General features: G+C 59.6%; 27 protein-coding genes. 23 read left to right on the top strand and 4 right to left on the bottom strand.

Annotated features, from left to right (window positions below):
* The first annotated feature begins 246 nt into the window (after nt 1–246).
* A complete protein-coding gene (gene nrdD, locus G1C97_RS10870; RefSeq protein ID WP_169241761.1) occupies nt 247–2,640 on the top strand; it encodes an anaerobic ribonucleoside-triphosphate reductase in 2,394 nt (797 codons plus the stop codon).
* Between the two features lie 222 nt (nt 2,641–2,862).
* The gene (gene nrdG, locus G1C97_RS10865; RefSeq protein WP_169241760.1) at nt 2,863–3,570 is read left to right on the top strand and encodes an anaerobic ribonucleoside-triphosphate reductase activating protein; all 708 of its coding nucleotides are present in this window, start codon (nt 2,863–2,865) and stop codon (nt 3,568–3,570) included.
* A gap of 189 nt (nt 3,571–3,759) precedes the next feature.
* Here nrdG and G1C97_RS10860 read toward each other — a convergent pair whose 3' ends face one another.
* Together G1C97_RS10860 and G1C97_RS10855 are read right to left on the bottom strand one after the other, a co-directional pair.
* Nucleotides 3,760–4,812 carry a LacI family DNA-binding transcriptional regulator gene (locus G1C97_RS10860; protein ID WP_169241757.1) on the bottom strand — a complete coding sequence of 351 codons (1,053 nt, stop codon included), beginning with the start codon at nt 4,810–4,812 and terminating at the stop codon, nt 3,760–3,762.
* A gap of 156 nt (nt 4,813–4,968) precedes the next feature.
* Nucleotides 4,969–6,516 (bottom strand): glycoside hydrolase family 31 protein, encoded by a 1,548-nt coding sequence (locus G1C97_RS10855; protein ID WP_169241756.1) that lies wholly within the window; start codon nt 6,514–6,516, stop codon nt 4,969–4,971.
* Between the two features lie 380 nt (nt 6,517–6,896).
* Here G1C97_RS10855 and G1C97_RS10850 point away from each other — a divergent pair, with 380 nt between their 5' ends.
* The 6 genes from G1C97_RS10850 to G1C97_RS10825 all read left to right on the top strand — a co-directional run bounded on the left by G1C97_RS10850 (nt 6,897) and on the right by G1C97_RS10825 (nt 18,603).
* Nucleotides 6,897–8,141, top strand: coding sequence for an ABC transporter substrate-binding protein (locus tag G1C97_RS10850; RefSeq protein WP_169241755.1), 1,245 nt, complete (start codon nt 6,897–6,899; stop codon nt 8,139–8,141).
* A 190-nt stretch (nt 8,142–8,331) separates the two neighbouring features.
* Nucleotides 8,332–9,318, top strand: a complete 987-nt coding sequence (locus G1C97_RS10845) for a carbohydrate ABC transporter permease (protein WP_240951121.1) — start codon at nt 8,332–8,334, stop codon at nt 9,316–9,318.
* Nucleotide 9,319: 1 nt separating this feature from the next.
* Nucleotides 9,320–10,162 (top strand): carbohydrate ABC transporter permease, encoded by an 843-nt coding sequence (locus tag G1C97_RS10840; RefSeq protein WP_169241754.1) that lies wholly within the window; start codon nt 9,320–9,322, stop codon nt 10,160–10,162.
* A gap of 143 nt (nt 10,163–10,305) precedes the next feature.
* Nucleotides 10,306–11,589: a glycoside hydrolase family protein gene (locus G1C97_RS10835; protein ID WP_169241753.1), complete on the top strand. Its 1,284-nt coding sequence runs from the start codon at nt 10,306–10,308 to the stop codon at nt 11,587–11,589.
* A 390-nt stretch (nt 11,590–11,979) separates the two neighbouring features.
* The gene (locus tag G1C97_RS10830; protein WP_169241758.1) at nt 11,980–17,064 is read left to right on the top strand and encodes an acyl-CoA dehydratase activase-related protein; all 5,085 of its coding nucleotides are present in this window, start codon (nt 11,980–11,982) and stop codon (nt 17,062–17,064) included.
* Between the two features lie 261 nt (nt 17,065–17,325).
* Complete coding sequence (locus tag G1C97_RS10825; protein ID WP_169241752.1) at nt 17,326–18,603, top strand: glutamate-cysteine ligase family protein; 1,278 nt, start codon at nt 17,326–17,328, stop codon at nt 18,601–18,603.
* A gap of 10 nt (nt 18,604–18,613) precedes the next feature.
* Here the strand turns inward: G1C97_RS10825 and G1C97_RS10820 are convergent, their stop codons facing one another.
* On the bottom strand, nt 18,614–19,480 hold the full coding sequence (locus G1C97_RS10820; RefSeq protein ID WP_169241751.1) for a MerR family transcriptional regulator: 867 nt from the start codon (nt 19,478–19,480) through the stop codon (nt 18,614–18,616).
* A 165-nt stretch (nt 19,481–19,645) separates the two neighbouring features.
* On the opposite strand from G1C97_RS10820, the gene G1C97_RS10815 reads away from it, so the two are divergent.
* The 9 genes from G1C97_RS10815 to G1C97_RS10775 all read left to right on the top strand — a co-directional run bounded on the left by G1C97_RS10815 (nt 19,646) and on the right by G1C97_RS10775 (nt 32,617).
* The gene (locus G1C97_RS10815) at nt 19,646–20,500 is read left to right on the top strand and encodes an SDR family NAD(P)-dependent oxidoreductase (protein WP_169241750.1); all 855 of its coding nucleotides are present in this window, start codon (nt 19,646–19,648) and stop codon (nt 20,498–20,500) included.
* A gap of 43 nt (nt 20,501–20,543) precedes the next feature.
* Nucleotides 20,544–21,854, top strand: a complete 1,311-nt coding sequence (locus G1C97_RS10810) for an L-lactate MFS transporter (protein ID WP_169241749.1) — start codon at nt 20,544–20,546, stop codon at nt 21,852–21,854.
* A gap of 17 nt (nt 21,855–21,871) precedes the next feature.
* Complete coding sequence (locus G1C97_RS10805; RefSeq protein WP_169241748.1) at nt 21,872–22,909, top strand: Gfo/Idh/MocA family protein; 1,038 nt, start codon at nt 21,872–21,874, stop codon at nt 22,907–22,909.
* Between the two features lie 244 nt (nt 22,910–23,153).
* Nucleotides 23,154–23,798 (top strand): TetR/AcrR family transcriptional regulator, encoded by a 645-nt coding sequence (locus G1C97_RS10800; protein ID WP_417852232.1) that lies wholly within the window; start codon nt 23,154–23,156, stop codon nt 23,796–23,798.
* Nucleotides 23,799–24,083: 285 nt separating this feature from the next.
* Nucleotides 24,084–25,412: an MFS transporter gene (locus tag G1C97_RS10795; protein WP_169241746.1), complete on the top strand. Its 1,329-nt coding sequence runs from the start codon at nt 24,084–24,086 to the stop codon at nt 25,410–25,412.
* A gap of 153 nt (nt 25,413–25,565) precedes the next feature.
* Nucleotides 25,566–27,701 carry a beta-galactosidase gene (locus G1C97_RS10790; RefSeq protein ID WP_169241745.1) on the top strand — a complete coding sequence of 712 codons (2,136 nt, stop codon included), beginning with the start codon at nt 25,566–25,568 and terminating at the stop codon, nt 27,699–27,701.
* A 251-nt stretch (nt 27,702–27,952) separates the two neighbouring features.
* Nucleotides 27,953–29,299, top strand: a complete 1,347-nt coding sequence (locus G1C97_RS10785; protein WP_169241744.1) for a glycoside hydrolase family 30 protein — start codon at nt 27,953–27,955, stop codon at nt 29,297–29,299.
* A 161-nt stretch (nt 29,300–29,460) separates the two neighbouring features.
* Nucleotides 29,461–30,099: a TetR/AcrR family transcriptional regulator gene (locus G1C97_RS10780; RefSeq protein ID WP_169241743.1), complete on the top strand. Its 639-nt coding sequence runs from the start codon at nt 29,461–29,463 to the stop codon at nt 30,097–30,099.
* Between the two features lie 163 nt (nt 30,100–30,262).
* Nucleotides 30,263–32,617 (top strand): glycoside hydrolase family 3 N-terminal domain-containing protein, encoded by a 2,355-nt coding sequence (locus G1C97_RS10775; RefSeq protein ID WP_169241742.1) that lies wholly within the window; start codon nt 30,263–30,265, stop codon nt 32,615–32,617.
* Between the two features lie 120 nt (nt 32,618–32,737).
* Here G1C97_RS10775 and G1C97_RS10770 read toward each other — a convergent pair whose 3' ends face one another.
* A complete protein-coding gene (locus G1C97_RS10770; protein WP_169241741.1) occupies nt 32,738–33,340 on the bottom strand; it encodes a TetR/AcrR family transcriptional regulator in 603 nt (200 codons plus the stop codon).
* Between the two features lie 239 nt (nt 33,341–33,579).
* Between G1C97_RS10770 and G1C97_RS10765 the strand changes: the two genes are divergently transcribed.
* The 6 genes from G1C97_RS10765 to rplA all read left to right on the top strand — a co-directional run bounded on the left by G1C97_RS10765 (nt 33,580) and on the right by rplA (nt 41,915).
* Complete coding sequence (locus G1C97_RS10765; RefSeq protein WP_169241740.1) at nt 33,580–35,832, top strand: exo-alpha-(1->6)-L-arabinopyranosidase; 2,253 nt, start codon at nt 33,580–33,582, stop codon at nt 35,830–35,832.
* A gap of 205 nt (nt 35,833–36,037) precedes the next feature.
* Nucleotides 36,038–36,511, top strand: coding sequence for a MarR family winged helix-turn-helix transcriptional regulator (locus G1C97_RS10760; RefSeq protein WP_169241739.1), 474 nt, complete (start codon nt 36,038–36,040; stop codon nt 36,509–36,511).
* A gap of 146 nt (nt 36,512–36,657) precedes the next feature.
* Complete coding sequence (locus G1C97_RS10755) at nt 36,658–38,457, top strand: ABC transporter ATP-binding protein (protein ID WP_240951122.1); 1,800 nt, start codon at nt 36,658–36,660, stop codon at nt 38,455–38,457.
* A complete protein-coding gene (locus G1C97_RS10750; protein WP_169241737.1) occupies nt 38,454–40,469 on the top strand; it encodes an ABC transporter ATP-binding protein in 2,016 nt (671 codons plus the stop codon). The genes G1C97_RS10755 and G1C97_RS10750 overlap by 4 nt, the downstream gene beginning before the upstream one ends.
* A 306-nt stretch (nt 40,470–40,775) precedes the next feature.
* Nucleotides 40,776–41,207, top strand: coding sequence for a 50S ribosomal protein L11 (gene rplK / locus G1C97_RS10745; protein ID WP_003829785.1), 432 nt, complete (start codon nt 40,776–40,778; stop codon nt 41,205–41,207).
* Nucleotides 41,208–41,222: 15 nt separating this feature from the next.
* On the top strand, nt 41,223–41,915 hold the full coding sequence (gene rplA, locus G1C97_RS10740) for a 50S ribosomal protein L1 (protein WP_100496618.1): 693 nt from the start codon (nt 41,223–41,225) through the stop codon (nt 41,913–41,915).
* Nucleotides 41,916–42,358: the final 443 nt, after the last annotated feature.

The raw sequence follows: 42,358 nt of genomic DNA, 5'->3' as shown, positions 1-42,358 counted from the left end.
GTCGTGCAGGTGATGTTTTTGGCGGAAAATGGCCGATAATCACTATAATTAGTTCAACACGCCACTGTTGTCCACTAAATATAGGGGTGGGGTTGCCGTATTCTTCTAGAAGTTCTGCAATCGGCACCCTAGAGATATCCATCGGGCCTGTCTTCAGTGCGGCCAAATGAAGGTGGAATCAGGATGACGGTGGCGGGAAAAGAAGATGTAAGAATGAGCGAAAAGAGGTGCCTGATGGACGCACAGATGATGGCTGATGCCGTCGCTGACGAAACCAGAGGAGTCGCAAAGGGACGTGTGGTACTCGTCGAGAAGCGTGACGGTCGAGTGGTCGATTTCGACCCGATCAACATCATCTCTGCCGTCAAGTCCGCCTTCGGTGATCTCAACAAGGAGGTCGGTCCGGAAGAAGAGGCGATGATTCGTGGTTTCGCCAATCAGGTGGAAGGCGAGATCAAGGAACGTTACAACGGTCCCGCCAAGATTGAGGATATTCAGAACCTCGTTGAGCATGCACTGATTGACGCTCACCTGTACGACGTGGCTCGTGCGTACACCAACTATCGTCTCGATCGTGATATTCAGCGTGCCAAGGCCACCGACGTGAACGAGGCTGTGGCTCGCTTCATCAACCATGACCCGACGCTTATCCACGAGAACGCCAACAAGGACTCCAACGTCTACGCCACCCAGCGCGATCTGCTGGCCGGTGCCGTAAGCAAGGCGGCCGCGTTCAACATGCTGCCGCCGGCCGTCTCCAACGCCCATATGAAGGGCGACATTCACTTCCACGACGCCGACTATTCTCCGTTCACCGCACAGTCCAACTGCTCCCTGCCGAACTTCTGGGACATGCTGGCCAACGGCTTCACGCTCGGCAACGCCCCGATGGCCTCTCCGAAGTCCATCGCCATCGCCGCAACGCAAATCACCCAGATCATGAAGGACGTGGCCTCCAGCCAGTACGGTGGCCAGACCGCCAATCGCGCCGACGAGCACTTGGCCCAGTATGCCCGCAAGGATTACGAGAAGTTCCTTGAGGAAGCCCGTGAGACCATTCCGGACGGCATGCCGGTGGAGTTCGCCCGTCGTCAGGTCGAGAACGCCAAGCAGAACGAACCTTCCAAATTGCACTTCGGCTCTCGTGAACCGCTGCCGATGGATACTCCGTTCCACACCGACGTCGATGAGCTGGAGCAGGAGCGCGAGATCCTGGCCAAGATCCGCACCCGCAAGGCCATCTACGATGCCATGCAGACCATGGAGTACCAGATCAACTCCAACCGCGTCTCCAACGGCCAGACTCCGTTCGTGACCGTCGGCTTTGGCCTCGGCACTGACTGGTTCTCCCGTGAGATTCAGCGCGCTATTCTCCTGAACCGCATTCGCGGCCTCGGCAAGGAGCATCACACCGCCATCTTCCCGAAGCTCGTGTTCACCGTCAAGCATGGTGTGAACGCTGACCCGGGCGATCCGAACTACGATCTCAAGCAGCTCGCCCTCGAATCCGCCACTAAGCGCATGTACCCGGACGTGGTGTTCTACGAGAACATCGTCAAGATCACCGGCTCCTTCAAGGCGCCGATGGGCTGCCGTTCCTTCCTGCAGGGCTGGATCAACCCGGAGACCGGCAAGGACGAGGAAGACGGCCGCATGAACCTGGGCGTGGTGACCGTGAACGTGCCGCGCATCGCCATCGAGTCCCACGGCGACAAGGCCCGTTTCTGGAAGCTGTTCAACGAGCGCATGGAAGTGGCCCACCAGGCCCTGCAGTTCCGCATCATGCGCTGCAAGGAAGCCACCCCGGTCAACGCCCCGACGCTGTTCCGCTTCGGTGCCTTCGGCCGCCTCGGTGCCAACGACAATGTGGACCAGCTGTTCAAGAACGAGCGTGCCACCGTCTCCTTGGGCTACATCGGCCTGGCTGAAGCCACTGCCGTCTTCTACGGCAAGAACTGGATCCGCGACCACGGCTGGGATCCGGAAGGCAAGGAGTTCGCGCTGTCCATCGTCAAGCGCATGAACGAGATGTGCAAGCAGTGGAGCAAGGCAGAGGGGTACCACTACTCCGTGTACTCCACGCCGGCCGAGTCCCTGACCGACCGCTTCAACCGCATGGACCGCGAGAAGTTCGGCCGTATCGAAGGCGTGACCGACCACGACTTCTACACCAACTCCTTCCACTACCCGGTGTGGCTGCAGCCAACCCCGATGGAGAAGCTCAACTACGAGAAGGACTTCCCGTACTACGCCTCCGGCGGCTTCATCAACTACTGCGAGTACCCGTGCCTGCAGGACAACCCGAAGGCACTGGAAGCCGTGTGGGACTACGCCTACAACATCGGCATCGGCTATCTGGGCACCAATACCCCGATCGACCACTGCTTCGTGTGTGGCTTCCAGGGTGACTTCGAACCTACCGAGGAAGGCTTCAAATGCCCGGAGTGCGGCAACTCCGATCCGGACAAGTGCAACGTGACCAAGCGCACCTGCGGCTACCTCGGCAGCCCGGTCCAGCGCCCGATGGTGCACGGCCGTCACGAGGAGATCGCCCACCGCGTCAAGCACATGAGCGGTGAGACCGGTCGCGTGACCTTGGACGACGGCACCACCCGCGAGTGGTTTGAAGAAGCCAAGTAATCGTATAGCGTGAGGCGCGCAGACCTCCCATGATATGTTGTTCGACACGCTCCGGGCCGCTCAGGCCGAGTCTTTACGGTCGTACAGCACATCATGGGAGGTCTGCGCTTATCGTTGCGCTCAACGTTACGGTTGGGTGGGAGCGGGCAGAATCGTGCAGCTGATTGCGAATGGTTCTTATGCTGCCGATTGGCTGTAGGGTCGATTGATGGGAGGATGATGATGGACAGGAAGCCGACGTTGCATGATTTTGCGGCAGGGGAGAGTGATCGCGGACCCGGTGTGCCATCATCGTTGACCAATAATCCCAAAGCCGGGCAATGGGATGGGCGGCGCATGTCCAAGCGGATGATCGCCGACTACAAGACCTTCATCGTGACCGATGGTGAAGGCGTGCGTAACTCACTGTATGTTTCCGGGTGCCCGTTCCACTGTGTCGACTGCTTCAACTCGTCCATTTGGGACTTTCAGGCCGGCCATGAATACACCCAGAAGCTCGAGGACAAGATCATCGAGGATCTTAAGGCCCCATGGGTACAGGGCATCACGTTCCTTGGTGGTGAACCCCTGCTCAACACCCCGGTGCTGGTGCCGCTGGCACAGCGCATACGTAAGGAATTCGGTCACACCAAGGACATCTGGTGCTGGACCGGATACACGTGGGAGGAGCTCATGCGCCCCGGAGAGACGCCGGACAAGCTCGAACTTCTGCATCTCATCGACATCCTCGTGGACGGCCGGTACTTGAAGGACCAGAAGAACTCCCTGCTGCAGTTCCGTGGCTCCGCCAACCAGCGCATCCTCGACGTGCCCGAGTCGTTGGCGGCCGGCAAGCCGGTCATCTGGGCCAAACTCCACGACCAGGAGCGCGACATCCCCGAAATCTACTTGAAGGACCGCGAGGCCGGTGAAGGCAGCCAAGCTTCCTGACGGATGGTCAGGAGGTGAATCCACATTGCGGGAATCGTGAGTTCTTCTGCCGTAAGAGCCGGCCTTCATGTAATCATGAAGAGCAAGGCAGAGCCTCATGACCATCCAGGAAGCTAGGTGTTCGCCTGGATGGTGTGAAAGGCACGCGCCGTAGAACCAGCAGAACGCGAAGGCATCCGCTATGCGGGACTACCCGCGGGTGCTCCAATCGATGGTGGTGGCGCGTCGCGTGATGCCTGCCGGCGCAATCAGCTCGCATCGTGCATCACGGTCGCGATTGCCCTCGAGACGGTCGAAGAGCAGGTCGGCGGCTCGTTCGGACAGCCGCTCAGGCGTGGTGGATACGTTGGTGACCTGCCACTCGAATGATGTTGCGGCGTAGTCCGAGCAATACGACACCACGGAAACATCCTGTCCGGGAATCACGTCGTGCCGGCGCAACGTGCGCAGCAGCCATTCGGTCGGCTGAGGCTGACGGACGATGATGCCAAGCCGATCGTCGGCATGCAGCAGCAGTTGGTCGACGGTCTTCTCGATGCCGGGCCAACCTTCGCCGAGTCGTTGCACGATGGAGAATCCCAGCCCGCGTTCGTCCGCGCGTTGGTGTGCGGTGCTGTAGAACTCGTCGACGAAGTTGTATTCATTCGGGTCGCTACCCAGTTGCGTACCGACCATCGTCACGTGGCGATGCCCGGTGTCGGCGAGCTCGTCCACGGCCAGCAGTGCGGCCGTGCGGGCGTCGGCGTCCACGCAGTCCAGCCCGCGTGCGTTGTTGGCGCGGCCCACGAGCGTGACGGGCTGGCTGAGCTCGGCGGCGATGGGAATGCGGGGATCCTCACGGCTGACATCCATGAGAATGAAGCCGTCACAAATCGATTTGCCGGCCATGCGCTTGAGTGCGGCCACGCCATCGTGCGTGGTGGTGAGGATCACGTCATAATCGCGTGCGCGTGCGCTGCGCACGATGGCGTCGATGTACGGCGTGGTCTCGTTGGCGTCAATCGCCTCGCTCATCTCCACGAACAGCGCGATGATGTTGGTGCGGTTCGTCTTCAACGTGCGTGCGCCGGCGTTCGGCTGGTAGTTGAGCTTGCGCATCGCCTCCTCGACCCGCCGTCGCGTAGCCTCGGACACGGTGTTCTTGCCGTTGATGACGAACGACACCGTGCTTTGGGATACGCCCGCCAGGGCGGCGACGTCCTTGCTGGTCGGCGGTCGTGTTCCGGCTTGTCTGGTGGTCATGAGGTCCTCTTGCGTTGTATTGCGGCGGGATGCGCCGGCGGTCGCGTCGTCGTCACGCCGCAATTCGATATTAGTCCGTGCGGCTAACCCCTTACGTTGTCGGCCTTGTGGCCGGCTTTTCCAATTGACTGAAGGGGGTCTATGCGAATTATGCGATCAGCCTTCGCGTGCGAAACGCGGCAGCCGGTCAATCGGGCAAGGCGTGTCGATGACGGCAGGCCCCGTGATAATCTGCCCATCATCCGAACGCCAGCGTCCTTCGGGAATCGATACTCGCCGGGAAACCGCATGGCGCTGCGTGCAAGGGGCGACGATGATGTCACTGCCCAGAAGGAACTGGTCGGTGACGGTATCCATGTCGGGGAAGTGATAGGCCATCGGGCGGATGATGGGCTCCCCGGTATGCGCCGCATGGTCGGCAAGCCGGAGAATCGTCGGCAGGTATTCCTCGCGAATGGCCAATGCCTTGCGTACGGCTTCGAGATGATCGGCGTCCAGCACGCGGGAGGGCGCGGTGGAGAACTGCATCATCGGGGAAAGCGCGGCGATCTGTGCGTATCGGACGAAGAACTCCTGATCCACGTCCGAATGCTTGGTGCTGTTGACCTCACCGCCGCCGATCATATCGGGACAGACGAACGGTTGGCCGATCATGCCCTGTGCCAGCATTTCCGGAATCAGCGAGCCTATGCCGTGCTCATCCCAAGCGGCGGGTTTGTCCTGAAGCCTTTGCGCGAGTGGCTGGCCGCCCATCTTCCAGCAGGCGCGGAACTCGTTGAACGGGTAGTGGACGCCGATCGCCGCCCACTGTTCGCACATGTCGTTGGACGTCATCGGAGTGAACGGCAGGTCGTCGTCGTGGAAGTCGTACAGGTCGGCGCCGTCGAACTTGAAGCCGTCCACTCCGAGCTCGCACAATGCGTCGAGTCGGCCGCGGATCCACTGTCGCGCTTCGGGGTTGCTCAGGTCGAGCACGGCGCTCAGCCCGTTCCACCAGCGGCGTATGGCTGTGCGTCCGTGGCGGTCGCGCAGCATGAGCCCGCGTGTCTCAAGCTCGCGGAACACCGCGGAATCGGGGCTGACGAACGGAACCAGCCAGACAATGACGTCGAATCCTTTGCTATGCAGTTGGCGGAGCATCTCCTGCGGGTCCGGGAACGTGGCCGGGTCGAAGGTCCAGGTTCCGTAGTCGGGGCTCCACTTGTCGTCGATCATCAGCACGCCCGGAGGCATGTCGGCCGCCAGCATCGCATCGGCATAGGCGAGCACCGCCTGCTGGGTCGGGCGGTAGGGCATCTCGATCCACGTGTTGTATTGCGGCTTGACGAACATGGCCTTGGCGGGCGTCGCGCCGGATGGCGGGAAGTGGTTGTGGCTTGCGGCAAGGAATGCATCGCGCAATGTGCCATCGCCATCATCATGCACGACGATGGAATGATCGGCCCGCACGGTCAGGCGCTCGCCGTCAAAGGAGAACGCGAACGGCTTGTCGCACCATATATACCGGCCACAGGTGGAGATCAGCAATGGCGCGCTTTGATTCGAAGCTTCGGGCAGCTGGCCGTCCTCGTGCTTCCAGGTGGCCAGATCGCAGGAGAACGGTTGTGCGCCGAATGGCATGAAGCGGCCATCGGCGGCCCTGCCTCCCCACCAGCGTTCATCGGTAAGTAGGTCGATTGTCGTGTATTGAGCCGTGTTGTTCATGGTAGGTCTTTTCTATGTGCGGTATACATCTGACGCAGCTGCGGTGCCGCGCGTATCTAATACGTATTATTACGACGAAGGTGTTTATTTACAAATCTCGGCGTGGCGTGTTTCTTTTTGGATGGACCGGAAGATGACTGTTGAGCCTCGGGCTTTGATAAATGGCTTTATTTCAGTCTTTCAGAGAATTAATATCATTGCGACACGCCGCTTTGCCGCCGTGACCCCTTGGTGGCATACTGAAGTCACGTATTCACTAATACGTATTAACAAATCAAGACGGTGCACAATGGAGGGGCATAGTGGCCCAAGGTTCACACCGAGCTTGATCAACGTTCTTGGCGACGCCAAAGCGGGTGTCGCAGGAAGGAAGGAACACCATGAAGTTCTCCAAGACCGTCATCGCGGCTGTAGCGGCAGCGGCGATGATCGTTCCTTTGGCCGCATGCGGTAGTGGAACGGCTGATTCCGGCAAAACCACCATCACCTACTTCTCGTGGAACAACGAGAATCAGGTCAAGCCCATCATCGAGGCCTTCGAGAAAGCCAACCCCGATATTAAGGTCGATCTGAGCACCGCACAGGGCGAAGCCGCTGATTACGCGCAGACGCTGACCACACGTGCCGCAGGAAACCAGCTGCCCGATGTGTTCCACATGTCCATCGAGACGCGCAACGAAGTGCTGGACGCCGGATTGGCCAAGGACTTGACTAATGAGTCGTTCATGGATTCCATTCCGGACACCAATAAGGACCTCTATACCCGTGACGGCAAGGTCTACGGCATGAGCCCCACCGCATGGGTCGGCGTCATTGTATATAACAAAGACCTGCTCAAGCAGGTGGGATACGATTCCGTGCCTGAGACGATCGATGAATTCTGCGAGTTGGGCAAGAAACTGCAGGCTGCGGGAATCACGCCGTACATGGACGATCCGACCGTCGTTTCCGGCTCGTTCCAGCCGATGCTTGGTGGCTACTACGCCAAGCAGGGCATCGATACCAGCGAATGGCCGGAAATGGGCGAAGGCGGAAGCTTCGAAAAGCAGTGGACCCCGATCATCAAGGAATGGCAGAAGCTTATCGACTCCGGCACCATGCCCAAGGAGGTCGTGGGCGTGAACAACGACCAGATCAAGCAACAATTCATGACCGGCCAGCTGGCCATGTTCCGTTCTGGCCCGTGGGACTTCCCCGACCTGAACTCCTCCGGCGTCGACTACGCCACTGCTCCGTTCCCCGCGGTGGAAGGCGGCGAACCGTACGTGGGCGGTGGCCCGGACTCCCCGTTCGCCATCTCCTCGAAGATCGATGGCGATAAGCTCAAGGCTGCCGAGAAATTCCTTGCCTTCATGAATTCCGAAGAGGGACTCAAACTCGAGGAAAAGAACATCGGTCAGATTTCCGTCTCCTCCGAATACGCCGCCGACGTGGCTCCGCAGCTGCAGGACATCTACGACAAGTACGTGACCACCGGCAAGTACTACTGGACCAACTGGTCCCAGAACGGCAACGTGATGGCCACGGAAATGACCTCCCAGTGGCAGCTGCTTATCCAGGGCAGCACGGACGCCGCTTCGGTGGCCAAGCACATGGACGAGACCTGGAAGGCCAACGCCAAGTAACGCGATTGGTGTGGATGCGCAATCAAAGCGAATGCGCAAATCAGCGGCGACCGGTTTTCTGGGTGCTGGGTTTTCCATACTCCAGTGCTGGCCGCCGCTCCGGTCGGGGCGAATCTCCTGACGATTCTCCTCTCCTTTGCGCCTCGATAGTTTCGCCCCGACGCACTCCTTATGGAAAGGCAATAAAGACATGACGGCACAAACATGCAACCCCGCAATGATGCGGCAGTCTGACAGCAGCGGCGACGCCAAGGTCGGTGGACGCGATGACGTCCGCAAGACGCCGTGGTACAAGACCCGCGGATTCGTTGAATCGGCATCGTCCACCGGATTCCTGATTCCCGTCCTCGCGGTGTTCGTCGTGCTGACGCTGATCCCCTTGATCCAGACGGTGTATTACTCCTTTACCGACTACACCGGATTCAACCCCGATGTGAATTTCGTCGGCTTCGACAACTACCGCAAGGTGTTCACCGATCCCTCCCTGCTGGTGGGCCTGGGATTCACCATCCTGTTCGCGCTTTCCACCACGCTGATCACCACGATTATCGCCATCCCTCTGGCGGTGCTGCTCAACACGAAGTTCTACGGCCGCTCGTTTGCCCGCTCACTGTTCTTCTTCTTGGGCGTCCCCTCGCTGATCGTGCTGGGCATGGTGTGGAGCTTCATCCTCTCCCCGCTCAAGACGGGCGCGCTCAATTCCGTGCTGGTGTCGATGGGACTGGATTCCGTACCGTGGCTGGCCAATGAGACACTGGCTCGCGGCTGCGTGATCTTCGTGGCCATCTGGGCTGCCGTGGGTTGGCATGCCACGTTGTATCTAGCGTATCTGCAGGCGATTCCCGCAGATCTTTACGAGCAGGCCGCCGTCGACGGCGCCAGCGGATTCCAGAAGTTCATCCACATCACGCTGCCGCAGCTCATTCCCGGAATCGTGGTCTCCACGTTCCTGCTCATCACCAACGGCCTGAAGGTGTACGACCTGCCCTTCGGCATGACCAAGGGCGGCCCCGGATATTCCACCAACACCATCACCCAGGCGATTATCGTCCACGGTATTTCGCAGTCGCAGTACGGTCTCGGTTCGGCGCTGGCGGTTCTGTTCACGCTGGCATGTCTGATCGTGGTTCTCGGACAGGCGGCTCTCACCGGTGCCATCTCTAGGAGGTTCGCGTAATATGAACAAGCTCAAGCCAAGCACCAGGGCGAAGATCGGCGTGTGGGCGCGCACGATCCTCATCAACGCCGTGGCGATCATCATGGCGCTCCCGCTGTACTACATCATCGTCAACTCGTTCAAGACCTCCATCGACATGGCGAAGTCTCCGTTCGGATTGCCTGAAACATGGTCCATCCAGAACTACATCGACACTTTCGCCAACCTGCCGATCGCCCGTAGTTTCCTGAACTCGCTGATCGTCACGGTCATGGCGGTATTCCTTCAGCTGTTCATCGGCTCCCTGGCCGCATACGGCATGATCCTGCGTAAAAGCTGGTTCACTGCCGGAGTCGGCGCCGTGCTGATGATAGCCTTCTGCATCCCGTTGCAGGCCACGCTGATCCCGCTGTACCGCATGGAGGCCAACGTCCATCTCGTCAACACGTTGTGGGGCCTGATCGCGCTGTACCTGGTCAACTCGATTTTCTGCTACTTCCTGATTGTCGGCTACATGCGTAAGCTGCCGATGGAGGTGCTGGAGGCGGCGCGCATCGACGGCGCCGGCCCGTTCAAGATTTACTACAAGATCGTCCTTCCGATGATCACACCGATTCTGGCGACTGTGGTCGTGTTCCAGACGCTGTCCACGTGGAACGACTTCCTGCAGCCGAATGTGTTCCTGTCCTCCACGGACAATCGCACGATCATCCTGCAGGTGTTCAACTCCATGAGCCAGTTCACCACCAACTGGCCGGCATTCATGGCCATCACGGTGATCGCGCTGGTTCCGGTGTTCGTTTTCTTCATCTTCTGCCAGAAGTGGATTGTGTCCGGCCTGGTTGCCGGATCGGTGAAGGGATGATTCGGAACGGGATTGGTCCGTGCGGTTTTCCGGAACCATCCCACGCATGATTGATTCCATCTCTTGGCACCTCTCCGGTGTGTGCCGTTCGACGGTGTCGACGGTGCCGCCGGAGGGGTGCCTTGCTTTCAAGGAGAGTGGCCATGTCCCAGCAATCGCTCATCATCAGCGGCGTCCCGTGGTTCGATGATCGCGGTCGGACGGTCAACGCGCATGGCGGCTGCATCGTCGAGGAAAGTGGCCTGTACTATCTCTTCGGCGAGTACAAGACCGACGAGGAGAACCGGTTCGCCGGCTTTTCCTGTTATTCGTCGCCGGACCTGGTGCACTGGACGTTCCGGCGAATCGTGCTGCCGCAACAGGCGGATGGTCTGATGGGTCCCGGGCGCATCGGCGAACGGGTCAAGGTCATGCGCTGCCCCGCAACCGGGCAATATGTGATGTTCATGCATTCCGATGATTGGGGATACTGTGATCCGCACATCTGCTATGCGGTTTGCGACACGGTCGACGGCGGCTACGAATTCCGCGGCCCGCTGACCTTCCACGGCGAGACGATCCGTCGCTGGGATCTGGGTGTTTTCCAGGATGACGACGGCACCGGCTATCTGCTCATCCATGAAGGCGACATTTATCGTCTGTCCGATGATTATCTGTCCGTTGCCGAACAGGTGGGAGAGGGCATCGCACTCGGCGGCGAAGCTCCGGCAGCCTTCAAACTTGGCGGACGGTATTGGATGCTGTTCTCCAACAAGACCTCGTGGGATTGCAACGACAACTACTGCCTGTCCGCGTCTTCGATGCGCGGTCCATGGACCTATCAGGGCCTGTTCGCGCCGGAAGGCACGATGACCTGCAATTCTCAGACGCTGTATGTGCTGCCGGTGCACACCGAGCATGGCGAGATCGCGGTGTACATGGGCGACCGCTGGTCGTTCCCGCATCAGGCCTCCGCAGCCACCTATGTCTGGCAACAGCTGTCCGTGAACCATGGTCGGCTGCGGTTGGCGGAATACCAGCCTGCATGGTCGCCGGTCTCGGGTAAGGCGGAGCCGCTCGAAGGGCGGCGCATCGATGTCGGGTTCCGATCGGATAAGGCCGGCGAATCGGTCGTCGTTCCATTCCATGGCTCGCGGGTGGCGCTGACCGGACGGGCCGACCAGTGGGGGTCGTACGCGAGAGTTGGTATTCGCAGGGCCGGTGCGGGCGAGGAATCCGCGATGGTGGTGGATCCCATCTTCGTGAGTTGGTATGCCAAGTCGCCGGACTTCGGTTACCGGTACGTCTCGCCGGAACTGCCCGAGGATGATTACGTACTTACCGTCACGGTCACCGGCGAAGTGCCGCAATGGACCGACAAGTCGGGTCAGCGGTTCGGTTCGGTGGGCTCCATGGTGGATGTGGACGAAGTCATCGTTGCGCAATAGCGGAGCGGCGAGCGGTGCGACGGTGCGGTTATGGACATTCTGCGCAGAGGCCCGGCAATATCTTGAAAAGTGTTGGGAAACATGCTTCCCGTGAGCGAAATCACCTTGCTGGGCGTCATGTTGGGCAGGTGGTCGGACTATTCTTAGGGCGAGAAGTAGCCGGGCGAAGCCGTCCGCAGGGTGCCTGCCAGCCGTCCGAAACGGTTCGGGATGCCTTGCGGTGCGTGAGAAGGCGATTATCCCGGAGGCCGAAGCTAAGAGGAATACATGGTTGACACCGCATCGAACGTGACCACGGACGCCGCCAGCACCGCGAATGCGAGCGTAAACGCCGCGCCGAACACGAATACGAGCGCGACCACGGCGGCCGTATCGGGCAACGCCAAGCCTTTGCGCGTGGGGCTCGACATCGGCTCGACCACGGTCAAGGCCGTGGTATTGGATCAGTCCGACTCCCTGAAATCCACCCTGTTCTCCGATTACCGCCGCCATCATGCCAATGTGCGTGCCACTGTGGCGGGTCTGCTCGTGGATATTCACAAGAAGCTCGAAGAGCTTGGCCGGGGTGACGAGCCGATTCGCCTGGCCATCACCGGTTCCGGTGGTCTGGCCTTGGCCGACAACATGCATGTGCCGTTCATCCAAGAGGTCATCGCCGAGACCGAAGCGATCGACAAAGAGTATCCGCAAGCGGATGTCATCATCGAGCTCGGTGGTGAGGACGCCAAGATCACGTACCTGAAGCCCACCCCCGAACAGCGTATGAACGGTTCGTGCGCGGGCGGTACCGGTGCGTTCATCGACCAGATGTCCACGCTGCTGGACACGGATGCCGCCGGCCTCAACGAGATGGCCAAGAGCTACGAAAACCTGTATCCGATCGCATCCCGTTGCGGCGTGTTCGCCAAAACCGACCTGCAGCCGCTCATCAACGATGGTGCAGCCAAGCCGGACCTCGCGGCCTCTATTTTCACTGCTGTAGCCACGCAGACCATCGCAGGCCTAGCGTCAGGCCGTCCGATCCGCGGCACCGTGATCTTCCTCGGCGGCCCACTGTTCTTCATGTCCGAACTGCGCGCCGCCTTCCAGCGTGCACTCGAAGGCAAAGTGGACGAATTCATTGTGCCCACCAACGCCCACCTCTACGTGGCATACGGTGCCGCGTTGCAGGCGGACATCGACTCCGACGACGAGGGCCATCATTTCGAAGCCCGCACCTGCGCGGATATCCTCAAGCGCTTGGAAGAGCTGGAAAACCTGCCATCCAACACGCCCACCATGCCTCCGCTGTTCCCCACGGAAGCCGATCGTGAGGCCTTCAACAAGCGCCACCACAAGGAGCACATCCACATCGGCACGCTCGAAGGTGCGCATGGACCGCACTTCCTGGGCATCGATGCCGGCTCCACCACCATCAAGGCCACGCTCGTCAACGATGATCGAGAGATCGTATGGTCCTCCTATGCCAACAATGAAGGCAGTCCGCTGACCGCGGCCATCAACATCGTCAAGAAGATCCAGTCCGAACTGCCGTCAGGCGCGTGGATCGCACGCTCCTGCGCCACCGGCTACGGCGAGGGCCTCATCACCACCGGTCTGCATCTGGACGAGGGCGTGGTCGAAACCATGGCTCACTATCGCGGCGCCGAAATGGTGAGCCCCGGCGTCACCGCCGTCATCGACATCGGCGGCCAGGACATGAAGTACCTGGCCATCACCGACGGCGTGATAGACTCCATCGCCGTCAACGAGGCCTGCTCGTCCGGTTGCGGCTCGTTCCTGCAGACCTTCGCCATGTCCATGGGACTGACGATTCAGGAATTCACGCAGAAAGCGCTCGCATCCACGCATCCGGTGGATTTGGGCTCGCGCTGCACCGTGTTCATGAACTCGTCGGTCAAACAGGCGCAGAAGGAAGGCGCGTCCATCGAGGACATCGCGGCCGGCCTGTGCTATTCAGTGGTGCGCAACGCTTTGTACAAGGTCATCAAGCTGCGCGATTCCGGCGAACTCGGCGACACTGTGGTGGTCCAGGGCGGTACGTTCCTGAACGATGCCGTGCTGCGCGCCTTCGAGCTGCTGACCGAACGTGAAGTGACCCGCCCGAACATCGCCGGTCTCATGGGCGCGTTCGGCGCGGCCTTGACTGCCCGTATGCATTATCAGGATGAAGCCGACCATCTGGACGTGGCCGTCAAGGCTGATGGTTCCGAGGAGCCGGCCGCTCCGGCCGCGGCCGAGTCGGCACAGTCCGATGCCGCTGCCAAGGCGCCGGCCGATGGCTTCAAGAAGACCGTCGAAGAGCCCGATACGCACACCGTCGTCATCGATGGCGTGACCCACACCGCCAGCTCCATCCTGACCGGCGAGGCGCTCGACAATATGTCGATGACCACCGAGCGTGACGTGTGCAAGCTATGCCAGAACCACTGCAAGCTCACCATCACCACCTTCTCAGACGGCTCCCGCTTCGTAACCGGCAACCGCTGCGAACGTGGCGGCGATGCCAAGAAGAAGCGCTCCGACCGTCCGAACCTGTACGACTACAAGTACAAGCGCTGCTTCGCCTACCGCCGCCTGACCGACAAGAAAGCCACCCGTGGCGAGATCGGCATTCCGCGCGCACTCAACATGTACGAGAACTACCCGTTCTGGTTCACGCTGCTGACCTCGCTCGGTTTCAAGGTGATGATTTCCGGCCGCAGCTCCCACGAGCTGTTCGAGACAGGCATCGAATCCATCGCCTCCGAGAACATCTGCTACCCGGCCAAGCTGGTGCACGGCCACATCAAGTGGCTGCTCAACAAGGGCGTGAAAACCATCTTCTACCCGTGCGTTTCGTACGAGGACAACCTGGTTCCCAACACCGACAACCACTACAACTGCCCGGTGGTGGCCAACTATCCGTTGGTCGTCGGCGCGAACATGCCCGAACTGCGCGATCCGGACGTGCGCTACATGCACCCGTACTTCAACCTTGCCAACCATGAGCTCATGGTGGACCGCATCGTCGAGGAATTCGCATGGGCCAACGTGACCCGTGAGGAGGCCGAGACCGCCGTCAAGGCCGCCTACGCCGAAGACAAGGTCTTCAAGCACGACGTGCAGCAGGAAGGTCTTGCGGCGCTCGCCTACATGAAGGAGCATGGTTGCCGCGGCATCGTGCTCGCCGGCCGTCCGTACCACATCGACCCCGAAATCAACCACGGCATCCCTGAAACCATCTGCTCACTCGGCATGGTGGTGCTCTCCGAGGATTCCATCTGCGAACTGCAGCCGGGGGAGAAGCTTAACCTCACCGCCTTCCTTGCCGAGGGGGAGCAAGACCCGCGCTCCAAGAACGCGGCGGGCTTCCGCCATGTGGGCGACCGCACGGTCACCAAGATGCCGTTGCGCGTCACCAACCAGTGGGCTTACCACTCCCGTCTGTACGCGGCCGCGCACTTCGTGGCCTCCTACCCGGGACTCGAACTTGTGCAGTTGAACTCCTTCGGTTGCGGCCTCGATGCCATCACCACCGATCAGGTGGCTGAAATCCTCGCCGACAAGGCCGATGTGTACACGCTGCTCAAGATCGACGAGGTCTCCAACCTTGGTGCCGCCAAGATTCGACTGCGTTCGCTCAAGGCTGCAGTCGAGGAACGCGAAGCGAACAAGGCGCGCGAAGCTGCTGCAGCTCAGGCCGCGAGCAAGCAAGCGGCAGTGGCCGCTGAGGTACAGGCTGAGGATGAAGCCGCAGTCAAGGCTCGCGAAGCTGCCAAAGCCAAGGCTGAGGCTGATTTGGCTGCTGCCAAGGCCGCGCTCGCCGAGGCGCAGGCCGCTGTCGAAGCTGCTGAGGCCAAGGTGAAGGCCGAGCAGGCTGACTCCGCGGCCACTGCCGGTCCCAAGCCGATGGGCTTCCGCAAAACCGGCTCCAAAGCGCCGACCCCGGGCCGTCAGGTACTGCTTGACACCACGATGGCTTCCAATCCGAAGCTCACCAAGGCCATGCGCGAAGCCTCCAAGAAGGCAGCGCAGCGTGACCTTGACGCTGCAGTGAACGCCAAGAACGTGCTCGCGGGCTCGAACGGCACGGTTGACCAGCCGGCTTCCAAGCAGGGCAAAGCTGCCAAGAAGAACGCGCACAACAACGCCACGATGAGCCGCTACGCCCACCGCGAGAAGTTCATGAAGAACATGAAGAAGGATTACACCATCGTGGCTCCACAGATGAGCCCGATCCACTTCTCGCTCGTGGAATCCGTGATCCGTTCCGGCGGCTATAAGTTCGACATTCTGAAGCATGCCTCCCGTGATGACGTGGAGACCGGTCTGAAGTATGTGAACAACGACGCCTGCTATCCGGCCATTATGGTGATCGGCCAGCTGATCGACGCCATTCAGCAGGGCAAATACGATCCGGACAAGGTATGCCTCGCCATCACGCAGACCGGTGGCATGTGCCGCGCGACCAACTATTTCGGCCTGATTCGCAAGGCCCTGATCGATGCAGGCTATCCGCAGATTCCGGTGATCGCCATCTCCACTCAAGGTTTGGAAGACAACCCAGGTTTCAAAGCGACTCCGGCCTTGTTGCATCGCGCGGTCAAGGCGCTGATTCTGGGCGATCTGCTGATGAAGTGCCTCTACCGTGTACGTCCGTATGAGGCGGAAAAGGGCGCGGCCAATAAGCTTTACGAGCAGTGGGACACCATTGTGCGCGAGACCATCGAGCATCATGGCTTCTCCAAGACTGCGGCCAAAACCCCGTGGCTCAAGAAGGGCTACCTGCCCTATGGCACGCTCGCCAAGGAGATCGTGAAAAGCTTCGACGCGCTTCCTTTGAAGGACATTCCGCGTAAGGTGCGTGTCGGCGTGGTGGGCGAGATCTTGGTCAAGTACCAGCCGGATGCCAACAATCACGTGGTGGATGTCATCGAATCCCAGGATTGCGAGGCCGTGGTGCCCGGAATTATGGAGTTCATGACCACACGTCCATACATCACCGACTGGAACGAGAAGAACCTCGGTATGGGCGGCAACAAGACGTTGTACGCGCTGATGCGCTGGGGTCTTGATCGGTACAATGCACCGATCAAGAAGGCCATCGCATTGTCCCACGGCAAGTTCAAGCAGGACGATCCCATGCCCGAACTGGTCCAGAAGGCCGGCGAAGTCACTTCCATCGGCGTACAGGCCGGTGAGGGCTGGCTGCTGACGGCCGAGATCCTGGAGCTCATCGAACAAGGCTGCCCGAATGTGATCTGCGCACAGCCATTCGCCTGCCTACCCAACCATGTGACCGGCCGCGGCATGTTCGGCAAGATTCGCCGACTGCATCCGGAAGCCAACATCGTCTCCATCGATTACGATCCTGGTGCCTCCGAAGCGAACCAGCTCAACCGTATCAAGCTGATGATCGCGGCCGCGAAAAAGGCTCACAATGCCAAATTCGCGGAAACCGGCGAGCCGCAGGGCTTTACGTCCGCTGACTGATGTGAAAATGGTACGGTAGCGCAACCGTGTTTGGGCGACAGGTGACGTATTCCGACACACTCAAGGCCGTTCGGCCGAGCTTACGGTCTGAATACGTCACCTGCCGACCAAACACTCCATAGCAGTAATGTGCACCTTGTAGTTCGGCTTTGTGACATGCCTTTGTGGCATGCGAGGCAAGCACCCGCTATCGGTTTTTCATATAGCCGATTGGCGGGCATTCGGGCGCGGCTGCGGCTTGGCTCGCATACCATACCGTTTATGGTTACTCCGAGGATTAGTTATGCGCATCTGCTCGCCAAGCCGAACCCCAAGCATGTCGAGAGTCTGTTGAAGTTCTTTGAAAGCGGCCGAGCCGAACGGGGCACCGGTGGATTCGGTGTGGAGATCGAGCACTTGCCGGTGCATAACGGCAGCGATACAGCCGTCAGCTATTACGAGCCGAACGGCATCGAAGCGCTGCTCAAACGACTCGCTCCCTACTATGACGAAGAGAAGGAATACTGGGAGAACGGTCATCTGGTAGGTCTGGGACGCCCCGGAGTTTCGGTTTCCCTGGAACCCGGCGGCCAGGTGGAAACCTCCATCGGCATCCTGAAAAAACCGAGCGATCTGATTACGCTCTATACCAAGTTCCGTCGTGAAGCCGACCCGATTCTGGAGGATCTCGACTTCCGTCTGGTCAACTATGGCTACCAGCCCAAGTCGAGCTTCGCGGACGTGCCGGTGAATCCCAAGGACCGCTATGACGCGATGACCGACTACTTGGGGCGCGTAGGCCAGTTCGGCCCGTGCATGATGCGTTGCTCCGCGTCCACACAGGTCAGCATCGACTTCGTGGACGAGCATGACGCCATTGAGAAGATGCGTCTAGGTACCGTGATCGGTCCGATTCTGGCATACTTCTTCCGCAATACCCCGTATTTCGAAGGCGAGACGAACCCGTGGCCGCTGCTGCGCCAGCGCATGTGGGATTACCTTGATTTCCAGCGCACGAATGTGATTCCGGGACTGTTCGATCCACGTTTCGGCTGGGAAGACTATGCGATTGACGTACTGTCCACGCCGCTGATGTTCGCTGATTTGACGCACACGCCTGAAGCAGTGGCCTCCGGTGCCAGCCCGAAGGAGCTGCATCGCCCCGCCTTCCGCGAGAATGCCGGCGATGTGTACCCGGATCGTGAGCTCAACCCGTACGAGATCAACCACATCATCTCCACGCATTTCAACGACGTGCGTTTGAAGAATTTCGTGGAGCTGCGTCACTGGGATTCGTTGCCAATCGAACGTGCGGAGCGCTTGACCGAAATCGTGGCATCCCTGTTCTATGTTCCGGAGAACCGCGAACGACTCGAAAGCTACTTCGATGGCATTACCGAAGAGGAAGTGTTCGAAGCCAAGGCCAATATTCAGGCACACGGCCGTCAGGCTTCGCCATACGGTCAGCCACTCGAATTCTGGAAGGAATTCCTGGGGCTTGAAGGGCTCTTGTCGGACATCCCCGGAGACCCGAACCACCCTGACGTGTTCCAGGAGTGACGCGATAAATCTACATGCGCCCGGCATCGCAATGATGCCGGGTCATTCTTACGCGCATGGAGCCTTCCGCCGTATGGCTGCCCCAAATCTCGCAAATGGTCACATGACGCCACTGTTCCGGATCGAATTGCGCGGCCATGGCAAGGGCCTCATCGAAACATGCCGTCAATGACTCCCGCTCAATGACCTGTCCCTCGGCCGGGCCGCCATGCGGATGAAATACAGTCAAAGCGGCGTCGAAGCCATAATTATGGCCTCTTGATTCGTTGCCGTCAGAGGCATTGCTCATGGCAGCCGGCTCAAATTGCTGATACGCGTATGCCTTATCCTCAAGCAGATCAACCAGAATGCCTCGGCGCAGCAAGCGTGGTAGTCCGGCTTCGCGTACGGCGGCACGCAGCGTGGTCATCGACCGTAAATAAGGTTTGAGCTGAAACGCATCACCATAATATGGCCATGATTTACCCAGCATCCACGTCGAAGGCAGATCAGAACACACCACGCCATCATCCGGTGTACGAGCTTTGCGGGTCACCTCACCCAGATAATCATCCAGACTGATTTCCAGAGTACGCAATCGGGCGGCTTCCCTCACCACCCGTTCGCGCCCGGTTTCCATCAGCGTGCGCCAGTCAAGCGTACCGTCGATTTGACGGAAGGACTCAATCGAATCAAGTGGTACTCCTGCGTCCAAGCAGAGCCTGATCACATCCATTTCCAGCATTTGATCAGGCGTGTAATACCGGTAGCCGGTGCGGGAATCAGTTGCGAACGGTGTGAGGATGCCGTGCGCATCGTAATAGCGCAACGCTTTCGTACTGGTGCCATCCAATTTGGCTACTTCGCCGATCGTCAGCAGATCATCATCCTCACGCATTGATGGCGCTCCTTTGTCTGCCGTGCCGATTTGACCTTGCCCTCGGGGCAAAGTTTAGCATCGCAGATACCAAGCCCGGAAGCATCAACGTAGAGGAGGCCGAGTTTGGTTCCACAAGCGCACGGTGACGTGTGTTGATTGTGATCGAACACAGGAGGTCCGCTCATGGACGAGCGCAAAGACAGTAGTTGGCTAGGTCTTTCCGGCGATGTATGCGTGGTCACGGGAGCAGTCGGCGGCATGGGCACCGCCATTGCCGCCGAGCTGGCGCATGCCGGAGCTCGACTGGCATTGGTTGATATCAGCGAGGAACATACCGCTCAATATGCGGCCCAGCTTGCAGACGAGTATGGCGTTGAGGCGCGAGGCTACGGCTGTGATATCTCGGATGCGGATGACGTGGAGATTCTTAAGAACGCAATCGTTGAGGATTTCGGTAGCGTGGATGTGCTCGTCAACACGGTAGGTATTTTACGATTCGCGCCGCTGGAGGATCTACCGCTTTCCGACTGGCGCGATGTGGTCAATGTGAACCTGACCGGCGCGTTCATCCTTTCGCAAGCGTTCGGCAAAGTAATGCTGGCGCAGAAGGCCGGGCGCATCGTACACATTTCCACGGTGGCCTCACATTCTCCCGAAACCTTCTCCGGCGCATATTCGTGCGCCAAAGCGGGTCTGGGCATGCTCTCCAAAATGATCGCCGCAGAATGGGGGCCGTTCGGCATCCGCTCCAACTGTGTATGTCCATGCTTTGTCAAGACACCGATGAGCGCCTCCTTCTACGCCGACCCCAAGGTGACTGAAGAGCGTGAACGCCTGATTGCCTCGCGTCGTATCGGCGAGGTGCAGGATATCGCCAACGCCGTGGCGTTCCTCGCATCCAAACGATCCGATTTCGTCAACGGCGACGAAATCAGCGTGGATGGCGGATTCCACTTGATGATGGGCGACCTGACACCCAAACCGGGCGGCCGGCGTCAATTCGCCATCAACTCCCTGAAGCAGCGTGGACTGCTGTAATTCGCCACGCTCAACGCGCAATCGCAGCGCAGAAAGGATATCCATGACTTCCCCTACCACAGTTTCCGGCTCCAACGCAGCTTCCAAGCATGAGCCCAGCCGATACGGCGTGCTCTCCGCCGCGTTTGTGGTCATGTTCTTCGTGGCTTCGATCGCATTATTCAGTGTCTTCCTCAACCCGCTTTCCGAACAACACGGTTGGACTCCTGCCGAGGTGAGTCTCTCATACTCCATTTTCCAGACGGTGATGGCCGTTACCGGCATCTTTTCCGGACGTATCTCCGATAAGTTCGGCCCGCGCACGGTGATGCTCGTCGGCGGCTTCGTATTCGGTCTCGGCTGGTTCCTGACCGGCATCGCCGACAGTCTGCCGATGCTCTACATCTGCCACGGTTTGATCGCGGCAGTCGGCAACGGTCTGGTGTACAACCCGGCTCTCACTACGGCACAGCGCTGGTTTCCGGATATTCGGGGCAAAGCGTCAGGTATTTTGCTGGCCGCTGCCGCCATCGGTCCTGCTACGCTCGCGCCGCTGGCGAACGCCTTGTCCAGTGCGTTCGGCGTATCCAATGCGCTGAAGATTCTGGGTGCCACGTTCTGGGTGACCATTACTGTGGGATCGTTGTTCGTACATCCCGCTCCGGCAGACTACCGCCCCAAGGGCTGGGAGCCACCAGTTGCCGACAAGCCGGCAGCGGTTGCCGCATCGACTCAGCCCGGCGATGACGGCAGCTTCGACTTCAAGGCCATGCTCGCTTCGCCACGCTTCTACATTCTGCTCGCCGTCTACGCGATGGCGGCATCCTCCGGCACCATGCTGGTAGGTGCCGTCTCCTCCATCTCGCAGGAACATGTGGGAGCCGTGGGCACCATGACCGCTGCGGCATTCGGCGCGATGGCCGTATCCATCTCCACCATCTCCAATTTCCTGGGGCGTTTGACGTTCGGCGCGCTCTATGACAAGTTCGGCGCATTCAAATGCCTGTCGTTGATGCTGGTAACCACCGCACTCGCCATGATTGCGATGTCTTTCGCCTATGACGCCGTGTTCTTTGTGATCTGCGTGATTGTGCTCGGTTTCGCATTCGGCGCGCTGCTGGTCATTTACCCGCCGTTGACCGGTGAAACCTTCGGCACCAAGAATCTTGGCGTCAACTACGGCATCATGTTCCTCGGCTATGCGCTCGGAGCGTGGATCGGTCCGAGGCTCGCCACCGGCTTGCATTCCGAAACCTACGGCTACCGCATCGCGTTCTATGCGGCTGCAGGCATCACGCTGCTGGGCCTGGTGATTGTGCTGATGCTCGCCGTTCACGTGAAGAAAACCGGCACGATGATGCCGGCTAGAAAGTAAACAATCAAGGAGCAATCATGAGTGAACAACTTCGACTGGCTGTTATTGGCGCTGGAGCCATGGGACGTGACCATATCCGTTATATTCAGGATGATGCGGATGCGCGTCTGGTGGCCATCGCCGATCCGATGCCCGCCACCGAACAAGTGGCCAAAGACGCAGGTGTGCCATGGTTCGCGGATTATAAGGAAATGTTGGAATGCACGGCCTTGGATGGTGTAGTCATCGCCTCTCCGAACCATTTGCATGTGCCGATGGCTCGTGAAACCATACGTCATGGCATTGCGACGCTGGTGGAAAAGCCGATCAGCGATGACCTGGATGATGCCCGTGACTTCGCGGCTGAGGCGCGTGCCTCCGGCGTACCCGTGCTCGTAGGCCAGCATCGCCGCCATAATCCTAAGGTTCGTCGCGCCAAGGAAATCATCGCATCAGGTGCGCTCGGCAAAATCGTGACCGTGGCGATACTGTACAACCTGTACAAGCCGGACACTTACTATGACATCTCCTGGCGCAGGCAGAAGGGTGCCGGTCCGATTCTGGTGAACATGGTGCACGACGTGGATCTCATGCGGTATCTCATCGGAGAGCCGGTGGAAATTCAAGGTATGTCCGCCAATTCGGCGCGTGGTTTCGAAGTGGAGGATTCCGCCGTGGCAACCGTGCGGTTCGCCAACGGTACGTTGGGTACCATCACGTTGTCTGATTCCGCGGCGAGCCCATGGAACTGGGAGTCCACTGCTCGCGAGAACCCGTTTTTCGCTCCGTACGATACCGATGCCTACTACATCATGGGTACCAAGGCCTCGCTTTCGCTGCCTCGGCTGCACATGTTCTCGCACGCGGGCGGCGTGAGCGACTGGACAAAACCGTTTATATGCGAAGTGCAAGGTGTGCGCGAAGGATTGCCGCACCGCTTGCAGCTGAAGCATTTCGAGCGCGTGATTCGCGGTGAGGAGACGCCGTTGGTGACTCCGGAGGATGCGATCAAGACGCTTGAGGTGCTGAACGCCGTGAAGCGCGCGGCGGACGGCGGAGAACTCGTGCGGCTGTAGATTTTCGTCGGCATGCTGTTTCATCCTTTTCGCGCGAATAGTGCGCGATGAGGCCCCTGTGGGGGCCTTTCGCGCCGGATTCGCGCGAAAAGTATGTTTGAAAGTGCTCTGGTGCGGCCGGAAAACAGTTTTCGTGCGAAAAGTGCGGTTTGGCGGCTGAATTTGGTATGGAAACGTACTTTTCGTGCGAAAAGTACTCTTGGGAAGATGGGGAATGCCTCTTATCGAATTAACATTCGATATAATGGCTGGCATGGTAGCTGCGACGAAAAACAAACGAGTACGTAAAAGTCCCGAGGAACGTCGCGCCGAAATCGCGCAGGCGGCGGTGCGTCTGGTGGGGGAGAAGGGATATTACGGCACATCCTTGAAAGATGTGGCGGATGCGGTAGGCATGAGCCAGCCGGGTCTGTTGCATTACATCGGCAACAAGGAGGGATTGTTGTCGATGCTGATTACCGATAATTACGATACATTTGGCACTCCGGACGACTTTATGAAATCTGGGTTGCCGGGCAGTGCCCCCGAACGTCTGCTGTTCCCCTCGTATTTGCGGTATCTGGTTCGTTATAACGCGCAACGGCGCGAGTTGGTGCGGCTGTACATGAGTCTTGAGGCTGAGGCGTTCAGCCCGGAGCACCCTCTGTTCGAGTACTTCGAGCATCGCCCGGAGGCGGTGTGGGATCATTACTCGCGATACTCGTGGGTGATTCCCCCGCAATTGGGCTCGTGGGAGGACTCCATGAAGCCGATAGTCCGCCTGTGCATCGAGGCCATGGACGGCGTGCAGTTGCGTTGGATGCGTCAGCCTCCAGTGGATCTGTATGATGAATGGCTGAAGTTTGAGGCTCTGATTTTCCCGGCGCCGCTATGGGATAACTATCGCTGATGTCTTGGCTGAGCTGAGTGGCTGATATGCCGTCGACAATGCCGTTGACGGCATATCAGTACTATGAGCTTTTTGAATAATTGTAGATAGATAAAAGTACTTCCGCGTGTCGTTGCTGGTTGTTTCCTGATGGTAAACGTTGAAATTTCAACGTTTACATGTATCTAATAGTTGTTATATAAAAATTTGACAAACGAGTCGCGCGTATTTATGCTAATGGCATATCTAATGCATGTTAGATACATGTCAAAGCAGACAAAGGAAAAAGGAAACACGAGGTCAAGGATGAGTGCTTCAACCGCAATCCCCGCAGACGAGCGTCTGGCGGCCTTCAATGCGAACATCGCCGCGGCGGATAAGGATCCGTCGCTGTCGCCCGAAACCGGAAAGACCATGGATAAGGTCACTCTATTCCGCTTTGGCGCGGGCTTCCTGGTATTCGGCCTGCTGTGGATGAGTGGTCTGGCCATCGTCTCCGCCGTGCTGCTCACCAAGCATCTGCAGTCCATCTTCGGTCCGGATGTCGAAGGGCTGACCGGTGTAATCAACGCATGCACCGCAGTGGCCTCGCTTGTCTCCAACCTTCTGTTCGGTACCCTGTCCGACCGCTCCCGCTCCAAGTGGGGTCGTCGTACCCCGTTCATCGTATTGGGTGCCGTTCTCGGCGGTGTCACCTTGTTCTTGACGGGCATGGTCTCCAACGCCGTGGCCATCACCGTCATCTACTGCCTGTGCATGTTTGGTCTCAACGCCATGATCGCCCCGCTGGTCGCCATGATCTCCGACCGTATCCCGATGAACGTGCGCGGCACCATGTCCGCCTTCTTCGGTGCCGGCCAGACCTGCGGCGCTCCGATCGGCACCCTCATCGGATCCGCGTTTATCCTCAACCCGTTCCCGGGCTTCATCCTCGCCGGCATCCTGATGTTCCTCGGCGGTATCGTCGCTGTGCTCATCGTACCGAAGGAATCCTCCGCCGACTTCCTGCCCAAGGACGAGGGCAAGGCCTCCGATGTGCTCAAGAGCTTCATCCCTCCGAAGTTCTCCACCGCTCACGACTTCTACAAAGCCTTCGCCGGTCGTCTGTGCATGTTGCTGAGCTACCAGATGATCACTGTCTACCAGCTGCTCATCTTCCAGAAGTACATCGGCCTCGACGACAAGGCCGCCGGTGCCGCCATGGCCACCATGTCCGTGATCACCATGGTCGTCTCCCTCGGTGGCTCCGTAGTGGCCGGACCGATCTCCGACGTCATCGGCCGCCGCAAGCTACCCGTCATCGCCGCCTCCGTACTGTTCGCCATCGGTATGGCCATGCCGTGGATCATGCCGACCACGTTGGGTATGTTCCTCTACGCCGGCATCGCAGGTCTTGGCTACGGTGTCTACTCCTCCGTGGATCAGGCATTGAATGTGGACGTACTGCCGAACAAGGAGGAAGCCGGCAAGGACCTTGGTGTGCTGAACCTCGCCACTACCCTGGGCCAGATGCTCGGCCCGGTGCTCATGTCCGTGATCACCATGACCCTCGGCTACGCCGCCGCCTTCCCGATTTCCATCGTGTTCGCGCTGCTCGGCTGCGTGTTCATCATGATGATCAAGGGCGTTAAGTAAGTCTCGCGCCCAGGCGCAACATCAACTTACGGCTGCGGCCGGTCCGCTCGAATAACTTCAGTGGACCGGCCGTTCGCATACGCAAAGCCGGTAATCCATCCAACCGAAAACGACCAATCAAACCCAGACACAAGGCAGGGGAGTGACCTGACGATGAGCAAGCACAGCGTAGACCGTATTCTGTTCGGTGCCGCGTACTACGACGAATACATGCCTGCCGGCGAAGACCGCATCGAAACCGACATGAAGATGATGGACGCAGCCGGCATCAATGTGATCCGCATCGCCGAATCGACCTGGAGCACCTGCGAACCGCAGCCGGGCGTCTTCGACTTCAGCCACGTGGACCGCGCGCTGGACGCCGCGCAGCGTCACAACATCTCTGTGATCGTGGGCACGCCCACCTATGCCGTGCCCGCCTGGCTTGTGCGCATGCATCCGGACGTGCTCGCCGTAACCCCGAACGGGCCCGGCAAGTACGGACCGCGCCAGATCATGGACATCGTCAATCCCGCCTACCGCTACTACGGCGAGCGCGTGATCCGCGAACTCATCAAACATGTGGCAAACCATCCGTCCGTCATCGGCTATCAGGTGGACAACGAGACCAAGTACTACGATTCCGTGAGCCCCGACATGCAGGCGCTGTTCGTCAAATACCTGCGCGGCAAGTTCAACGACGACCTCGACCAGCTCAACGCCCACTTCGGTCTCGACTACTGGTCCAACCGCGTGGACGCCTGGGAGGACTTCCCGGACGTGACCAACACCATCAACCAGTCGCTGCGCGGCGAGTTCGATCGTTTCCGCCGTGCGCAGGTGGCCGAATTCCTCGCCTGGCAGGCGGATATCGTGCGAGAGTACGCCCGGGACGACCAGTTCGTGACCCAGAACTTCGACTTCGAGTGGCGCGGCTACTCCTACGGCGTGCAGCCGGCTGTAGATCACTTCAAGGCCTCGGCCGCCGTGGACATCACCGGCGTGGACATCTACCATCCCACCGAGGACGAGCTGACCGGCACCGAAATCGCGTTCGGCGGCGACATGACCCGTTCTACCAAGAACGGGGCCAACTATCTGGTGCTTGAGACCGAGGCGCAGGGCCAGCACGGTTGGGTGCCGTTCCCCGGTCAGCTGCGTTTGCAGGCATACTCGCACTTGGCCTCCGGCGCGGACATGGTGGAGTACTGGCATTGGCACTCCATCCATAATTCTTTCGAGACGTACTGGAAAGGCCTGCTTTCCCACGACATGGAGTCGAACCCCACCTATGAGGAGGCTGGCGTGTTCGGCCGCGAGGTGGCCGACCCGGCCGTGGGTGAGCGCCTGATCCATCTGAAGAAGCGCAACAAGGTGGCCATCATGGTCTCCAACGAGGCCTTGTCCGCGCTTGACTGGTTCCGCGTGGAGACCGGTTTCCCGGATGGCGCGGGCGTCAACTACAACGACATCGTGCGTCACGTGTACGACGCGCTCTTCCAGCTCAACGTGGAGTGCGACTTCTTGCCTGTGGACGCGCCCACCGAACGCCTCGCCCAGTACGCCATGATCGTGACCCCGGCGCTCTACTGCACGCCGGAGGAGACCGTCGCACACCTGCGCGGCTTCGTGGCCGGCGGCGGCCACTTGGTTTCCACGATGCGTTCGTTCGTCGCCGACGACGAGGTGACCGTCTGGCATGACCGTGCTCCGCATGGACTCACGGACGTGTTCGGCCTGACCTACAATCAGTTCACCCGCCCGAAGGGTCGCGTACCGGTGACTTTCTCGGATGACGCCGCGCTCGCCGGCACGCCTGAGGCTTCGGCCGAAGCGCTTATCGAGCTGCTCAAGGCAGATGCGGCAGCCGACACCAAAGTGCTCGCCCGCTACGGCCACTACGCTTGGGGCTCCTATGCGGCCGTAACCCGCCATGCATTCGGCAAGGGCAGTGCCGAATGGATCGGAACCCTGCTCGACGCTGACACCATGAAGGCCGTGATGCGCGAGGCCGTGGCCCACGCCGGCATTGAACCGGCCGGACTGACGCTTGCGGGCAAGATCGTCGTGCGTCAGGGCGTGAACCAGGCCGGTGAAACCGTGACCTATCTGCTGAACTATTCGGCCGATTCGGTCACGTTCGCCAGCCCCGTGGCCGGTTCCGTAGTCGTGGCCCCGCAAATCGTCGGCTCCGACGGTCTGATCGACGAGGTCGCGTCAGCCTCGCTTGCCGTGCGCTCCGGTATGCCGGTCGCGGTCGGCGACGAGCTGACCGTCCCACGCTGGAACCTCGCCGTCATCGCCGGCTGAGCGGCTTCCAACGCGGCGGAATGCATGTGATAAATGAGGTATCTATCGAAAGGTAGATACCTCTTTCACTTTCTGTGGTGAGCAATAAGACACGCCGGTAAATCCCAATGAATACTTTGCGTTATCATTTATCTAGTAGCTTTTAGATAAAGAAGTCGACTGACAGCGAAAAGCATAACTCAACGAAGAGCCGCACAGATCGCCTGAGCCGCGGGTCTGCGCAACAATCACCGAAAGAAAGGAAATCCATCATGACCGCATGGATCGCCACCACCCCGGACGCCAAGCTCGTGGATCGTTCGGCTGAAGTCGCCGCCACCGGCGCTACCGCCGCTGCTGACCTGCAGCTCGATGGCAACGAATACCAGTCGCTGCGTGGCTTTGGCGGCTGCTTCAACGAGCTCGGATGGCTGCCGCTGCAGACCGTGACCGAAGCGGAACGCGACCAGATCATCAAGGAGCTCTTCGATCCCGAGGAGATGAACTTCACGTTCAATCGCGCGCCTGTCGCCGCCAACGACTTCGCCGACCACTGGTACAGCTATGACGAGGTCGAAGGCGACTACGACATGGAGCACTTCTCCGTTGAGCGCGACGAGGAGACCCTGATCCCGTACATCCATCGCGCCCAGGAATGGCAGCCGGATATGCGCCTGTTCTCCAGCCCGTGGTCCCCGCCGACCTGGATGAAGCGTCCGAAGGCCTACAACTACGGTCGTCTCATCCAGACCCCGGAAAACCTCAAGGCCTACGCCAAGTATCTGGTCAAGTACATTCAGGCCTATGCCGAGCACGGCATCACCGTGAACCAGCTGCACGTGCAGAACGAGGTGTTCGCCGACCAGAAGTTCCCGAGCGCCCTGTGGGATGCCGAAGCGCTGAAGGTCTTCATCCGCGACTACCTCGGTCCTGCCTTCGACGAAGCCGGTCTCGACACCGACATCTGGCTGGGCACCTTGAACGGCCCGGAAGACATGAAGTGGACCGGCGGCGGGTACGGCATGGCCTTGAACAACTACAACCGTTTCGTGGACAACATCCTCTTCGATGATGGCGCCCGCCACTACATCAAGGGCATCGCCTACCAGTGGGCCGGCCAGAACTGCATCGCCCGCACCCACGAATCCTGGCCCGAGATCGAGCTCATCCAATCCGAATCCGAATGCGGCGACGGCCAGAACACCTGGGAGTACGCGGAATACGTGTTCCACCTCATCAACCACTACTTCCGCAACGGCGCCACCGCATACACCTACTGGAACATGATCCTGGACGATCAGGATTCCACCTGGGGTTGGTGGCAGAACTCCCTGTTCACCATCACCGCCGACACCCACGAGGTGCGCCGTAACCCCGAATACTACGTGATGCGCCACTTCTCCAAGTACGTGCGCCCGGGCGCCAAGCTGCTCGGCACCACCGGCCACTTCAACTCGATGGCCATCGCCTTCCGCAACCCGGACGGCACCGTGGTCGTCGTGGCCCAGAACGCACTGGAGAACGAGATGCCGTTCGAGTTCGCCGACCCGGCAAACGCCTCCCGCGGCCTCAAGGTCACGCTCGCCCCGCGCTCCTTCAACACCTTTGTGCTCGACTGATCGTTTTTGGTTGTCTTAAGACTCTCCTCATTGCTCCGGTGAGGGGAGTCTTTCTTGATTTCGTTGGTTCGTGGACTGCTGGCAAAACCGTAGTTTCGTTGTGACGCGCAGTGGAAACCGTTGTTACCGCTTGGTAATGAAGTGGGATACACTAGGCGTCTATGGCCGCAGAAACCACTTCCGATCGCAAACGAGTCCGCAAGACGCCGCTGGAGCGTAAGCGCGAAATACTCGATGCCGCAGTGCGACTGATCTCCGAGCGAGGGTACAACGGTACGTCTGTGCAAGATGTCGCGGATGCCGTGGGTGTCACCAAACAGGGCGTATTGCGGTATATCGGCAGCAAAGACAATCTGCTGGGCATGGTGTATCTCGAAAAATACAACGTAGGCGGCAATGTGGCCGAGTTCTGTGCGTCCGGTTTGCCGGGATCCACAGACGATGACCTTAGGCTGCCTGCGTATTTTCGGTATTTGGTGCGATACAACTCACAGCGTCGTATGCTGGTCCAGCTGTTTTCCGTACTGCAGGTGGAAACGTTCAATCCTGATCACCCGCTACATGATGTGTTCGCCGATCGGAAGGATTCGATTTGGCGGTACTACGCCGGCTTTGATTGGCGTATCCCGCCGTCCTTCGCCTCTTTTGAGGAAGTGCGTCCTACGGTGCGTAAGGCGTTGGAGGTCATGGATGGCGTTCAACTGCGTTGGCTGCGCGAGCCGGCCATTGATTTGAACGAGGAGTGGGCTGAGTTTGAGCCGATGCTGTTCCCGTCCCCGCTGTGGGATGGGTATCGCTGAGGCGGGATGCGCCTGGCTGTCCGGCCGCGCAGTTGCTGCCTGTTTTGCTGCCTCCTCGGTTCGGAAACATCATCGTTCTTCCCGCGTGTTGCGGTATGTATCGCGATAAACTACCGATTGGTAATTAAATAATTTCGATTTCATAGAGGAAAGCGAAACAACCATGGCCGCAACCGAAGCAACCGCAGCAACCTTGCCCTACAAGAACCCCGATCTGCCCGCCTCCGAACGCATCGCAGACCTGCTCTCCCGTATGACGTTGGAGGAGAAGGTCGGCCAGATGATGCAGCTCGACGCCCGCGGTGGCGATCTGGATGACCTGATTGTCAACAAGCACGTCGGCTCCATCCTGCACACCAGCCCGGAAGACCTGCCGCGCGCGGTCAAAATCGTTAACGAGGAAACCCGGCTGGGCATTCCGCTGGTTATCGGCGATGACTGCATCCACGGTTATTCCTTCTGGCCCGGTGCCACGATCTTCCCCTCGCAGCTCGGCATGGCACTGAGCTGGGACGCCGAGAAGGTGCGTCAGGCAGGTCGCGCCACCGCCGAGGAAGTCTCCTGCACCGGCGTGCACTGGACCTTCTCCCCGGTGCTGTGCATCGCGCGCGACACCCGCTGGGGCCGTGTGGATGAGACCTTCGGTGAAGACCCGATGCTGATCGGCGAACTCGCCTCTGCCATGGTCAAGGGCTATCAGGGCGGCGCCAAGGCCGGTGAGGAACTGCCGAAGGATGCCATCCTGGCCTGCGCCAAGCACTTCGCCGGCTACTCCGAAACCCAGGGCGGTCGCGACGCCTCCGAGGCCGACCTGTCTCACCGCAAGCTCGAATCCTGGTTCCTGCCGCCGTTCGAACGCGTTGCCAAGGAAGGCTGCGGCACGTTCATGCTCGGCTACGAATCCATCGACGGTGTGCCGGTGACCTTCAACAAATGGCTGCTGACTGACAAGCTGCGCGGCGCATGGAAGTACAACGGCACGTTGATCACCGACTGGGATAATGTCGGCCGCTCCGTATGGGAGCAGAAGGTCAAGCCGGATTATGTGCATGCCGCTGCAGATGCGGTCAAGGCCGGCAACGATCTGGTCATGACCACCCCGCAGTTCTATGAGGGTGCCATCGAAGCCGTGAAGACCGGTCTCTTGGATGAATCTCTGATCGACGAGGCCGTTGCTCGCATTCTGGCGCTGAAGTTCCGCCTCGGTCTGTTCGAGGACCCGCGTCTGCCGGACGCTGAACGCATCAAGACCGTCATCGGCTCCGAAGCTCACCAACAGATCAACCTGGAACTTGCCCGCGAAGCCGTGGCGCTCTTGCGCAACGACGGCAGCCTGCCGTTCGCGGCCGGCAAGGCCAGGCGCATCGCCGTGGTCGGTCCGCTGGCTGACGATGCACAGAACCAGCTCGGCGACTGGACCGGCAACTCCGGACAGGTTTCCTGGATGCCGGACGGCCAGCCGCGCGGGATGATCACCACCGTGCTCGACGGCATCAAGCAGCTTGCCGGCGAGGGTACCGAAGTCGTCTACTCTCGTGGTGCCAACATCGTGGATCTCGTCACCGATCCGGCCGGCGAACTCTACCCGGATGGCCAGCCACGCCCGAAGATCGGAGTTTCCGCCGCGGTCGATCAGGCGATGCTCGACGAAGCCGTGGCCAATGCCCGTCAGTCCGACCTGATCGTAGCCGTAGTGGGCGATACCGTCCAGCTCACCGGCGAAACCTGCTCCACCGCAACCCTCGAACTGCTCGGCGGCCAGAATGCGCTGCTTGACGCACTCGCGGCCGTGGCCAAGGAAACCGGCAAGCCGATGGTCACCGTGCTGGTAAGCTCCAAGCCGCAGATTCTACCTGCCTCCATCGTGGGGGAGAACGGTGTATTCGCCAAGCGCGTGAGCGACCCCGAAACCGGCGCCGGCTCCATCCTGTGGGCCGCGAACCCGGGCATGAAGGGCGGTCAGGCCATCGCCGAAATCATCTTCGGCCTGACCAATCCGTCCGGCCGTCTGCCCGTTACCTTCCCGCGCCATGCCGGCCAGTTGCCGGTCTACTACAACCAGGTGCGCGGCCAGCATGGTGACCGTTACGCCGATCTGACGCAGGATCCGGCATTCGCCTTCGGCGAGGGCCTGAGCTACACCACCTTCGAATATGGCGAACCGGTCATCACCGGCGGTGCGTCGAATGCCGACGGCACTTTTGCCGAGTCCGATACCGTACGCGCCGAGATCACCCTGACCAACACGGGTGACATGGCCGGCACCGAAGTCGTGCAGGCCTATATCGGCGACATTGTGACCTCCTACAGCTGGACCGACCGCGAGTTGAAGGCCTTCCGGCGTGTGGAGCTTGCGCCCGGTGAAACCAAGACCGTTTCCTTCGATATCCCGGTGGCCGATTGCACCATCGTCGATTCCGAAGCTAACCGCATCGTGGAGCCCGGTGAATTCGAACTGCTTATCGGTCATTCGTCCCGCCGCGAAGACCTGAGGCGCACCACGTTCACCGTGGCGTAATTTTCGCGATTATCCGGTCCGATATTTTCCGTCCCCGTCTCCATATGAGACGGGGACGTTTCTTTTGCGGCAGAAGCGGGACGGTTTATTTCCCCGCAGTCCGATGGTTCGGACGTCGTCTTAATGGTTGTGCCGGTATCCGTCCCACGTGGGCAATGGCATAAGTACGTTTTCGCAATCGGCCCACATGTCCATAAGGTGTTGTCCGGGCGTGCGCAACCAGCGCAGCTGAATGCCGTCCATCATCGAAAAACCAGCTTGCAGCACATGTTCCACGTTCACGCCGTCCGGCACGCACCAGTTGATGTTCAGCGCATTGGCGACGGTTTGACGCTCGCGGTCGACAAAGTAGGCATGTGCGGGATGTTCGGGATCCAAGGCCTCGGCGCTCAGTGTGGAGAACATATGCACCAGTGTCGGGCGTTTGGCGTTGATCTGTACGATTCTGCGCCACATATCGGCGATGAGCGGACGCTCTTCGCCGACCATGGCAGACATGACGTCGATGGTCTCGCGATCGTATACCTCGCTCAGCACCAGGTTGAGCAGACCTTCTTTGCTGCCCACGTAATGCAGCACGCCTGCTTTGGTGAGGCCCACTTCGGTGGCGATGCGCTGCAATGAGGTGCCGTAGTAGCCGAGCTTGCCGAACGATTCGACGGTGGCTTCGATGATGGCGTTGCGGCGATCGTCGTTCTGTGCATTGGGAGAGGTGCTGCTCATGAAGGCAACCTTACGGTCGGTTAGTTGTGTTTTCAAATGATTCTGGCGTGTTGTTGTCTTGAATTTGATAGTCTACTTACCGATCGGTTGGTCGAGGGAAAACGGTTTGGAATTCGCGGGGGAATTTCATCGAGCGAAAAATCCGGCGCTCCAAAACGTTCGATGTCTCAAATCGCCAACTCCCGCCGCCGAACCGCAGACACAGTCGCTGACGTACATACTCGAAGAAAGAGGTTTCCATGAGCGAACAGACTTACCCTTCCGTCAAGGACCTGACCATCGAAGAAAAAGCGTCCCTTACCTCCGGCGGCGACGCCTGGCATCTGCAGGGCGTCGAATCCAAAGGCATCCCCGGCTACATGATCACTGATGGTCCCCACGGTCTGCGCAAGTCCTTGGCCTCCAGCACCGGCGAAACCGATCTGGACAACTCTGTGCCCGCCACCTGCTTCCCTCCGGCCGCAGGGCTCTCCAGCTCATGGAACCCGGAGCTCATCCACAAAGTCGGCGAAGCCATGGCCGAGGAATGCATTCAGGAGAAGGTGGCCGTGATCTTGGGCCCCGGCGTCAACATCAAGCGCAATCCGCTCGGCGGCCGCTGCTTCGAATACTGGTCCGAAGACCCGTATCTGGCCGGTCATGAGGCGGTCGGCATCGTCGCCGGCGTGCAGTCCAAGGGCGTAGGCACATCCCTGAAGCATTTCGCCGCCAACAATCAGGAAACCGACCGTCTACGCGTGGACGCCCGCATCAGCCAGCGCGCCCTGCGTGAAATCTACCTGCCGGCCTTCGAACACATCGTCAAGACCGCTCAGCCGTGGACCATCATGTGCTCCTACAACCGCATCAACGGCGTGCATTCCGCCCAGAACCACTGGCTGCTGACCGACGTGCTGCGCGACGAATGGGGCTTCAAGGGCATCGTCATGTCCGACTGGGGCGCCGACCACGATCGTGTGGCTTCCCTGAACGCCGGCCTGAACCTCGAAATGCCGCCGAGCTACACCGACGATCAGGTGGTCTACGCCGCCCGTGACGGCCGTATCTCCCCGGCCCAACTCGACCGTATGGCTCAGGGCATGATCGACCTGACCAACAAGGCCCGCGCCGCCATGAGTATCGACGGCTACCGTTTCGACGTGGACGCGCATGACGAAGTGGCCCATCAGGCCGCCGTGGAATCCATGGTGCTGCTCAAGAACGACGAGTCGCTTCTGCCGCTCGACCCTGCCGCGGGCGAGCAGATCGCAGTCATCGGCGAATTCGCCCGCACCCCGCGCTATCAGGGCGGCGGCTCCTCGCACATCACCCCCACCAGGATGACCAGCTTCCTCGACACCCTCGCCGAGCGCGGCATCGAAGCCAGCTTCGCCCCAGGCTTCACACTTGATCTCGAACCGGCCGACCCTGCGCTGGAAGCCGAAGCCGTCGAGACTGCCAAGACGGCCGACAAAGTGCTCATGTTCCTCGGTCTTCCGGAAGCCGCGGAATCCGAGGGCTTCGACCGCGAAAGCCTTGACATCCCGGCCAAGCAGATCGAACTGCTCAAGCGGGTCGCCGAAGTGAACCCGAACGTGGCCGTGGTGCTTTCCAACGGTTCCGTGGTCTCCGTGCACCCGTGGGCCCGGTACGCCAAGGGCATCCTGGAATCCTGGCTGCTCGGCCAGGCCGGCGGTCCGGCGCTCGCCGATGTGATCTTCGGCAAGGTGAGCCCCTCCGGCAAGCTCGCCCAGTCCATTCCGCTGGACATCAACGATGACCCGAGCATGCTCAACTGGCCGGGCGAGGAAGGCCATGTGGATTACGGCGAAGGCGTGTTCGTCGGCTACCGCTACTACGACACCTACGGCAAGGCCGTCGATTACCCCTTCGGCTACGGCCTGAGCTACGCCACTTTCGAGATTTCCGATGTGCGGGCCGCCAAGGCCGGTGCCGACACCGCATCCGTGACCGTCACCGTGACCAACACCTCCGCCGTGGACGCGGCCGAAACCGTGCAGGTCTACGTGGCTCCCGGCAAGGCCGACGTGGCGCGCCCGGTGCACGAGCTCAAGGGCTTCAAGAAGGTGTTCCTGAAGGCCGGCGAATCCACGACCGTGACCATCGACCTTGACGAACGCGCGTTCGCCTACTGGTCCGAGAAGTTCAACGACTGGCATGTGGAATCCGGCGAATACGGCATCGAAGTCGGCGTGAGCTCGCGCGACATCGCCGCAACGGTGAGCGTGGAGCTTGACGGCGACGGCAAGACCCAGCCGCTGACCGAATGGTCCACGTTCGGCGAATGGTCCGCCGACCCGGTGGGCGCCAAAGTAGTCGACGATCTGGTTGCGGCCGGCGAGAGGGACGAACTGCCCAAGCTCACCGATAACGCCATGATGCGCATGTTCCTGAACTCCATGCCGATCAATTCGCTGCCCACGCTGATGGGCGAAGCCGGCAAGGACGTCACCAAGTTCCTGCTCGACGGCTACGCCGAGTTGAATAAGTAAAAAAGAATGTGCTTTAGGCTCCTTTCTATGAATCAGTAGAGAGGAGCCTTTTGTGCTGTATGACACTGTGCGACACGCTGATTGTTGCATGTGCAACTGTTGTATGTGGCGCGCATTACACTGTTTCGTTGCATATACAACAGTTGCAGATGCAGTGCAATTGTCGAACAGAAACAGCAATAAGCAATCGAAATGGGGGAGCGATATGGATCATCATGCCCTCAGCATCGAAATGCGCTCACTGAGCAAAGCCGTGGACCGATATTTGGGTGAAAGCATGCCGGAATCCGCACGCATCGCGACCGGTGGCAACGCCCATATCATCATCTTCCTGGCACGCAATCGTGGACGGGACATCTACCAGCACACCATCGAGCGGAAATTCTGCATCACCCGCTCCACGGCGTCCCGCGTATTGACGTTGATGGAAAAGAAAGGCCTGATCGTGCGCGAGCCGGTGGCCCATGATGCCAGACTCAAACGCATCGTGCTCACCAGCAAAGCCGATTCCATCGTGGCCGACCTCAAGGCCAACGGCGATCGTGTGGAACGTTTGCTGGTCGAAGGGCTGTCCGCGGAAGAGCAAACAGCTTTGCATGATTGCGTCAAACGCATGCGAGCGAACATCGATGCCGCACAACGAGAATACGAACGCGATATGAAGGAGGAGAATAAATGAGCGATACCGCACCCGAACGCAATGCCGCAGCCGGCAATGTGACGGCGGAAGACAGCGCAGCCGCCACCGAGGCGGCCATCGAACGCTCGCGCAAAGCCGTCGAGCCGGAGCGCCCCAAGCACATCATCCGCACACTGACCGGATCGATGCGCGAATACACCAAGGAAAGCCTGCTGGCTCCGCTGTTCGTGTTCATCGAAGCCATTCTGGAAATCGTGATCCCCACGGTGATGGCCACCTTGATCGATCAGGGCATCACCGGCGGCAGCATGCCGGCCATCATCAAATTCGGCCTGATTCTCTTGGTCTGCTCCCTCGTCTCCCTGGCTTGCGGATTCCTGGCCGGAAAGTATGCGGCCATCGCCGCGGCCGGCTTCGCCAAGAACCTGCGCCGCGACCAGTTCGAGCAGGTGCAACGCTTCAGCTTCACCAACATCGACCGGTTCTCCACCGGTTCCATCATCACCCGTCTGACCACTGACGTGACCAACCTGCAGATGGCCTACGGCATGATGGTGCGCATGGGCGTACGCGCCCCGATCATGGTGATCGTGGCCTGGATCTTCTCCTTCCGCATCAGCCCGTCGATCTCCATGGTGTTCCTCGCCTGCATTCCGATTCTGGCCATTGGCCTATGCGGACTCGCGGTACTGGTGCATCCGGTATTCGAGCGTGTGTTCCACACCTACGACGCGTTGAACAACGTGGTGGATGAGAACCTGCAGGGCATCCGCGTGGTGAAGTCCTACAACCGCGAATCCTTCGAAATCCACAAGTTCGACCGCATCTCCAAGCGCATCTTCAAGGACTTCACGCTGGCCGAGCGCATCATGAGCTTCAATAGTCCGATCATGATGTTCTGCATCTACGCCTCGATGATCCTGATCTCCTGGATGGGCGCCCAGCAGATCGTGGCATCCGGCAACAACGCCGCACTGGGACTTACCACCGGTGATCTGACGGCACTGGTGACCTACGCCATGCAGATTCTGATGGCCATGATGATGCTGTCGATGATCTTCGTCATGTTCATCATCTCCCAGGCCTCCGCCGAGCGTATCTGCCAGGTGCTGCAGGAAAAGAGCACGGTGGTGGACCCGGAGAACCCGATTAAGACCGTGGCCGACGGTTCCATCGAATTCGATGACGTCACCTTCCGCTACTCCGATAGTTCCGAAAAGCCGGTGCTTGACGACATCAACCTGACCATTCCTTCAGGCGCCACGGTAGGCATCGTCGGCGGCACTGGTTCGGCAAAGTCCTCGCTGGTGCAGCTGGTCCCCAGACTTTACGATGTCTCCGCCGGCTCGCTCAAGGTCGGTGGGCGTGATGTACGCGATTATGATCTCGAAGTCCTGCGCGATCAGGTGGCCATGGTGCTGCAGAAGAACGTGCTGTTCTCCGGCACCATCGCCGAGAACCTGCGCTGGGGCAATCCGGACGCCACCGACGAGGAGATTCGCCACGCATGTCAGCTCGCCCAGGCGGACGGCTTCATTCAGGAATTCCCGGATAAGTACGACACCTACATCGAACAAGGCGGCACCAATGTCTCCGGTGGTCAGCGCCAGCGTCTGTGCATCGCCCGCGCGCTGCTCAAGAAGCCGAAGATCCTGATCTTGGATGACTCCACGTCCGCGGTCGACACCAAAACCGACAAGCTGATTCGCGAAGCCTTCCACCATGAGATTCCGGACACCACCAAGATCATCATCGCCCAGCGTGTGGCCTCGGTGCAGGAATCCGACATGATTCTGGTCATGGACGAAGGCCGCATCATGGCCCGCGGCACGCATGACGAACTGCTCAAGACCTGTGACGAATACCGTTCCATTTACGAATCGCAGACCAAGAACACTGCCGCGGGCCAGGCCGAACTTGAGCAGGCCGCGGCCGAAGAAGCCGAACGCATGAAGAACGCAGCAGAGGAAGGAGAGGCACGATGAGCGACAAGCAAAGCTTCAAGAACCGCAAGCCCGCCATGGGCAAGCCGGCCCCCGGCACCACCAAGCGCATCTTCGGCTACATCATGCAATACAAGTGGCGCGTGGTGGCCATCGTGGTGTGCATTCTCGTCGGTGCCGCCGCCCAAGCCGGCTCCGCACTGTTCCTCCAATCGCTGATTGATACCTACATTCTGCCGTTGGTCGGAGCCAAGAATCCGGACTGGGGTCCGCTGCTGCAAGCGATTACTCTGATGGGTTGCCTGTATGTGGCCGGTATCGTGGCCAGCTGGCTGTGGCAATGGTTGATCGTCACCGTCGAGCAGGGCACGCTGAAGAAGATTCGTGACGACATGTTCGCCCACCAGCAGCATCTGCCGATCCGATACTTCGACACCAACGAACACGGCGACATCATGAGCCGCTACACCAACGATACGGACACGCTGCGCCAAGCCATCTCCCAGTCCTTCCCGCAGATGTTCGCCTCCGCCATCTCCGCCATCGCGGCAGTGATCTCCATGCTGTGGCTCTCCATCCCAATCACCGTGTTCGTGCTGTTGTTCACCGTGGGCCTGTTCTTCGTGGTCAAGGCGATTGTCGGTCGCGCGGGTCGCTTCTTTGTCAAGCAGCAGCAGTGGCTGGGCGACGTGAACGCGTTCGTGGAAGAATCCGTGAACGGTCAGAAGGTCATCAAGGTCTTCAACCATGAAGACGCCACGCAGAAGATCTTCGACGAGAAGAACGAGGAACTGTTCGCGGCTTCCGCCGAAGCCAACACCTGGGGCAACGTCACCATGCCAGTGGTGGGCAACATGGGTTACATTCTCTACATCCTGCTCGCCATCGTAGGCGGTGCTATGGCGCTCGCCGGCGTGGGCAACGTGGGATTGAACGGCTTCGGTCCGCTGACCCTCGGTACGCTGATCTCCCTGCTGACCCTGTCCCGCTCGTTCATCAACCCTCTCGGTCAGGTGTCCATGCAGCTCAACATGGTGATGATGGCGCTCGCTGGAGCTTCCCGTATCTTCGCGCTGATGGATGAGGCCGTCGAGTCCGATAACGGCACGGTGACTTTGGTCAACGTGGAACTTGGCGAAGATGGTCGCACGATGCGCGAAGTCGATCATGAGACCGGCCACTGGGCATGGAAGCGTGAGGAAGGCGACGACGGTACGCGTTCGTTGAAGGCCGCGGAAAAACTGCATGGTGCCGCCCGCGAAGTGGCATTGAAGGCCAAGGAACAGGCGATTACCTCGCCGGACGGTCGTCTGACGCTGCTGCAGGGCGATGTACGCTTCACCAACGTGACGTTCGGCTACAATCCGGACAAGCCTGTACTGCACGATATCACATGGTTCGCCAAGCCCGGCCAGAAGATGGCGCTCGTCGGTGCCACGGGTGCCGGCAAGACCACGGTGACCAACCTGATCAATCGCTTCTACGACATTCAGGAAGGCCAGATCCTCTACGACGGCATTGATGTGAAGAACATTCGCAAGCCCGATCTGCGCCGTTCGCTCGGTATCGTGCTGCAGGACGTGAACCTGTTCACCGGCACCGTGATGGACAACATTCGCTACGGACGCCTCAACGCCACTGACGAGGAATGCATCGAGGCGGCAAAACTGGTGAACGCGGACGGCTTCATTCGCATGCTGCCGCAGGGCTATCAGACCGTGCTCGAAGGCGACGGCTCGGGCCTGTCCCAAGGCCAGCGTCAGTTGATCTCCATCGCGCGCGCCGCAGTGGCCGATTCCCCGGCCCTGATTCTCGATGAGGCGACTTCCTCGATCGACACTCGCACCGAGGAAGTGGTGCAAGCCGGCATGGACGCGCTGATGAAGGGCCGTACGGTCTTCGTGATCGCGCACCGCCTGTCCACCGTGCGCAACTCCGATGTGATCATGGTGCTCGACCACGGCAACATCATCGAACGCGGTTCGCATGACGAGCTGATCGCGCAGAAGGGTGAGTACTACCAGCTATACACAGGCGCGGTGGAACTGGAATAATTGCTTGGCTTGTCCTTATCCCAGGAACATTTGAGGCCCTCCTCAGCCAATCGAATTTGCAGGGGAGGGCCTTTGCCCTCTTCGTGGGTAGACGTTGTCCACTCATCTTCGCATAATAGGAAAGCTTGTGTCTGGAGGGAAGACCCGCTAGCACAGCACAGCAATATAAGTTGCGGGAGGAGACCACTCGTGGCTTCGAACCCTTACATATGTGCGGATAAATAACGAGTCAAGACCGCATATGCGTAGGCAAGAGGTTACTGGTGGCGACCATTTGAACCGCGTTATAGAAAGAAGAACCATATTATGGCTCCCAAGAAGAAAGTCTCAGCGCTGATCAAGCTGCAGATTCAGGCAGGCAAGGCCAACCCGGCCCCGCCGCTGGGTCCGGCCCTCGGCTCCCATGGCGTGAACATCATGGACTTCTGCAAGGCTTACAATGCCCAGACGCAGGACAAGATGGGTCAGGTCATCCCTGTCGAGATCACCGTTTACGAGGATCGCTCCTTCACCTTCGTTCTCAAGACCCCGCCGGCAGCAGCCCTGCTGAAGAAGGCCGCTGGCATCGAGAAGGGCACCGAGAACCCGCTGACCCACAAGGTCGGCTCGGTCACCAAGGCGCAGGTTCGCGAAATCGCTGAGACCAAGATGGAAGATCTGTCTGCTCGCGACATCGAGGCCGGCATGAAGATCATCGAGGGCACCGCTCGCTCGATGGGCATCACGGTTACGGACTGATAAGGAGATAGACAGATGGTAAAGCGTTCCAAGAAGTACCGCGAAGCCGCTGAGCGCGTCGATCGCAACAACCTTTACACCGCCAACGAGGCCATCGCTCTCCTGAAGAGCATGCCCTCCTACAACTTCGACCAGACCGTCGAAGCTGTGTTCCGTCTGAACGTTGACCCGCGCAAGGCTGACCAGCTCGTGCGTGGCACCGTCAACCTGCCTCACGGCACTGGTAAGACCGCCAAGGTCCTCGTGTTCGCTCGTGGCCCGAAGGCCACCGAAGCTACCGAGGCCGGCGCCGATATCGTCGGTGATGACGACCTGATCGCCAAGGTTCAGGGTGGCTTCCTCGACTTCGACGCCGTGGTCGCCACTCCGGACATGATGGGCAAGGTCGGCCGTCTGGGTCGTGTGCTCGGCCCGCGTGGCCTGATGCCGAACCCGAAGACCGGCACCGTGACCATGGATGTCACCAAGGCTGTCAAGGACATCAAGGGTGGCAAGATCGAGTTCCGTGTCGACAAGAACGGCAACCTGAGCTTCCTGATCGGCAAGCTGAGCTTCGATGAGGCTGCTCTGGACGAGAACTTCAAGGCTGTGGCCGACGAAGTCAAGCGTCTCAAGCCGTCCACCGTGAAGGGTCGTTACCTGACTAAGGCGACCATCACCTCCACGATGAACCCGGGTGTGCCGGTTGACCCGAGCATCCTGGCCTGAGCGAGGCTAGCTGAATAAGCTGAAAGCTGTTAAGGGATCTTTCCAATTGGGAAGATCCCTTTTCGTATTTTGTGCAGTTGCTCGCATGGCCAGAGTTACTTACCGGAGCGGGAAAGTCGTGCGAAATACATTCGTGGCATTCAGGTTCAAGTAAGAACAACGAAGTTGAACTGGGAGTGAATTGTTGCGACACGCCGTCGGATATTTGGTGTCGGTCCTCGCCGGCGCGGGATAGGGGCGTAATGTGACAGTCAAGGCGTGGTTTCATCAAATTTCGACACGCCGAGAGAACGCCGGCGTTGCAACGTTTTGGCGTGTTTTTGCGCGCCTTGATTTGCGTGATTGCCGTGGTGCGTGTAAGTTATTCATCTGTTGCCGCTCGGCACGGCGGGCCTCCGCTTCCTTGATGGTTCGGGGTCGCTTGCCGGCGTGGTGGTGGTTTG

This window comes from Bifidobacterium olomucense (assembly GCF_012932375.1).
Classification (GTDB): Bacteria; Actinomycetota; Actinomycetes; order Actinomycetales; family Bifidobacteriaceae; genus Bifidobacterium; species Bifidobacterium olomucense.
This window is presented reverse-complemented; position numbering and strand designations above follow the sequence as displayed.

Bases quoted from the DNA above. Each gene is read 5' to 3' on its own strand.
- G1C97_RS10835 (WP_169241753.1), top strand. From the start codon at position 10,306: ATGTCCCAGCAATCGCTCATCATCAGCGGCGTCCCGTGGTTCGATGAT.
- G1C97_RS10845 (WP_240951121.1), top strand. From the start codon at position 8,332: ATGACGGCACAAACATGCAACCCCGCAATGATGCGGCAGTCTGACAGC.
- G1C97_RS10855 (WP_169241756.1), bottom strand. From the start codon at position 6,516: ATGAACAACACGGCTCAATACACGACAATCGACCTACTTACCGATGAA.
- nrdD (WP_169241761.1), top strand. From the start codon at position 247: ATGATGGCTGATGCCGTCGCTGACGAAACCAGAGGAGTCGCAAAGGGA.
- G1C97_RS10825 (WP_169241752.1), top strand. From the start codon at position 17,326: ATGGTTACTCCGAGGATTAGTTATGCGCATCTGCTCGCCAAGCCGAAC.
- G1C97_RS10805 (WP_169241748.1), top strand. From the start codon at position 21,872: ATGAGTGAACAACTTCGACTGGCTGTTATTGGCGCTGGAGCCATGGGA.
- G1C97_RS10770 (WP_169241741.1), bottom strand. From the start codon at position 33,340: ATGAGCAGCACCTCTCCCAATGCACAGAACGACGATCGCCGCAACGCC.
- G1C97_RS10860 (WP_169241757.1), bottom strand. From the start codon at position 4,812: ATGACCACCAGACAAGCCGGAACACGACCGCCGACCAGCAAGGACGTC.
- G1C97_RS10755 (WP_240951122.1), top strand. From the start codon at position 36,658: ATGCGCGAATACACCAAGGAAAGCCTGCTGGCTCCGCTGTTCGTGTTC.
- G1C97_RS10765 (WP_169241740.1), top strand. From the start codon at position 33,580: ATGAGCGAACAGACTTACCCTTCCGTCAAGGACCTGACCATCGAAGAA.
- rplA (WP_100496618.1), top strand. From the start codon at position 41,223: ATGGTAAAGCGTTCCAAGAAGTACCGCGAAGCCGCTGAGCGCGTCGAT.
- G1C97_RS10775 (WP_169241742.1), top strand. From the start codon at position 30,263: ATGGCCGCAACCGAAGCAACCGCAGCAACCTTGCCCTACAAGAACCCC.
- G1C97_RS10820 (WP_169241751.1), bottom strand. From the start codon at position 19,480: ATGCGTGAGGATGATGATCTGCTGACGATCGGCGAAGTAGCCAAATTG.
- G1C97_RS10795 (WP_169241746.1), top strand. From the start codon at position 24,084: ATGAGTGCTTCAACCGCAATCCCCGCAGACGAGCGTCTGGCGGCCTTC.
- G1C97_RS10760 (WP_169241739.1), top strand. From the start codon at position 36,038: ATGGATCATCATGCCCTCAGCATCGAAATGCGCTCACTGAGCAAAGCC.
- G1C97_RS10840 (WP_169241754.1), top strand. From the start codon at position 9,320: ATGAACAAGCTCAAGCCAAGCACCAGGGCGAAGATCGGCGTGTGGGCG.
- G1C97_RS10790 (WP_169241745.1), top strand. From the start codon at position 25,566: ATGAGCAAGCACAGCGTAGACCGTATTCTGTTCGGTGCCGCGTACTAC.
- rplK (WP_003829785.1), top strand. From the start codon at position 40,776: ATGGCTCCCAAGAAGAAAGTCTCAGCGCTGATCAAGCTGCAGATTCAG.
- G1C97_RS10815 (WP_169241750.1), top strand. From the start codon at position 19,646: ATGGACGAGCGCAAAGACAGTAGTTGGCTAGGTCTTTCCGGCGATGTA.
- G1C97_RS10810 (WP_169241749.1), top strand. From the start codon at position 20,544: ATGACTTCCCCTACCACAGTTTCCGGCTCCAACGCAGCTTCCAAGCAT.
- G1C97_RS10750 (WP_169241737.1), top strand. From the start codon at position 38,454: ATGAGCGACAAGCAAAGCTTCAAGAACCGCAAGCCCGCCATGGGCAAG.
- nrdG (WP_169241760.1), top strand. From the start codon at position 2,863: ATGGACAGGAAGCCGACGTTGCATGATTTTGCGGCAGGGGAGAGTGAT.
- G1C97_RS10800 (WP_417852232.1), top strand. From the start codon at position 23,154: ATGGCTGGCATGGTAGCTGCGACGAAAAACAAACGAGTACGTAAAAGT.
- G1C97_RS10785 (WP_169241744.1), top strand. From the start codon at position 27,953: ATGACCGCATGGATCGCCACCACCCCGGACGCCAAGCTCGTGGATCGT.
- G1C97_RS10850 (WP_169241755.1), top strand. From the start codon at position 6,897: ATGAAGTTCTCCAAGACCGTCATCGCGGCTGTAGCGGCAGCGGCGATG.
- G1C97_RS10780 (WP_169241743.1), top strand. From the start codon at position 29,461: ATGGCCGCAGAAACCACTTCCGATCGCAAACGAGTCCGCAAGACGCCG.